This window comes from Porcincola sp. LCP21S3_C12 (assembly GCF_052118625.1).
Taxonomy (GTDB): Bacteria; Bacillota; Clostridia; order Lachnospirales; family Lachnospiraceae; genus Porcincola.
This window is the reverse complement of the sequence record NZ_JBQKGW010000006.1, coordinates 57,672-115,342: the sequence shown is the minus strand read 5'-3', so window position 1 is coordinate 115,342 and position 57,671 is coordinate 57,672. Positions and strand designations below refer to the sequence as shown.

The following is a 57,671-nucleotide window of genomic DNA, read 5'->3' as shown; positions in this document are numbered from 1 at the left end:
GGAATCTGCACCTCTGTCAGAACCACGAACAAAGCAGTTCCAATACCGCAGGCGACCACATTCTTGATGCTGATCTTATTTCTCTTTTTCTCTCTGTCTGCCATACTCAATCTCCTCCTCTCAGTATCTGTAACGAAACTGAAACAAAACTGACAGCTTGTACTATAACATTAACCTGATATATCTTCAAATATGAATATGGAATCGATCAGAAACAAACAGAGCTGTACAGCTTCCTGCCTGGAAAAAGAGAACATCAGCCGCCGGGCTGTGTCAGTATCTGGTATAATCCAGATTGCGGCAGCATTTCTGCCGTATGCTTGAGGATTGAAACAGGAGAAAGCAGGAATAATATCAATGCAAAATTCGCAATCTGATACCGGTTTACCCATCATTGAATTCTCGGATTTTTCATTCAAATACCGGGCGCAGCAGGAGCCGACCCTTCAGCACATCAATCTGAAGGTCAGAAAAGGGGAGAAGATACTCATAACAGGACCTTCCGGCTGCGGAAAATCCACCATTGTACACTGTATCAACGGCCTGATACCGGAAGCTTTGCCTGGTGAGATGTCCGGGAAGCTTTCCGTATGCGGATTGTCTCCGGAGGATGCAGGTATTTTCGGCATGTCGAAGCATGTCGGGACGGTGCTCCAGGATACGGACGGTCAGTTTATCGGACTGACAGTCGCGGAGGATCTTGCATTTTCTCTTGAGAATGACAACCAGCCGCAGGAGGAACTGTTCCGGAAGGTGGATGAGGTGGCGCACATCGTCGGGATGGAACGTTTTTTAAAGCACGCTCCGTCCGAGCTGTCAGGCGGTCAGAAGCAGCGCGTCTCGATGGGCGGTGTTCTGGTTGACGATGTGGAGATTCTTCTGTTTGATGAGCCGCTTGCGAATCTTGATCCGGCAACGGGGAAGACGACCGTCGATCTGATCGACCGCATCTGCAGAGAGCAGGATAAGACGGTGATCATCATTGAACATCGTCTGGAGGATGTGCTTTACCGGGATGTGGATCGGATTGTGGTTATGAGTGATGGAAAGATTATTGCAGACGAGACGTCGGACGAGCTTCTCTGCAGCGATATTCTCGCAGAGACAGGTGTTCGTGAACCACTCTATGTGACGGCGATCAAACATGCAGGATGCAGGATTCGTCCGGAGGATCATCCCCAGCACATTGAATCGATGAACATCGAACCGTACAGGCAGAAGGTCCGCCGCTGGTTCGAGGAGACGAAGATTCCCCAGAAAGAAAACAGTAATCCGTATGCACTGCAGATCGAACATATCTCTTATTCCTATCAGCAGGGCGAACCGGTTCTTTCAGACATCAGCTTTTCTGTCCGGAAGGGAGAGATGATGGCTGTTGTCGGCAAAAACGGAGCGGGGAAGTCGACGCTCTCCTCACTTGTCTGCGGTTTTCTCACTCCTGAAAAGGGCAGGATCCTTCTGAATGGAGAGGACATTGCGCCGCTTTCCATCAAAGAGAGGGGAGAGAAGATCGGAATGGTGATGCAGTCACCGAATCAGATGATCTCAAAGCCGATGATTTCAGAGGAGGTCGGACTGGGACTGGCAGTGCGCGGCGTTTCGCAGGAGGAGATCACAGAGCGGGTAAACCGTGTTCTGACGATCTGCGGCCTGTACCCGATGCGGAACTGGCCGGTTTCTGCGCTCAGCTTCGGGCAGAAGAAGCGCGTCTCGATTGCATCGATCCTGGTTATGGATCCGGAGATCCTGATCCTCGATGAACCGACCGCCGGTCAGGACTTCCGTCATTATACAGAGATCATGGAGTTCCTGAAAAAACTCAATACGGATATGGGACTGACGATTCTTATGATCACACATGATATGCACCTGATGCTGGAATATACGGACCGTGCTGTCGTACTTGCCGAAGGCAGACTTCTTGCTGACGATACACCGGCAAGGATTCTCACGGACGAAGTGACGGCGGACAAAGCCTGCCTCAAGAAAACGTCCCTCTATGATCTGGCAGGCAAGTGCGGAATTCTTGAACCGGATGAGTTTGTCAACCGGTTCATTGGATATGAGAGAATGCAGAGGGAGGAAGAAAGATGACAAAGCTGCTCAGCTATACAGACAAAGGAACATGGATCCACCGGCTGTCGGGCAGCACCAAGCTGATCTTTTTTCTGCTCTGGTGCGTGACAAGCGCTATGACGTATGATACAAGGATTCTTCTGATCATGATCGCTGTCACGGTCACACTCTTTGCCTTGTCCAAGACGGAATGGCGGCAGATCAGTGCTGTCTTCAAAATCGTCATGTTCTTCATGATCCTGAACGTCGTGGCCATTTTTATCATTTCTCCGTACCAGGGATGCTCGATCTACGGATCAAAGACGATTCTGGCATCCTTTCTGCCGGGACATGCAGTCACGCGCGAGGAGCTGTTCTACCTGTTCAATGTTGTGATCAAGTATTTTACGGTTACGCCGGCGATCTTCATCTTTCTGGTCACGACTGATCCAAGTGAGTTCGCCGCATCGATGAATACGATCGGCATTCCCTATACTGTTGCGTACTCCGTCGCAATTGCGCTGCGGTACATTCCGGATGTCCAGGGCGACTACCGCCGCATCCGCAACGCGCAGCAGGCGCGCGGTATCGAAATGAGCAAGAAGGCAAAGCTTTCCGAGCGGATCAAGCGAACATCGAGCATCATCTTTCCGCTGCTGTTTTCCGCAATGGAGAAGATTAACATTGTCTCCAATGCTATGGAACTGCGCGGATTTGGCAAGAAGAAAAAGAGATCCTGGTATGCATACCGGAAGTTTCAGACGGCGGATTATATCGTGCTGATCATCAGCGGCGCGTTCTGCGCATGGGCGCTGTGGTTCACCTTCAGGGACGGCAGCAGGTTCTGGAACCCGTGGGGGTGAAGAAATTACATGTAAGGGTTTTACGATGGGCGGAGCAGATAAAGGCTGAAGACCAACATACACTCTGTTTACAGTAAAGAACAAAAAGGAGGAGTGTTATGCATTTTATCAAGGAACGCATCGGGAAGATGCTGGAGTACCTCCAGGACAGAATCTATCCGGAAAGTGTACCAGTATCGGACTTCCGGATGATCAGGAGTTCTGAACGCTTCACAGATATTGAGCACATTGATACGTCTGCCTGGAAGCCGTTTCACAGAGGAGAGATCTGGGGCGGTGACCGGGAGTATTACTGGTTTGAAACGATCCTGACAATTCCAGAGGAATTTGACGGGAAGTGCGTCGTTTATGAGGTGAAGACTGGTGCGGAAGGAGGCTGGGATGCGACAAATCCCCAGTTTTCCATCTTCGTGGACGGAAAACGGATTCAGGGCCTGGATGTCAATCACAGGGAAATTGTCCTGACAGAGAAGGCGGAAGCGGGAAGAGCTTACCGGGTGATTCTGTCCGCATATACCGGGGACGGAAATTTCCATCTGTTACTGGATACCGCGATGAAGGTGCTCGACCGGGCGACCGAGAAGTACTACTACGATCTGGCAGTGCCCTATGATACAGCAAGGCTTCTGGATCCGGAGGACACAGACTACATCCGGATCATCCAGGCACTGAATGATTCCCTGAACCTCCTGGATATGCGTGAGGAAGGGTCGGAAGCCTACTATGCAAGTCTGGAGAGGGCGCAGGCGTATATAACGGAAGAATTCTATGACAAATACTGCGGGAAGGAAGACGCTCCGCTTGTCTGCTGTGTCGGTCACACGCACATCGACTGCGCCTGGCTTTGGACACTGAGTGTGACAAAGGACAAGGCAGTCCGGAGTTTTTCAACCGTACTGGAACTGATGCGCAGGTATCCGGAATACATCTTTATGTCCAGCCAGCCGCAGTTGTACGAGTATGTGAAAGAAAATGCGCCGGATGTCTATGAAGGGATCAGGCAGCGCGTGAAGGAAGGCCGCTGGGAAGTGGAAGGCGGCATGTGGGTTGAGGCTGACTGCAATCTGGCTTCCGGGGAGGCGCTATCCAGACAGTTTTTGTATGGAAAACGGTTCTTCAGGAAGGAATTTGGAAAGGACAACCAGATTCTGTGGCTCCCGGATGTCTTTGGTTATTCCGCGGCACTGCCGCAGATTATGAAGCTGAGCGGAATCCGTTACTTCATGACGACAAAGATCAGCTGGAACGAGACCAACAAGATACCTTATGACACCTTCCTGTGGGAAGGAATCGATGGGACAAAGACGCTGACGCACTTTATACCGACAAGAGACTACCATAAGGCTGTCGTGGAGAATGGAACAGAGACCGAGCACTTTACTACATATAACGGTTATCTGAACCCGAGTCAGATGAAGGGAGCCTGGGCACGGTATTCGAACAAGGATCTGAACAGGGAGGTTCTCTGCAGCTATGGCTTCGGAGACGGAGGAGGAGGCCCGACAAGCGAGCAGCTGGAGAATCAAAGACGCATGAGCCGGGGGATTCCGGGACTTCCTGTGACCAGGCCTTCGACGGCGCTTGACTTCTTCAAAAAGCTGGAGGCGGATACGAAGGACAGCAAGTATCTCCCGTCCTGGGTGGGCGAACTGTATCTGGAGTATCATCGCGGAACCTACACGACGATGGCACGAAACAAGCGCTTCAACCGGAAGGCAGAGCTTGCCTTTCAGGATGAGGAGACGTACGCTATCCTTGACAATCTGCTGACAGGAGCGGATTCTCCGGACAAGGAGCTCCATGAAGCCTGGATCGTGATTTTAAGAAATCAGTTCCATGACATTCTCCCAGGCTCAGCGATCAAAGAGGTTTATGAGGATTCAAAGGCAGAGTATGAGAAGATATTCGCGCTGAATCAAACACTTCAGAACAGGTCGCTGGGAGATATCGCCTCTCAGGTAAAGACTGTCGCCGGAAGTGTTGTGATCTTTAACCCGAATTCGGTGTCAAAGGATGGACTTGTAACATTCCGGATGCCGCGCATAGGCATGGCTGGTGACGCAGAAGGGTCTGTTTTTAATCTTGAGGGGCAGGATGGACGCCTTTTGGCAGTTCAGAAGACGGAAGATGGCTGGTTGTCATATGTGAACCATGTTCCACAGAAGGGATATGAGACCTTCCGGGTGATCCAGACAGGGCAAAAAGAGGGCAGGAAGGCCGAAGAGAAGACTTCTCTGCACGTAGATACAACCTGCATGGAGAACGATTTCTTCCGGATCGAGTTCAATGAGAAGGGACAGTTTGCACATCTCTACGACAAGCGGGCGAAACGAGAGATTCTGAAGGATGGAAAGCCGGGGAATGTCATCGTCAGCTATGAAGACAGGCCACATAATTTTGACGCCTGGGATATCAACAACTATTATACGGAAAAATCATGGGAAGTCGATCAGCTCGAGAGTCTTCGGGTTGTGGAGACAGGACCGGTCAGGGCGACGGTGCGGATTGAACGGAAGTATCTGGAATCCACAATCGTTCAGTATATCAGTATCTACCACGATCTGGACCGGGTAGATATCCGCAATGAGATTGACTGGAAGCAGCACCTGATCATGCTGAAAGATCACTTCCCTGTCGATGTCCACACATCGAGTGCAACCTTCGATATCCAGTATGGAAATGTGACGCGCAGTACGACGGACAATACCTCCTGGGACTGGTCAAAGTTTGAGGTCTGTCACCACAAGTGGCTGGATGTCGGGGAAGATGGGTACGGCGTCAGTTTCCTGAATGATTGTAAATTTGGCGTTTCTGTCCGCGGGACGGATGTCGGACTGACGATGCTGAAGTCACCGCTGTATCCGAATCCGGATGCAGATAAGGAACATCATACCTTTACCTACTCGATCTTCCCTCATCAGGGTGACTGGAGAGAAGCAGGGACAGTGGCACAGGCATATGAGCTGAATAACCCGATGAAAGCGGTGGCCAGGGAAGCCGGGGGAGGAAGCCTTCCAGATTCATTCTCACTGTTCTCTGTCGATCAGGAGAATGTCGTCATAGAAGCGGTCAAGAAGGCGGAGGATTCGGATGCGGTCATCGTGAGGATGTATGAGTGCTGGAACCGGAGAAGTGATGTTACCCTGACAGCAGGCGCGCAGATCCAGTCGGCTTCCTTCTGCAACATTATGGAGGAAGAGGACCAGACAGTTCAGACAGATGGAAGACAGATTCATTTCCAGATTCGTCCTTACCAGATCGTCACACTCAAGATCAGACTGGGCTGAGCAAAAGCGAGTATTGCACAGAACGGTTCGAAAAAGGGAAGGCTGAAAAAAGGCCTTCCTTTTTCACACGATTTTGGGCAGCACTTTCAAATACGATTGCAGAAAGCATTTGAAAAATGCGTGATAAGGAATCTACTTTCATAAATTAATGTATAACTTGCGTAAAAAATAGTAAAAATATAAAATTAACCCATCCGAAGATGCTGATAGCTGATAATACGAGACTGAATTTGATAGCATCTCAAGAGGATGGTGTTCCCGCTGGAATGATTCCAGCGGGACTCGTGGGGAAATCAGAGCCGGATTGGAGGTAGTCATGAAAGGGAAAAAAGCATTCAGTGCAGGACTCACAGCAGTATTGATGTGCAGCATGATGGCAGGATCCACAAACATGACATATGCCGCATCGACGGAAAAAGAACAGACAGGGGACAGGGAGACTGTGAATTTCTGGTACCTCTGGGGCGGAGATGAGGCATCTTATATCGAACAGATTATCGACGCTTACAATGCCAGTCAGGATAAGTATCAGGTAGTCGGCCTGAGCACCCCGGATCAGCAGAAAGTCATTACAGGTATATCCGGAGGAAATGGTCCGGATATTACGGATGACTTTGGTACAAGCATTCCCAATTATGCGGAGCAGAATATAGCGATGCCGCTCGATGATTATATCGAGAAGGATGGAATCAATCCTGAGGACGTTTTTGTTGATGGAACGATGGATGAGCAGGTCTATCAGGATAAGACGTATGCTTTTCCGATTAGTGCGAATGTTGACGCACTTTACTATAACAAGGATCTTTTAAAAGCCGGAGGCTATGACGCGCCTCCAAAGACGATGGAAGAGCTTCAGGAGATGTCATCCAAACTCACGACAGTGGAGGACGGTGAAGTGACCCAGCTTGGTGCTCCGCTTGTTCCAAATTCATACTGGTGGGAATGCATGACTTTCGCGGATGGAAGTACATTCGGTACGCCGGGAGATCTTGAGATTGACAATGAGGGCTTTCGAAAGGCGCTGAGCTGGCTGGAAAGCTATGTAAAAGAGTTCGGTTCCGATGCGGTCAACAGTTTTGTCACTTCCGGACAGGCAAAAGTCAATTCCGCGCAGGATCCGTTCCTGTCCGGAAAGGAAGCTCTGCGGATCGATGGACCATGGTTTTACAAGATGGCAGAGGATTCCGGTGTAAACTTTGGACTTGCAATGCTTCCTTCCTATGAGTCGGAGGGGGACAAGACATATAATTACATCGCGACATCTAATTTCTATATTCCGACAACAGCTTCTAATCCTGATGGAGCGTGGGATTTTCTGAAATATATCACCATGGGAGATGGAGCAAAGATGTTTGTCACCTTAAAAGGAGATTTACCGGCACTGAAATCTCTGTTAAAGGATCAGGATGTGATAAAGGCATCCGCGTCCTATGACGTTTATCTGAAAGCGCTTTCGGAGTCCAGCCTTGTGGCGATGCCGAATATTCTTGATGGTAGTGATCTGGATGTCACGCTCACGAATGCCGTTGATTCTGTGGTTCTCGGCGGAAGCGCAGACGATGCGATTCAGGAGGCTGCTGATACTGCTTCTGGGTTGGAGTGATTCAACTCAGGGAGGGGCAGAAATAATCTGATAACAGGACACAGGGGGCAAATCTGATTTGCCCCCTGTGTTGTATAAGGGGGATGCGTGGATGAGAAAGTTGAAGAAACATGATGGGAAAAGAACCTGGAGTCCCCGGGAAAAACAGGCAAATCGGGATGGATTGTTATTTGCGCTTCCATGGATTCTGGGATTTCTCATATTCAGCCTGTATCCGATCATCATGTCTGCGTATTACAGCTTTACGAATTTCAGCGCAATCAAGGATCCGGTATGGGTCGGACTGAAGAATTACCGAATGCTGATGAAGGACCGACTATTCTGGAAGAGTCTGAATAATACGCTGGTCTATGTGGCCATTTCAGTTCCTGCTACCATTATTCTTTCGCTGCTTCTTGCAGCATTGCTCAAGGCTGTTAAGAGAGGAAAAGCGTTTTACAGATCTGTCTTTTTCCTCCCATCTATTTTTCCGGTTGTAGCATCAACAATGATCTGGTTATTGGTTCTCGATCCGATCAGTGGGTATCTGAACCGTTTTCTGAGTTTGTTTGGGATCCCGGCGATCAACTGGCTGGGCAATCCGACATGGACAAAGCCGGCACTGGTTATTATGACATGCTGGGGAGTTGGGACAACCGTTGTGATATTGCTTGCATCTATGGGAGATGTCCCGCCGGAATTATACGAATCGGCTTCAATGGACGGTGCCGGTGCATGGACGAAATTCTGGCATATCACCATTCCGGGGATTGCGCATGTCCTTGTGTATCAAATCGTTCTGGCCATTATCAATGGGTTCCAGTATTTTACCCAGGTCTATATTTTGTGCAGCGCACAGTCAGGAAACCTGAGTGCCGGAGTAGGAGCCGGAAAAAAGAACAGCCTGCTCATGTATCCGTTATATCTGTTCCAGAATGCTTTTGCCCGCCTGAAGATGGGAACAGCCTCTGCTATGGCATGGATTCTTTTTATCATTGTATTTGTCCTGACGCTGGTATTGATCAGAATCTCGGATAAATACGTGGATGTAAAGTAAAAGGAGGCGGTTCAGATGGGGGAAAGAAACGTTAAAGGAAGGTTCAGCAGGGTATTTCCGGTTGTCGTGATCACATTACTGGCACTCATCTATATATTTCCGATTCTGATCATGATTTCAGCATCGTTCCGCTCCAATGATCAGATCTTTGACACATCGCTCGGACTTTTCTCACGCCATCCGACTCTTGATAATTTTAAAAATGTGTTTTCCGTGATGCCGTATGGAAGGTATTTCGGCAATACAATGTGGATTACGGGGATGAATGTGCTGGGAACCGTCTTCTGCACGCCAATGATCTCCTATTCGCTTGCAAAAATCAGATGGAAGGGGAGAAATATCATATTCAGCATCATTATGGCCAGCCTGATGATTCCCTATACGGTCACGATGATCCCTCTTTACAAATTCTGGACGAAGCTGAATCTGGTAGGTACCTTCTGGCCATTGATCATCCCGGCCTTTTTTGGATATCCGTTTTATATCGTTATCCTGAGACAATTCATGCTGACGATACCAGACGAGCTTCTGGAGGCAGCTGAAATTGACGGTGCAGGAAGGTGGAAAATCTACCGGACGATTATCCTCCCACTGTCCCGTCCGGGCATTGCGACCATTACGATCTTTACATTTATGAGTACATTCTCTGATTTCCTGGGGCCTTTGCTGTATGCAAACAACAGCGACCATTATACGCTGTCACTCGGGCTTTACTCGTTTATGAATGAGCATTCTGTAGACTGGGCAGGAATGATGGCTGCGGCGACGCTGCTGATGATTCCGATTCTTGTTGTGTTTTTGTTCTGCCAGAAATATCTGATGGAAGGGATTTCAACTTCAGGGCTGAAAGGATAATGGCATGATGGGTGATATAGCAAAAACGAAAGTCCTTTACGTTCCGCTTGATGACAGAGACTGCAACTATGAGTTCCCATACCAGCTGAGTATGATGACGGACGATATGGAGCTGCTGAGACCGGACAGGGCATGGATGGGAGCGCTGAAAAAGCCGGCGGACATCGAAAAGCTATGGGACTGGCTTTTTGAGCATGCGAGGGAATGCGAGTACGCGATCCTTTCTGTTGACACACTGGTATACGGTAATATTGTCGGATCACGAATCCATCAGTTTTCACAGGAAACATGCATGGAGAGAATGGAAGCCTTCCGCAGGCTCAAGCGGATGAATCCGGCACTCCATATCCATGCTTATAATCTGGTGGCGCGGGTTGCTGCCTATGACAGCGCCCAGGAGGATCCGGATTATTGGGAGCAATACGGGTACGCGATCTGGAGATATACGTATCTTCTTGACAAAAAGAATCAGGGGAAGACAAAGCCTGAGGAAGATCAGGAAGCAGAGATGCTGAAGGAGAAAATCCCGGAAGACATCATGCTTGATTTCCTGAGACGTCGTAGAACAGACCGTGCGGTGAACATGGAGAGCGTAAAGCTTACCAGGGAAGGGATCTTTGATATTCTTACAATACCGAAGGATGATACGTCCGAATTCGGGTACGCGGCCCTTGATCAGGCAGAAATCCTCAGGATGGTCAGGGAATACTCGTTATTTAACAGGGTCTTTGTATATCCAGGAGCGGACGAAGCAGGAAGCACAATTTTCGCAAGAGTGTTTAACCTGAAGCATCACTACCAGCCGGCTGTATATGTCCGGTATTCATCCGTCCGCGGACCATATGTCATCCCGCGGTATGAAGACAGACCTCTTGGTGAGAGCGTGAAGTGGCAGATTCTCTCTGCCGGCGGGATCGTATCGGAAGATCCTTTAGAGTCAGACTGTATGCTGGCTGTGAATGCTGCCGGGACAGAGCAGGTTGAAAGCTCGGATCAGCTGCTCCGCAATGTGAACTCCAGGAATAACACGAATGCCGAGGAGCTATTACGCTATATCGCGTATTTTCATGCACATTATGGGAAGGCAATCGGAGTTTCAGATGTGGCGACATCGAACGGATGCGACAATGATTTCTGCGACAATGCCCGCCTGCATGGTACGTTTCAGCTGATTCAGGCATTTGGAGGCTGGAATACTGCTGAGAATACGAATGGCGTGGTGATTGCCCAGACAATGATAGCAGCCTATTACCACTGCTTTCAGAATATGGAGGAGCAGGAGGAACGTTCAGACACATTTTTGGCGCGTGCGCTGATCTGTGACTGGCTCTGCCAGGCGAATGTAGCCCCTGCATTTATGAAAGAATATGCCCCATCTCATGGAATCAATCCGTTCAGACTGGCCGAATGCATTGATGAAGTGACAGAATACTACACAAAGAGCCTGGAAGAGCAATTGTCTGAAAAACTTTCTCACCAGCTGAAGGGAAAAAGAATTCTGCTGAAAAGGGTACGCTTTAACTGGAACGGGGCTTTTTATTTTGCTGCAGACTGCGCGATGGAGAAAAAGAAATGAAGAACTTGAACGTTATGGTCGTCGGCGCACATCCGGATGACTGTGAAGGGGGATGCGGGGGAACCGCGCTTAAATATGTGAAGGCAGGGTGCAGAGTGACATTTGTATCGGTAACAGACGGAAGTGCAGGTCATCAGACACTTGGCCGCCAGGAACTGGCAAAAATCCGTGAAGAGGAAGCGCAGGCTTCCGCCAAAATCTCAGGCGTTACATCCATCGTCCTGAAGCATCGGGACGGGGAACTGGAGCCGAACCTTGAAGTCAGAGAAGAGATGGTGCGTCTGATCCGTAAGGTTCAGCCGGATATCATCATCACGCACAGGCTGAACGATTACCATCCGGATCACAGGAGCACTTCCCAGATTGTCGAGGATAGTTCTTATCTGGTCATGGTGCCTGCGATTTGCCCGGATACCCCGGCTCTGAATCATCAGCCGGCGATCTTCTTTGTATATGACCCATTCCGGAGACCATATCCGTTTTCTGCGGACGTTGTTGTAAGAATCGATGATGTAATGGAAGAAAAGCTCAAGATGACCGGCTGTCACAAGTCTCAGTATGAAGCATTTCTTCCCTGGATGGCCGTCAAACAGGGTGAGATCCGATCAGACTACGATGTCAGAAATTATCCGTCAGACGCAATTACGAAATGGGATCGAAAGGTCGCGGAACAATACCAGGACGTTTTGAAACAGCGGTATGGGCATGAGAGCACGACTCAATATGCGGAAGCCTATGAGATGAGTGAATATGGGATGGAAATTCCAAGGGCTGATCTGGATGAATATTTTCCGCGATAGGAAAGAATGGAGGGGCGCAGATGTGCTGCAGCGAAAGAAGGTGCGATGGCAGAAACCTGTTTCTTGGGAACGGGACAAAACAGGTAATCAAAGAGGCTTTTCCTTCCATGACACACGTGGAGAAGAGTGTAGCGCGCTTCTTTCTGAATAACACGGCAGTTGAGGATTTTTCATCCAAGAATATCGCAGCCTTGCTGTATATCTCGGAATCGACGCTGTCGAGGTTTGCCAAAAAGTGCGGGTTCCGGGGATACCGGGAATTTGTCTTTTCGTATGAGAAGGACTTCTATGAGGAAATGGAATATGTAAAATCTCATAGTGCGGTCGATTTCATTCCGTCAAAGGTGCATGCGATGTATACGGATGCTACAGCGCAGGAATTCCAGGAGAGTCAGATCGAACAGTGGCATGATCTGGCCAGAACCATCCGAAGGAGCAGGGCTGTTTATATGACCGGCTCCGGGTGTGCCGGCGCGTTGACAGAGCTTCTGGAATATCGGCTGATCCAGCGTAGTCTTCCCATAGAGATTGTGCACCACACGCAGCTTCTCCAGATTCGCGCCGGGCTGGCGACAGAGGGAGAGTTATTCATCGGAATTGACATGGATGGAAAAGATATTCTGATGCGGAACGCGCTGACTGCCGCTGTTGAGAACGGAGCCAGAAGTGTGCTTATTTCATCGGAACCGGTGAATGAACTGAAGAATTCAGATATCAGGAACCTTTGTATATCATCTGGTAAGACAATATCAGGAGAACATATATCATGCGTGGTTCCTTATCTGGTCATGCTGGATCTGCTTCTGATGTATTGCGAATATGAGAGGGACAGAGGATAAGATGATAAAGATCGTGCTGCTTCCAATGGATGAAAGACCTTGCAATCGCCGTTATGCCGAGGAACTTTTCAGTCATGATGATATCCGGATCGTTTGTCCCGGAAAGCTTGGAAATAAAAAAGAGCCGGCTGATATCCAGGAGATCGTTTCTTTTTTAGAGCAGGAGTGCAGAGATGCAGATGGCCTGGTATTGTCAATGGACATGCTGCTGTACGGCGGTCTGGTCCCATCCCGGATCCATCATCTTTCCGGCCATGAATTAACGCGGCGTATGGAGGTTGTAAAAGAAATCCGGGACCGGTATCCAGGCCTGAAGATATACGCATGGCATTGCATCATGAGATGTCCGGATTATTCCTCTGATGAAGAAGAGCCCGATTATTATGAGCAGTATGGAGCGATGATTCATAAAATCGGAGAGGCCGTTCACAAGAGCCGGGTTGATATGTGTGATCCCGGAGAGGTAGACAGACTGCTGCGCAAAATGGATCAGGGCGCTCTGGATGATTATGTATCCAGGAGGGCAATGAACAAAGCCATGAATCTTAGAGCACTGGACTTTGTTGAGGCCGGCGTGATCAATGCTCTCGTTATTCCGCAGGACGATTCTGCCCCATTCGGATATGCGGCAATGGACCAGAAGGAAATCAGGGCAGCCGTTGTTGAACGGAACCTGATGGACAAGGTTCTGATCTATCCAGGAGCCGACGAGGTTTCCCTGACTCTGACGGCGAGAATGGTGAACCATCTTCGAGGAAAGAAGCCGTCTGTATATATCAGATATGCAAGCGAACAGGCGAAGATGGTCATTCCGATATATGAGGGGAACAGCCTGGAGAATTCGGTAAAATCCCATGTGATTTCTGCAGGGTGCAGAATCTGCGACACAATGAGCGAGGCAGATTTCGTATTGATGATTACTGCGCCAGCATACAGGATCAGGGAGGCGAATGAGCAGCCGTCCCTGGAACCTGGATATCTGACAGAAAGAAATCTGCCGGAGCTGCTGGATGAGACAGTGGAATGTATCAGGAGAGGAAAACCAGTTGTGATCTGCGACAATGCATATGGCAATGGAGGAGAGCTGGCGCTGATCCGAATGTTGAATAAACTGAACGTTCTTGACAAGATTGCCGGGTATGCCGGATGGAATACATCTGCAAATACGCTTGGCACCGCGCTGGCGGAGGGGGTCGACTTTGACGCGCATGGCCGCAGCCAGGCCCATATGAATTTCCTGATGGAACGGTATATTGAGGATTGCGGATATATGTCGAATGTCAGATGGAAAATTGCCGGTCTGCTTGGGAAGGAGGACGTGCAGGATGGAATCGACCTCAGCCCATTTTCCTATACGGAAGTGGGGGAGGAAAGAGGAGTCGTGAGTCAGTTGATTCAGAAAGAGCTTGAACATTATATTCATACAGACATGTCCTCTGTCTCCGAAAGAGTTCAGATTGAGGATGTCTGGATGCCGTGGCGGCGGATGTTCGAAGCAGGGCTTCGGGTGCGGTACCAGAATATCAGGCAATGAAGAATAGAAAAGATGAGTTCATGGAATATAGGGTAGGCGTCGACATTGGCGGGACCAATCTTGATATTGGCCTGGTCGATTCGGAATATCATATTATTGATAAACAGAGTGTCAGGACAGCAGAAGCAAAAGAGCCGGGCTCCATGGCCGGATATATCGGGTCAGCTGTCTGTCACATGCTGAAAAGGTGCAGCATACCGGCCGGCCGGATCCGCACCATTGGTGTCGGGGTACCCGGGACTGCCAATATAGAAAAAGGTTCTGTTGAGTATGCCAATAATCTTGGATTCCAGGACGTTCCATTTGTCAAAATGATTCAGAAGGATCTTCCCGGTGAGCTGCGTGGAAAAGTCCTGATTGAGAATGACGCCAACGCGGCAGCGATCGGGGAATATCTGGCGGGCGGTTATCATGTGAATCATTTTGTCATGATGACGATCGGGACGGGGATAGGAGGCGGCATCATCATGAATGGAAAGCTCATCCGGGGCATTAATGGAGCAGCGGGTGAATTTGGCCATATGTCAATAGAACTTTCCGGTGTGACCTGTAACTGCGGCAGAAGGGGATGCTTTGAGAAATATGCCTCCGCGCCGGCATTGGCGGAACAGATGAGAGCTGCCCTCCGGGAGGAATCGGTGGATGGACGCCTGGTGATGAAGCTGTGTGGCGGAAAGCGAGACCGGATTGATGCCAGAATTGTCCTTGAAGCAGTGAGAAGAGGAGACCCCGCGGCAGTAAAGGTATTTCATCAGTATTTATTTTACTTGTCAGAGGGGATTGCGAACATTATCAATATCCTGCAGCCGGATGTTCTGGTGCTGTCCGGCGGAATTATGAGATCGGGAGATCTGTTTCTGGAAGAGCTGAAAGAGATGACCCATGAGAAAATATATTCACGGGATAGCGCTGTTAATACATGGATCGGTTTGGCCGATGCATGTGAGGATCCAGGGGATACCGGCATCATCGGGGCAGCCTGCATTGGTCTTCTATAAGAAGAGGGTGTGTCGTTCGGTATGTCCGTATCTGCCGTGATCCGGACCGAATCTCATTCTTTACAAGGACAGGGCGATTATGAGAAGATGCAGCTATCGGAGTATATAAAATATGGGAGGATTCGGCGATGGAGGAATTCAGGCAGAAACGAAATGAGACGTTGGCACAGGCTGTCATCAAGGGACTTTCGTCACGCAACATGACAGGCTACCATGTGCACACGAAGGAAGAAGCACTGCAGCTGGCACTTGAACTGATTCCGGAGAGGAGCAGAGTGACGGGCGGCGGTTCGCTTACGGTTCAGCAGATCGGGCTGGAGGAGGCGCTGGAGAAAGGCGACTACGAGTTTGTAAACCGCAGAAAGACGGCGGGGGCAGAGAAGCGTGCAGCAGAGGAGTTTGCCTACAGCGCGGATGTGTTTATCGGAAGCGTGAATGCGGTCACAGCAGACGGCATTCTGGTCAATATCGACGGCAATGCAAACCGTGTATCGGCTTATGCTTACGGACCGAAAAAACTCGTCCTGATTGCGGGCATGAATAAAGTCGCGCCTGATTTCGATGCGGCGCTCAAGCGTGCTCGGAATGAGGCGGCTGTCATCAATGTACAGCGCTTTGGTCTGAAGGCACCCTGCACAAAGACCGGTACCTGCATGGACTGTAAATCACCGGATACGATCTGCTGCCAGTTCCTGATCACAAGGTATTCCCTTCATAAAGACAGGATTCACCTGATTCTGGTGGATGAGGAACTGGGGTATTGAAGCAGCGGATAATAAAAGTCCGGAAAATTTGGTGGAGGGACTGTGAAAGTTGTAATCGCAATTGATTCATTGAAGGGTAGTCTGACATCCCTGGAGGCGGGTAATGCAGCAGCGGAAGGTGTCCGAAGGGCGAATCCGGAAGCGGAGATAATTGTCCGGCCTCTGGCGGATGGAGGAGAAGGAACAGTAGATGCTCTTGTTCAAGGGATGAGTGGAGAATATCGGAAAGTATATGTGTCAGGTCCGCTTAGCGTACCGGTGGAGTGCACATATGGCGTGATTCCAGGATCGGAAACAGCAGTCATCGAGATGGCCGGAGCATCCGGCATCACGCTGGTGAAGCCGGAAGATCGAAATCCCCTCCTGACGACGACCTATGGACTGGGTGAAGTGATTCGAGATGCAGTCCATGCCGGATGCAGGAAGTTCATCATCGGAATTGGCGGGAGCGCAACCAATGATGGCGGCGCCGGAATGCTGCAGGCATTGGGGTTTGAGCTCCTGGATTCGGAAGGGAAACAGATTCGGCGCGGGGCGATAGGTTTGAGGGATCTTGCGGAAGTCAGGTCTGAGCACGCGCTCCCCGAGCTTTCAGACTGCAGATTTCTGATTGCCTGCGATGTGACAAATCCGCTCTGCGGACCCGATGGCTGCAGTGCAATCTATGGACCGCAGAAGGGCGCAGATGAGATCATGATCAGGGATATGGATAAGTGGCTTGGCTCTTATGCTGAAATCACAAAAAAACATGATCCGGATGCAGATCCGACATTCCCGGGCGCAGGTGCTGCGGGCGGGCTTGGATTCGCCTTTCTTGCCTATCTGGGGGGAGAGTTGAAATCAGGTATTCAGCTTGTCCTGGAAGAAACACATCTGAAGGACTATGTGAAAGATGCGGATGTAGTTGTGACAGGAGAAGGCCGCCTCGATCATCAGACCGCCATGGGAAAAGCGCCGATCGGTGTAGCGAAACTGGCGAAAAGGTATGGGGCAAGAGTCGTAGCATTCGCAGGAAGTGTGACGCAGGATGCAGCAGCCTGTAATCAGGCTGGAATTGATGCGTTTTTTCCAATCGTCAGGGGTGTCTGTTCGCTGGACGAAGCCATGAATTCTGAAAATGCGAAGAGAAACATGGCAGATACAGCGGAGCAAGTCTTCTGCTTGATCCGGGCATGCAGCAGGCTGTAAGATCGGTGTGGCGTGCAGAATTCATTTGCAGGCAAGATGACTGAGGAGACCTCCCATTTCCCACAGAAGGCTGCTGTTGTGCTATACTGGGGACGCATCGCGCGGAAAGAGCGGACGCATGCCGAAAACCAGCGGTTTTTCAGGCGGCCATGCTGATGTATACAGGAAGATGACGCGGAGTGTGCACAGAGATAGAAACTGCCGGATATCCGGCAGGGGATCCTGCCGTCAGGCGGGTAAGGAGGAGATTATGCTGAACTGGAACAACCTGGATACGACCAGGGCATTCGAGGATCTGAAGAAGGCAGAGAAAGTGGATCTGACAAAGGCCATGGTTGGAGAAAGCGGCGCTGAGCGTGTGAGAAAGTACCACGTTCCGATGACGGCAGGGCTGGACTATAACTTTGCGGCTAAGAATGTGGATGACAACATTCTGGAGAAGCTGGCGGCGCTGGCTGAAGAGCAGCAGCTTGTCGACAAGTATGAATCGCTTCTGAACGGCGATATCATCAATACTGGAGAGAAGCGGCATGTGCTTCACCAGCTGACCAGAGGGCAGCTGAAGGGTGATGTCATTGCCGATGGTGTGAACAAGCGTGCATTCTACAAGGAACAGCAGGATCGCATTGCGGCATTTGCAGAGAAGGTTTACTCCGGCGAGATCAGCAATGAGAAGGGTGAAAAGTTCACAGAGGTTGTCCAGATTGGAATCGGCGGTTCGGATCTGGGACCGAGAGCGCTTTACATTGCGCTGGAGAACTGGGCAAGGGCTCATCAGACGTTGAAGATGAGAGCCCGCTTCATCAGCAATGTGGACCCGGATGATGCGGCAGCCGTTCTGAATGCAACCGATCTGGCGCATGCGCTGTTTATCGTGGTGTCCAAGTCCGGCACGACTCTTGAGACGCTGACGAACGAGACCTTTGTCAAGAACGCGCTGACCCGCGAGGGACTGAACCCGGCAAAGCATATGCTGGCGGTCACGTCTGAGACTTCGCCGCTTGCGAAGAATGAGGGATATCTCGCAGCCTTCTTCATGGATGACTATATCGGCGGACGTTATTCCTCGTCCTCCGCTGTCGGCGGTGCGGTTCTTTCCCTGGCGTTCGGTCCGGAGGTCTTTGCAGAGATTCTGGAAGGGATGCATGAGGAAGATAAGCTTGCTCTCAACAGGAACCTGCTGGAGAACCCGGAGATGCTAGATGCTCTGATCGGGGTGTATGAGAGAAATGTTCTGGGATACCAGACTACAGCAGTCCTTCCGTATTCACAGGCGCTTTCACGCTTCCCGGCGCATCTGCAGCAGCTGGACATGGAATCTGGCGGAAAGTCCGTCAACCGCTTTGGAGAGCCGGTTGATTACCCGACAGGCCCGATCATCTTCGGAGAACCCGGCACGAACGGACAGCATTCCTTCTACCAGCTTCTTCATCAGGGGAAGAACATTATCCCGATGCAGTTTGTCGGTTTCCGCAGCAACCAGATCGGTATGGACGATGTGATCGAGGGAAGCACAAGCCAGGAGAAGCTCTGCGCGAATGTCGCGGCACAGATTGTCGCATTTGCCTGCGGGCGTGACAATGAGAACCCGAACAAGCGGTTCAGCGGTAATCGTCCGTCCAGCATCATCACCGGCGACCAGCTGACCCCGAAGAGCCTCGGGGCACTTCTGTCACATTTCGAGAATAAGGTCATGTTCCAGGGCTTTACATGGAACATCAACAGCTTTGACCAGGAAGGCGTCCAGCTTGGCAAGGTTCTTGCGAAAAAGGTCCTCGCTCACGAAACGGACGGTGCGCTGGCGGAGTACAGCAAGCTGCTGAATGTCTGATTGTATGATATAAGGGGGACTGTCGCAGGTGCGTCAGCCCCCTTTTGAAATGGTTACGGGCTATATCAATGATACAGGTCGTCGATACACAGCAGGGTACATGCTTCATCGGCAGCTCTTTTTATAACGGGCTTTGTAAATCCACTTTTGCTGATAAACATCAGGTGTTTTTTCTGAATGTTTGGAAATGCCATCGTTGCATGGATGAGGTCGTCATACTCTTCCATGGGCATCGGCCTGTTTGTGAACTTGCATTCGCAGAAAAGAGCTTCATCCTCTTTTTTATTGATGGCAAGAATATCGATATCATCCTGCGCATGGATAGCCGGATTGTTCCCCCACCATTTTCCAAGATGATATGGGATAAATGGAAGCCTCCTGAGCTTTGCCTGCCTTCTCAGATACTGCATGCAAATCAATTCAAAGGAAGGCCCCATAAAGTCGTTCAGGTTCTTTTCGATCTCAATGGAAGCTTCCTCAGTCCCCAGAAGCTCATAGTAGCTTTTATTAGCAGAAATATATCGAAACCAGAAACGGAAATAGGAGTCAGTCAGCGTATAGATGCTTTTTTTACTATTTTCCGGCTCCCCACAGGGCGATTGTTTCTGGATCAGCCGGAGGGTGGTCAGCGTCGTGATGTATTTACTAACCTTCGCACGTTCTTCATGTATCGCGTCTGAGATTTCGATGATCCTGTTATGACCACTGGCAATGGCTTCCAGGATGCTGGCGTACACGCCAGGTTCACGCAGCTCCATTCGCAATAAGGCAGAGGGTTCATCATAAAGAAAAGAACCTGGCATCAGGATATGGTCTCTGATATTCTCACGGATACCGGATTGATCTGAGAATTCGGACAGGTACTGGGGAATCCCGCCTAAAATCCCATATGCCACTGCTTTCTGAACATTGGAATACCCAGGGAAGAAAGCGGCGCTCTCCAGATAATCGAAGGGGAGAACTTCCATAGAGGAAGTAGCTCTTCCGTACAGAGGACTTTTGTACCCCATGACCTCATTCAGCATGAAACTGACGCTGGAGCCACATAGAATCAGCAGAATATTCCGGGTCTTCCATGAACGATCAATGGTGTGCTGCAGGATGCTTTTGACAGAGGGGTTCTGTCTGGCAATAAAAGGAAATTCATCGATCATGATGATCGTTTTACCTGAAGACTGTTCTCTCTGAACGCTTTTTGTAGTGATGTAATCAAATGCGTCTTCCCATCCTGCAAAGCTGGCAATAAAGTGTTTATCAAAACGAAGCTGAATCATCTTTGAGAAATCAAGCAGATTCAGGGTATCATTTTTCTCCTGGGCAGAGAGAAAAACAGCTTCATGACGCTTGGCAAATTCCTGCAGGATTGTTGTTTTTCCAACGCGTCTGCGACCGTACATCACTAGAAATTCGAAGCGCGAGCTGTTGTACAAATCTTCGAGACGCTGAAGCTCATTCTGACGTCCAAGCATTGAATCACCTCCAGTGTGAAACAAATCGCACAAAGAACGGCTATCAGATCCGTAGAGAAGCGTTTCTGTGCAAGAAAAAGGCGAAGAAAAGGAAACTTAGAATTTAATAACTCGTAAGTTAATAACTTACGAGTTATTATAACATGTGTCGTGAATATTTCAACGATTCGGATTACAGAAAATCTTTTCCGAGATGGAAATATGCCTGAAGATTGCTGGTCAGGCAGACTATTTCTAAAGAAAAAAGGGGGTGAGCATATGGCATTCGGGACATATGGCAAGCGGGCGCCTTCGGTCGGGGAGTCTACGCCTGCGGAGCGCCGGAAGTATATCGAAGAACACTTTCGCTGCATCAGTGACTGTGACATGTGCGGGATCTGTGCGGTCTACCATAACCAGGATCCGCTTCTGGTTTATCGGGATTACATCGACGGAATAAGGACATTCGAAGAAATTACAGATGAATACAGAAGATGAGGCCGCAGGGAGGCCTCATCTTTATAGAATGATCTTGATGATGTTCAGGATTCGAGCGCTGCTTTCAATGCCTTCGCCAGCTGGTCCGGGCAGGATGTCTTCTTGAAACCGCATCTTGTCCCGTCGAGGGTATCAATGACTTTCTGCGCAGGCATGCCTTCGACAAGCTTGCTGATGCCGGCCAGGTTGCCGTTGCAGCCGCCCTCGAAAGAAAGGTTGTGAACACACTTGTTTTCGTCCAGGTTAAAGTGAATCATGGTGGAGCAGGTTCCGTGTGTCTTATAGTCCATGTTGAGATTCCTCCGGATCATATTTGCTGCCGGCAACTGCCGGCAGCTTTTTTTATTGTACGAATCTGCCGGGAAATGTCAATCGGGAGGAATCGCGCTGCCTTGTATTTGCCTCTTTCCGCCGTTATAATGAAGGCCATAGCGAATCTTGATGGGCAGTTGCATGGAAAGGCAGGTATCGTATGGGAAAGGTTTCTCCTTCTGCGTGTATCGATGTAAAGGATGGCACGCATGTAGCAAAGGTTGTGCTGATGCCGGGTGATCCGCTCCGCGCGAAATATGTCGCTGAGCATTATCTGGAGAACCCGGTACTGTTCAATGATGTCCGGGGAATGCTGGGATACACCGGCTTGTTTGAGGGCAAAGAGGTTTCCGTGATGGGCTCCGGCATGGGCATTCCGTCTCTGACGCTGTATGCGCATGAACTCTTCTCCTTCTATGGGGTTGAGGCGATCATCCGGATTGGATCCGCAGGCGGAATTGCGGATTCTGTGAAGTGCCGTGACGTACTGCTGGCGATGAGTGCGACGACAAACTCGGCTTACTCCGATGCCATCGATCTGCCGGGGCATGTGGCACCGACCGCTGACTGGGGCATGCTGAAGACAGCCTGGGATATGGCGGAAGAGATGGGCGTCCGCACATCTGTCGGCTCGGTTTACACGAGTGATTTCTTCTACTATCCGAACGCGGCCATGAAGGTCAACGAGAAGGCGAAGGCAGTCGGACTGATGGCGGTTGAAATGGAGACGGCAGGGCTTTATCTGACCGCGATGGCAGATCATAAGAAAGCTCTGAGTGTCCTGTCCATATCCGATCATGTTTTCTCCGGCGAGCATCTCAGCCCGGAGGAGATCCGCGATTCCTTCCATGAGATGATGGAGATCGCGCTGAAGACAGCTGTCCGTACAGAGGTATCCGAGTAAGCAGGCGGGGGAGAGAGCAAGTGAAGAAGATTGGCATCATCGGCGCGATGGAAGTCGAGGTCGAGACACTGAAGAAGGATATGGAGGTCGGCCGGGTTGTAAAGAAGGCCGGGATGGAGTTTCACGAGGGCGTTCTGAACGGGATGCCGGTTGTGGTGGTCCGTTCCGGGATCTGCAAGGTCAACGCGGCTGTCTGCACTCAGATTCTGATTGATGATTTTGGTGTGGACGGGATCATCAACACAGGGGTCGGGGGGTCCCTGAATGCAGAGATTAACATTGGCGACATCGTCATCTCGACTGACGTCGTCCACCACGACGTCAATGCTGTGGAGTTCGGGTATGCACTCGGGCAGATTCCGCAGATGAGGGTCTTTTCATTTCCGGCAGATGAGACATTCGCGGAGAAGGCGAAGGCAGCCTGCAATCGTGTGAATCCGGATATCACGGTCTGGCGCGGCAGAATCTGCAGCGGCGACCAGTTCGTCTCAAGCCAGGAGCAGAAGAATCAGATCATCAAGGCCTTCCACGGCTGGTGCACGGAGATGGAGGGAGCCGGTATCGCACAGACGGCGTACCTGAATGGTGTTCCATTCATCATCGTCCGGGCGATCTCGGACAAAGCGGATAACTCCGCCTATGTCGATTATGCGACCTTTGAGAAGAAGGCTGCGGAGCACAGTGTCAGGCTTGTAGAAGCGCTGATGAGCGATCTCGCACAGTAAGTGAGGGAGCAGGACAAGACACCGGTTCTCCATGAACAATACGGATATTTGCAGCGATTAATGATTGGCAGGAGAAGTACTTGCAGTCAGAGAAAAGTACCACATGCAGATGGGCATGAAGGGAGCATGTAAACAGAAAAAGCGCCACCGCGAAGTTTGCGGCGGCGCTTTTTCTGAAGGCGGCAAAATCAGTCTGCTGACTGGATAGAGAACGGCTCAGTGCATCGTCTTAGTGATCCTCCTCCAGCACCTGGATCTCCAGGTAGTCGAAGGGAACGTCTTCTGTGAAGGCATCCTTCCCGAACCGGCATCTTGCATGCCGCTGGAAATCGCGGATCGTGGAGTCAAGCCAGATCGGGTGCTGGAGGTCGAATTTCTCGCAGATCTCGTCGATGGCGTAAAGCACCTTGTGGGTGCGTGTTTCGTCGCTTGTGTCTTCAATGGTCAGATCTCTCAGCAGATGGCTGTTCTGCCATTCCTTCGCCCAGATTCTCATAAAGATGCTCCTTTCTGGAACTGATCCTGATTCTGTGTTTGGCTTTCGCAGGATGCGGGGAGGTCTGCTTTGCCAGAAATTCATCCGGGCGGCGTGCCTGAATGGTTGCTCAGTTCAGGTAATTGTAGACCATGCCTGCCAGATCCTGAATCTCCTCCTGGGCCGTGTTTTTGCTGTCCCAGTCCTCCGAGAGGACGACAAGAATAAAATCCGTCCGTCCGCCGAAGACAAGGGCGGCATCATTCTCGACGGTATCCATCTCACCTGTTTTGTTGGCGACCTCGACATCGTCCGGAAGTCCCCGCGGAATTTTGTAGCGGGTTGCCTGGTTCAGCATCATGTCCTCGATTTCGTTGCAAACATTCCGGGATATGAATGACCGGCTGTACACATGTTCAAGGAGAAGTCCGATGTCCTTGGCATTGATCTGGTTGAAATGGCTGCCATCCACGATAGCTGCGTCATCCTCAAAGCCATTGTACTCGCGGGTATCCTTGCTGTAACCGTGCGAGGAAATGTATCTATTTACCGCGCGAACTCCTTTTGCGTAATCGCCTTTTCCGAGGAGCAGGAGAAGCCGGTTGGCAGCTTCGTTGGAGGAATTCGAAATCATATCGTGAAGAAGCGATACGACCTCGTCGGTGCGTTCTATTTTACCGTTGTCGATCTGCTCATAGACCGCTGCCATGACGAAGAGCTTCATGACGGAAGCGGACTTCATCGGCTGATCACCGACGATCAGTGCCTGCCTGGTTGAAAGATCCTCCACATAGACGGACCAGGTGCCGGAATAACCGGCGACGGTATTCCGGATCTGATCATAAAGGGTGTGCAGATCCCGGGGAAGAGAAGGCAGCGGATAATCCCGCAGCATGCGATAGTCGTAGAGCGAGATGCGGGCGTCGTTATAGCCTTCGATGTCGGGAGACTGGAAGAAGCCATTTGTCGCATGAGCGTCATCGGATTCTGTCTCAGCATCCTCGCCGATTACGCCACTGTCCTGCGGGACAGGCGTGGAAGGCACTTCAGTCTCTGTGGAGGCTTCCGCAGCAGGCGTATCATCCGCCTCAGCGGAGCCCTTCCCGGAAGCGGACTGCCCGCCCTTTGCAGGCACTGCAGGACCGGCCTCAGTTTCTTCCGTGCGATTGAGACCTGGCAATGCCGGGACATCTGTACCGGCATATCCCTCAGAGCCTTTGAAACCACCCGAAAGGGGATTCACCAGCCTTTCTATGTCTGACGCAGACGAAACAGAAGTGGATGCAGGCCAGGCAGATGTGCCAGTCTGAGACGCGGCACTGGTCCGGCCGGATGCATCAGCCTGAGCCGGAGTGTGAACCTGATCGGGTGCATCAGTCTGTGCCGGCGCAGCAGAGTCACTGCGCTGTGCCGATGTTCTGCTGCGTGCTGCGTTGACATCACCGGATGCATCATGACCTGAGTCAGAGTATCTCAGGATGCCGGATGTTACCGTGTTCAGGTGATCGGCTCTGGTTGCTGCAGCCGGCGTCTGCGCGGCTGCAAGAGCCAGCAGCAGGCTGAGGCTTATGTACGACTTCCGTTTCATTCAGGACCCCTCTTTGCGGCGTAAAATATCTGCACCATCATAGCACGGGAGAAAACCGGATGCAATTCAGCACATATTCAGGCATGCAGTGGAAATGAAGGATTCAGCATTCAGACGTGCGGCGCAGTGTGGATGAAGGATTCAGTATTCAGACATGCAGCGGAAGGAAATCGAGTATTCAGCAGGAGATGGACGGAGCCGGCAAAGACAAAAAAGAACCGGCTCACGCCGGCTTCTGTTTTGAAGAGGAGTGCCCCGGAGGAATTTCAGCTGTTCAGCCTTCCATCCCTCCGGAGCTATTATGAAAAAATATCATTCGCTTGGAATGTGTATTTAGGGTCGAATCAATCACTTGTTATCTCAATTACTTGTATAAATAAGTTACCACATAAATATTACAACAATGTTTCTAATATATTATATTTATGTTAAATTGGATGGATTTTCAGGCAATCTGGGCACAGGAACCCCAGAAAAGTCTGGTTTTGGTGTAGAGTAGAGAAAGAAACAGTGGATCACAAAGCCGAACGGGCAGGGGGATGACGCAATGCCGCAGGAGTCAGGGGATATCAGAGAAGAACTGGAGCAAATTACAAGAGCGCCTCAGAGGCAGAAGAAACGGACCGTGTGTGTCATCGGGCACAAGAATCCGGATACGGATTCGATCTGTGCGGCGATTTCCTATACATATCTGAAGAAACAGCTTGAAAAACCGGACGGAAGATACCAGTATGTGGCGTGCAGGGCGGGCTCCGTGTCGGCTGAGACACAGTTCGTTCTGGATTATTTTCATGTCCCGCAGCCGCTGTTCATCGAAAACATCGGGACGCGGGTGAAGGATCTGGAGATCCGCCGGACACCGGGCGTCGATGCGAAGATTTCGGTCAAGGATGCATGGAACCTGATGAATACGCAGAACGTCTTCACCCTGCCGATCACAGATGCGGAGAGCCATTTGCAGGGACTCATCACGATCAACGATATCGCGAAGTCTTACATGGACGAAAATGATTCCGCGATTGTCTCTGTCGCACGGACGCCATACCGAAACATCATGGAGACACTGGATGCGGAGATGGTGGTCGGGGATCCGGAGGCGAGCTTCACGGAGGGGAAGGTTGTCATTGCAGCCGCGAATCCGGATGTCATGGAGAACTACATCAACCCGCATGACATGGTCATCCTGGGAAACCGGTATGAGTCGCAGCTGATGTCGATTCTGGCGGGAGCGGGCTGCATTGTTGTCTGTCTCGGCGCGCCGGTCTCAAAGACCATCCAGCATATGGCGAAGGAGAAGGGGACGACGATTCTGGTCACCCCGCTTGACACGTATACGGTTGCCAGACTGATCAACCAATCGATGCCAATCGATTTCTTTATGAAGTCGGACAATCTGATTACGTTTCATCTGGGCGACTTTACCGACCAGATCAAGGAGATCATGTCGAAGAAGCGGTACCGTGACTTTCCGGTTCTTGACAAAAGAGGAGCGTACATTGGCACCATTTCCAGACGGAACCTGCTGAATGCGCGCAAGCGGGCGCTGATTCTGGTCGATCACAATGAGGTCTCCCAGGCGGTTGACAACGTGGAGAACGCTGAGATATTGGAGATTCTTGATCACCACAAGATCGGAACGCTTCAGACCATCAACCCGGTCTTCTTCCGGAACCAGCCGGTGGGCTCTACATCGACGATTGTCTATGAGATGTATCGTGAGAACAATGTGGAGATCCCGAAAACGATCGCAGGGCTCCTTGCCTCCGCGATTCTGTCTGATACGCTGATCTTCCGGTCACCGACCTGCACGATGATGGATAAGATGGCGGCGGAGCATCTGGCGAAGATCGCCGGGATTGAACCGGAGGAATACGCACGGAAGATGTTCAGGGCGGGATCTGACCTGAAGAACCGCACGCCGGAGGAGATTTTCTACACAGATTTCAAGACATTTGAGGTCAATGAGGAGACGATCGGGATCGGGCAGATCACATCGATGGACGAGGAGGAGCTGTCTGACATCCGGGATCGGATCAAGCCGTTCATTGAGAAGGCTTATGAGCAGCATGGGCTGTCGCTGGCGTTCTTTATGCTGACGAACATCATTGATGAATCGACGACGATGATCTGCTACGGAAAGCATGCTCAGGGGCTTTTGGAATCAGCCTTCGGGGTGGCGGTCAAGGATCATATAGCAAAAATGCCGGGAATTGTATCCCGCAAGAAGCAGGTTGTCCCGGTGATCATGGCGGAGCTGAACAAAGACAACGACGTATAAGGATGACGCAGGAGGAACCTTCGAGGAGAGGGTTATGAAGCAGAGGAAGGATAACAGAACCGAATATTCGGGAAGGCAGCGGGCAGTGAGGAAGCCTGGCAGAGAAGCAGGCGGGGAATCCGGACGGAGCCTGGCAAGGTCAGGAAAAAAGTCCGGCAAAAAAACGGAGCTGAAAAGGAAGCAGGCGGAGCTGACAGAGCTGGCAAGGTCAGGAGAAAAGTCCGGCATAAAACCGGGGCAGCCGGGCAGGCATGTATCTGGCAGCAGGCAGGTCTGGAGAGGCGGCAACATGCTGTATCCGGTTCCCGCGGTGATGGTGAGCTGTGCCCGGAAGGGGGAGAGACCGGACATTATTACGGTCGCATGGGCCGGAACGGTCTGCTCGAACCCGCCGATGGTCTCGATCTCTATCCGGCCGCAGCGGTATTCACATGACATCATCGAGGAAACCGGGGAGTTTGTGATCAATCTGGTGACAGAGAAGCTTGCAAAAGCCTGTGACTGGTGCGGTGTGAAGTCCGGACGGGATACGGCGAAGTTTGCGGCAGAAGCGGGGGCGGCTCCGGAAAAGCTGACCGCCGGCAGAGCCAGCCGTCTGGAGGCTGCGCCGATCATCCTGGAAAGCCCGGTCAGTCTGGAGTGCAGGGTAAAACAGAAAATAGCACTCGGGTCTCATGACATGTTCCTGGCAGAGGTGGTCTGTGTGGATGTGGATGAAGCATATATCGACTCAAAGGGGCGGCTTGACCTGGACAGTGCGGGGCTGATTGCCTATTCGCACGGAACGTACTTCGGCCTTGGCAAAAAGCTGGGTACCTTCGGGTACAGTGTGAGACGCCGGGATAGCTGATGGAGAGTGCCGGCGTCTGGCGTGGTGTGCTGACGCATGCAGGACAAAAAACGGCAGTACGGATGCCATGCAGGCGCAGGGCCGGGTGTGCTGATGCGGGGTGCAGCTGCGCTGTCAGCTGTGGAGCATGCCGCGGTGGTTCAATTTCACGCCGTACTTTTCGCGGAAGGCATCGATCGTCTCAAGGCCTGCGATGGAGACAGGGCGGATCCATTTGCGGGAATACATGTGCAGCTGCATGATGATGTAGCGGATGGGCTCGTCGCAGTAGCACAGGGCGAAGACGACGAGAAACGGCGCATGAACCAGGCTGTTGGCGATGTGGATGGCCGGCTGAACCATTGCGAACATAAAGATGATTTCAAGCATCGAGCCGAAGCTGGGATCTCCGGCTGCGCGGTAGGTGTCGTTCATCGACCAGTTCCCCATGCGGATGACGGCTGCGATGCTGTAGATGTAGAGCATGACCGTGCAGGTACGGTAGGAGTCCCCGCTCAGCCCCATCGCGTGCAGCAGCGGATTGTGAATGGCAATCAGGAGGAGTGCTGCAAGGCCGGTCAGTCCCTGGCAGAGGTAAATGAGCCGGTATGCCCTCGAGAAGGCCTCTTCATGGCGGCCGGCGCCGATCTCAGTGCCGACCAGAACGGTTGCGGCGCTCGAGAAACCACTGAAGAAGGCGATGATGATGCCTTCCAGCGTCCGGAAAACAGCGGTTGCGGCGATGGCGGACTCGATCTGGTGGCCAAGTACGATGTTGATCAGCATGTTGCCGATTCCGATCATCACTTCGTTCGCGATAATCGGAGCGGACTTGCGCAGATATGCGGATAGCAGCTTCCGGTTCCAGCGGAAATGGCGGGTAACATCCATCAGGTACGGAAGATGCATGATGCGGGCAGCTGCCACGATGACCAGAATGTTGACGGCTGCCGCTGCGACGGTGCCGACCGCGGCGCCGCGGATGCCCATCTTCGGGAAGCCGAACTTCCCGAAGATGAGGATGAAGTTGATCACAAAGTTTGTAACGACGGAGGCAATCGCGCCGAACAGCGGAATCTTAACCTGGCCGATGGAGCGCAGAAGGGCGCTCTGAGCCATGGCGAGAACCTGCAGCGGGTACGCAAAGCCGACAATCTGCAGGTATCTGGCTCCGATCTTCTGGATGGCCGCACTCCCTGTGTACAGGCGCATGACGGACATCGGCGCAAAGACGGCGAGGGCACCGAAGGTGATTCCGGAGATCATCATGAAAACGATGGTCATCCCGTAGGATTTCCGGATGTTTTCATGTTCCCCGGAGCCGTAGAACTGTGAGAAGAACAGCATGCCGCCGCCCACAAAGCCCCAGTATCCCGAGAACATCAAACTGGAATACTGGGCGCAGAGGCCGGCTGCGCCGACGGTGCGTTCACCGAGAGAGGCGAGCATGATTGTATCGACCATGGAGCCTGTCGTAGTCAGCAGATTCTGAAGGGCGACAGGAATTGCGATGACGGAGATCATCTGAATCAGCCTCAGAAGCGGAAGCTGCTGGTAGTCTGAGTGAGGTCTGTTGTTTCTGATGGTGTCTTTTCTGGATTTCAGATTGCCGTTCATAAGGGTCTCCTGGGATTCTGATGATATAAATCTGAGAGAGGCGGGTGCAGTCAGCAGCGCTTTGTGATTGAATCCGTCTCCAGGTCAATCGGCTGCCGTCCGGCAGGCGCGTACAGTAGAGTATACAGGAAACCGAGGCTGTTTACACAAATATTCCATCTCTGTTTTGTACAGAAAAATTTGCGGAAACTGGTGATATTCACGAATGATTCGGAAAACGAACCTGTGCGGCTGCACAGGGATGTAGACTGTTTCGATTTTGGGCGAATGGGCGAAAAGCGCTCCTCATTCGCGAAAAGCTTTTTTGCGTTCCGCAGGGTGGATGGGCAGATGGGTCTCTTCCTATTAAATAATCCTTAACAGATTGACTAAAAATAAATCGATCAAAATGGAAGAAACAGGATAAATTTCATCGAACATATGGTCGAAAATTGCGGAATTATTAATTTTAGTTTACATAGATGAAAATTCTATGTATAATCGAGCCAAAGTGCCAGGTTTCAAGGGGCACAAAATCGGCGGACAGATGACGCCGCAGACGTTCATTTCCGGAATTAAGGGGCTGGAGGAACGGCTGATGCAATGGGAGTAAGTAATTAATAGTCAGCTGAGGTACGTATATGGAACAGTATATCATCAAGGGCGGCACGCCTCTGAAGGGTGAGGTGGAGATCGGCGGGGCCAAGAATGCGGCTCTCGGAATTCTCGCAGCCGCAATCATGACAGACGATACTGTAATTATAGAGAATCTTCCGGATGTTGCGGATGTGAATATCATGATCGAGGCGATGAGCCAGATCGGTGTTCACATCGAGAAAATTGACAGGCATACCATTAAAATCTGCGGTGCGGACATCGGCGATGTCAACATCGAATACGAATACATCAAGAAAATCCGGGCAAGCTATTATTTTCTGGGAGCGCTGCTCGGAAAGTACAAGAAGGCTGAGGTGCCGCTTCCGGGCGGCTGCAATATCGGTTCAAGACCGATCGACCTGCATCTGAAGGGATTCAAGTCCCTCGGGGCGAAGGTTGTCATAAAGAGCGGGGTTGTCTGCGCGTCGGCATCAAGGCTGGTCGGACAGCACATCTTTCTGGATACGGTTTCCGTCGGGGCGACGATCAATATCATGATGGCGGCGTCGATGGCGGAAGGCCGGACGGTGATTGAAAACTGCGCGAAGGAGCCGCATGTTGTCGATGTGGCGAATTTCCTGAACAGCATGGGCGCGAATATCAAGGGCGCCGGGACGGATGTCATCCGGATCATCGGGGTACCGAAGCTTCACGGGACCGAGTATTCCATCATTCCGGATCAGATCGAGGCGGGCACCTACATGTTTGCGGCAGCCTGCACACACGGAGATGTGACGGTCCGGAATGTCATTCCGAAGCATCTGGAGGCGACGGTCTCAAAGCTTCTTGAGATTGGCTGCCGGGTCGAGCAGTTTGACACGGCAGTTCGTGTGATCGGGCCGGAGGGAAGCCTTTCTGCGGCGAATGTCAAGACGCTTCCGTATCCCGGATATCCGACCGATATGCAGCCTCAGATCGGTGTGGCGCTTTCCATGGCGGAGGGAACCAGCATCGTCACGGAGAGCATCTTTGAGAACCGGTTCAAATACCTGGATGAGCTGGCCCGCATGGGCGGCAGCGCGAAGGTCGAGGGGAATGCAGCAATCATCACAGGTGTGAAGCATCTGACGGGTGCGCGGATGAGCGCGCCGGATCTTCGGGCAGGTGCAGCGCTTGTGATCGCAGGTCTTGCTGCGGACGGCATCACGATCATTGATGATATCGTCTATATCAAGCGTGGATATGAGGATTTTGATGGGAAGCTTCGGAGCCTCGGAGCGAAGATCGAGTGCGTCTGCACAGAGAGAGAAGCGAGAAAATTCATGCTCAAGGTTGGATGAACCGGAGAGGGATCAGCCAGTCTCAAGATAGAACTGTCGGGAGCGCCTGCAGGCCGAATGGCTGCGGACGCTCCTTTTATGTGACGCGTATTGCCGTGTCATGGGAGTGGAAAGTTGCAGTTTAATCTGATATGATGTATGTACTTGTGAGCAGTGCCAGTATACGGATGCCTGCCTGAGAGACCGGTCAGAGAGCCGGAGCTCAGGCTCCTGGCCTGCCATGAATCATGATTCTACGAAAGAGAAGGCCGGAGGGGCCGGACACTGAAAAACGGCAGGTGATCGGATGAGTAAGGTTGCGATTCTGACAGACAGTAACAGCGGTATCTCGCAGGAGCAGGCAAAGGCGTACGGGGTCTATGTTCTGCCGATGCCGTTTTATATCAATGACAACCTCTATTACGAGGGAATCACGCTGACACAGGAGCAGTTCTATGCACATCTGGAGGGAGATTCGGAGATCCATACGTCCATGCCGGTCGTCGGGGATGTCCTTGACAGATGGGACAGCCTTTTGAAGGAGTATGACGAGGTTGTCTATATTCCGATGTCAAGCGGACTGTCTTCCAGCTGTGAGACTGCAAAGACGCTTGCGGAGGACTACAACGGAAGGGTCGAGGTGGTCGATAACCATCGAATCTCCGTCACAATGATGCGTTCGGTCCTGAATGCAAAGGGGCTGGCGGATCTGGGATGGAGTGCGAAGGCGATTCGGGAATATCTGGAGAAGACAGCTGCGGATTCCAGCATCTATATCCTTGTGCCGACCCTGAAATATCTCAGAAAGGGCGGAAGGGTGACGCCGGCAGCGGCGGCGCTCGGCTCTCTGCTGAAGATCAAGCCTGTGCTGCAGATTCAGGGTGAGAAGCTGGACTCCTACGCAAAGTGCCGGACGCTGAAGGGCGCGAAGACTGCGATGCTCGGGGCGATCGAGAACGATATTGAGAATCGCTACAAACCGGTGCATGGTCTGAGTGATCTCTGGATTGATGCCGCCTACTCCGGGCTGATGCGCGACGAGGTGACAGAGTGGGTGAAGGATATCCACGCGCAGTACCCGGTCGGTATCTGTCTGCAGCAGCTGTCCCTCTCGATCAGCTGTCACGTCGGGCCAGGCTGTCTGGCCGTAACCTGCGAGAAAAAGCTGCCGGAGGTGCCGGAGCATCCGGTGAGGATGATCTGACCCGGACGAACAGATGCTGATGGTCGGGCCGGAGGCAGCGGAGCATCCGGCGGAGATGATCATTTACGGACCAGAAAAGGGGATGTGATTGAGATGAAAAAACTGGAGAATGGCCTTTCGGTTGGTTCAATCATTATGGCTGTGCTGGGATTGATCCTTTTGATTTTTCCTTCCATCACCAACAAGGTGATTGTGTTTGCAATCGGGATTGCGCTGATTATCTACGGTGCGTACCGTGTGATCCGCTATCTGAGAAGGGAGATCACGGTGGCAGTGACGGAGCATGACATATCCGTCGGACTGATCTGCATTGTGACAGGCCTTTTCATGCTGGCTTATTCCAAGGTTGTGATCGGTATCCTGCCATTTCTGTTCGGTCTGTCGCTGATCTTCGGCGGCGCGATATCGATCCAGTCTTCATTTGATATGAAGCGGTTTGGCAGTATGAGATGGATGTACAATCTGCTGACCGGCATCGCCTTCGCCGTTGTCGGAGTTGTTGCGCTGAAGAATCCGTTTGCGTCAGCGGCTCTTCTGACACGGTTTGTTGGAGCGATGATGCTTGTGGAAGGCATCTATATGTGCGCGGCAGGTGTGGCAATCGAGAAGCTGCGGAAGGCATTCCGCGGGGACGACATTGTGGATGAGCAGTAAAGGCGGTCTGAAAGCGCCGGTGTGCCGGACCGGATGAAGGGACCGGATGAAGGCGCGGCTGCTTTGACTGAAGGATATGAGGAGACAGAAGATGGCAGAGAAGAAACCGTACTATATCACAACAGCAATCGCGTATGCGTCCGGAAAGCCGCATATCGGCAACACATATGAGGCAGTGCTGGCGGATTCGATCGCAAGAAGGAAGAGACAGGAGGGCTATGACGTTGTGTTCCAGACCGGAACCGATGAGCATGGTCAGAAGAATGAGAACAAGGCGAAGGAGGAGGGCATCACCCCGCAGGAGCTGGTGGACCGCAACTCCGCCGAGATCAAGAGAATCTGGGATCTGATGAATACCAGCTATGACCGTTTCGTCCGTACGACAGACCCGGTTCATGAGAAGAAGGTCCAGAAGATCTTCCGGAAGCTGTATGACCAGGGCGATATCTACAAGGGCTTCTATGAGGGCTGGTACTGCGAACCGGACGAGTCCTTCTTCACGGAATCACAGGTCAAGGACGGGAGGTGCCCGGACTGCGGACGGCCGCTGACGCGCGCGAAGGAGGAGGCATATTTCTTCCGGATGAGCAAGTACGCGCAGCGTCTGATCGACTACATCAACACGCACCCGGATTTCATTCAGCCGGTTTCGCGCAAGAACGAGATGATGAACAACTTCCTGCTTCCGGGACTCCAGGATCTGTGTGTGTCCAGAACCTCATTTTCCTGGGGAATTCCGGTAGACTTCGATCCGAAGCATGTCGTCTATGTCTGGCTTGATGCGCTGACGAACTACATTACCTTCGCGGGATACGACGTGGACGGATCGACGGAGGAATACAAACGGTTCTGGCCGGCTGACCTGCACCTGATCGGAAAGGACATCATTCGTTTCCATACGATTTACTGGCCGATCTTTCTGATGGCACTCGGCGAGCCGCTCCCGAAGCAGGTCTTCGGACATCCGTGGCTCCTGATGGGCGACGGGAAGATGAGCAAGTCGAAGGGCAATGTGCTGTATGCCGATGAGCTGGTGGAGTTCTTCGGGGTGGATGCGGTGCGCTATTTTGTGCTGCATGAGATGCCGTTCGAGAATGATGGTGTCATCACCTGGGAGCTGATGGTGGAGCGTCTCAATTCGGACCTTGCGAATACCCTCGGGAACCTGGTCAAGCGGACGATCTCGATGACGAACAAATATTTCGGCGGTGTGGTGACGCATACCGGGGTGACGACGGGCGGAGACGGCGCAGGCGTCACGAGTGAGGGCGTTTCCATGGACGGCGCGTCGATCGATGCGGACCTGAAGAAGACGGTTCTTCACACGGCGGAGATTGTTCAGACGAAGATGGACGGGCTGCGCGTCGCAGATTCCATCACGGAGATCTTCAATCTGTTCAAGAGATGCAACAAATACATCGATGAGACGGCGCCGTGGGTGCTTGCGAAGTCGGAGGAGACAAAGCCGAGGCTGGCGGAGGTGCTCTATAATCTGACGGAGTCCATCGCGATCGGCGCGGAGCTGCTTGAACCGTTCATGCCGGATACCAGCGGAAAGATTCTCAGCCAGCTGCACGCGGAAAAGCGCGGGCTTGAGAAGATGGACAGGTTCGGACTCTATCCATCCGGCAGGAGGGTGACGGAGAATCCGGAAACGCTGTTTATGAGAAGAGATCTGAAGGAAGTCATGGCCGAGGTGGAGAAGCGCCATCCGGGTATGGTGGAAGCAGAGGAAAAGGCGGAGGAAGCAGCCGGAAAGCAGAAGGCTGAGGCAGCCGGAGCAGGCAGCCAAAACGCAGCCGGGAAGGCGAAGACGGAGGATGCCGGGGCGGAACAGCATGCCGAAGGATCCATAATGGCGGATTCTGCAGCAGAGACCGGGGCAGCCCCAGGCGCGATGGATGTAGAGCCGAAGGCAGAGATTACGATCGAGGAGTTCGATAAGCTTCAGATCCAGGTGGGCGAGATTGTCGCCTGTGAGGCGGTGAAGAAGAGCCGCAAGCTCCTCTGCTCACAGGTGAAAATCGGGACAAAGACACGCCAGATCCTGTCCGGCATCAAGCAGTGGTACAAGACGGAGGAGATGGTCGGAAAGAAGGTTCTGGTGATCACGAACCTGAAGCCGGCAAAGCTTGCAGGTATGGTCTCCGAGGGCATGATCCTCTGTGCGGAGGACGATGCAGGAAATCTGTCCCTGGTGAACCCGGAGAAGGCCGTCAAGGTTGGCGCGGAAATCCGCTGACGGCTGCCATTTCCGGCCGGTCATTACGGACAAACAATGGACAGATCAGAGAAGATCAGACAGACTTTCACAAAAAGCGGGAGGTATCTGCTTACAGCAGATACCTCCCGCTTATGACGTTTGCCTTGCATGCGCTCATCCTGGCCCAGGAGCAGGATCCGCAGATCTCGTCCATCTTCTCAGATGTCATGGCACGGTCGATTCGCTGAATCAGATCCTGGTACCGGTATACACCCTCATGGATGCCGGCAAATGCCGCTGTCCTTTCATCGAATGCTCTTACTTTTGCATCCGTGTCGCACCGGAGCGTCCCATCCGCATCCTCTGAGGCATGCGGACAGACACCGCAGAGCGTATCATTGCCGAAGACAATCCGAACCAGAACGTCAGGATCGGACCGGAGCCGTCTGGTCACTTCGTTCATGTGCGCCACATAAGCTTTGCTGTAGCCATGTCCGCTGTAGCCCTGCGTACAGAGCAGGTGGTGCGGACGGAGCGGGATCGGCGCGCTCACAGCAGATGCGCTTTCGTCAGGGTCTTCTTCAGCAGAATCCCAAGGTATGCAGCCAGAATGATCTTGATGACCGCGGTCGGAATGAATGGAACAACGCAGGCAGCCAGTGTTGCCTTCAGATTCATTCCGGTCAGCGCCATGAACATGATGGAACCGACGACGTAGTTCAGCACAGAGCCGATCGCGATGCCGAGAATGGTTTTCAGGTACTTGTTGTTTCTGCTGAACATGCCGCCAAACCAGGCGATCAGCGGGAAGGAAATAAGAAATCCGCCGGTCATGCCGACCAGCTTGTCGAGGCCGCCTGAAAAGCCTGCGAACACCGGAAGACCGACTGCGCCGAGAAGCAGGTATACGATGGTTGCGATGGTGCCGCCTCTTGCACCGAGGACGACGCCGGCAATCGGGATGATGAGCGTCTGAAGCGTCATCGGGACACCGCCCGGAAGCGGGATCGAGAACTGAGAACAGACAGCAATCAGGGCGGTGAACAAGGCAATCCGGCAAAGCTCCTGGACGCCTGAACGGCGCACGGTTTTCGAGCTGTCTTCCGGGTGACAGACGCGTGTTGAAGTTGTGTTTTCCATAGGAAATCTCCTCATCTGAATCCAATAACCGGCAGCAGGATACTGGTGGCATGCCAGACCTGCTGCCGCTGAGTTATACAGCACAGTGTGTATTGTAGGATGAGAGGTTCCTAATGTCAACCTATAATAAAGAATGGTTAACAATGTGCCGGCCATCAAAATTCTTCAGGTTTTTCAGGCTGACGGTTCTTTCAACAGCCTGTGTTCCATCTCGTACCAGGTCACACCGCCCAGCGTGGACTTTGAGATGCCGCACAGCTGAAAGCCGAATTTTTCATACATCGCGATCTTATCATCACGGCAGGTCAGGACCAGCTTCCGGCGGCCTTCCTTCTGTGCCTGACGGATGGTACGGTTCAGAAGTTCGGCAGCAAGCCCCTGATGGCGGAAGGACGGGAGTACCTCGAGGCCAAGCAGCATGACGTTGGCACCATTCGGCTGGTGAAGAGAAGGATCTTCAAAGAAAGCATCCCGGAAATGCTCTTCATCTGTCATCATCATGGTGATATAGCCTGCAATCTGGTCATGCGGGCCATCCGGTGAAGCAGCTTTCACGCCTGAGACAGACGCGGATTTGCTGCCCGTACATGCATCCCGGCGGCCATCCGTCTGCTGCACCGGGCAGTTGTCCCGGCGCGTCGACGGCTGGCTGTCCGGACAGGCCGGCATGCCGGCTGGCGCGTCAGGATGTGCGATTGCCGCAAGAAACATATCCGGTAATTCCGCCGCCCTCGTTTTCATGGTTTCGGGGCTGAGCGCTGTCGCGGGGCTGAAGCAGACCTGCTCGATGAAAGCGATCTGGTCTCCCTCCTCCGGCCGGACAGGGCGGAACGAATATGTGTAAGTCAATTGATACACCTCCCTTATTGCGTTTCTGTTTGCTGGTTCAGTTGAATGTTCAGTTTGTTCAGCCTGCTTATGCCTTCAGCATGGTGTAGCCGAATCCGTTGCAGATCGCATCGACAGGCTTCCGCGATTCACAGAGGCCGCATTTGTCTGCGCTGAAAGCCTTGTAGTCCGGAAGATCCTGCTGGCTGAAGATCGAATAGATGGTCATCCCTGCGATACTGGTCGCAAGGGAGAAGAGCGCCGATATTCCGGTGATCGAGGCGCCGTAGTAGCGAAGGGACTCGATAGCCTGCGCAGCGTTGGACCCGGTGGTGATGGCGGAGAACAGGAGCAGGACATTCTTCTCCTTGATCCAGGGCAGCAGGCTGTCCCGGAAGATCAGCTGTCCCTCGGAGGAATATTCCGGCGGGATGACATAAATGGATTTGTGCGCATTCTTACACAGGACGCCTGCCTGTGTCAGTTCGTCCGCCAGATGGCCAGCGATGATCTCCGTACCCTCCAGCGCGATGATCGTGTCGACGGGTGTTGAGAAATAGTGGACGCTGCTGAGCGCCTTCGCTGCTGCGTGCGCTTCGCTGGAGCGGAACTTCAGCGGTGTGAAGTCAAGGTAATAATTCACGTGTGCGTGCGGCGTGATGAAATGTCCCGGCACCGCTCTGAGAATGACATCCGGGTATCTGGCCGACTGAATCTTGACGTAGTTTTTCATATGCGCACCTCCCTCTTTTTGTTCTGCATGTTATCTGTCCATCAGCAGCCGCAGGATCATCCCTGGCTCGTGGCATGCTGCGGATATGATTGAACAAGAATAGTATAACACATTTAAACAAGAAAGGGGACCGAATCTGGCGTGGCGCTCAGGATACGGTGATGCTCCATTCGGTGTGCCACCTGCCGCCGTTCTCCAGCCGGATCAGATCCGGTTTAAAGCGGAGGTCTTCCACAATATCCTGCCTGGACGGGAGGCTGCCCCATGGCTCGATGGCTACATACGGCGCATCGGTCTTTGGCATGTGCCAGATTCCGAGATAGGGAAGCCCCGGATACCGGACGGTTATGCTTTTTCTGCCCTGATCGGAGCGGATCGATACAGAATCGGCCATATTCTGGAGGACAATCGCATCCTCGTCAAACAGGCTGTGCCGGAGCCGCAGGATCCGTCCGTCTTCCAGGGCAAAGGGGGCCTGCCGGCCGGCAAGAAAGCAGGCGGGAGTAAACTGAATCCGCTCCGGATCGCAGCGGTCACCAAATTCCAGGTAATAATCTTCGAACGAGAGACCCTCCTCAAGCGGCACATTCAGCCCTGGGTGCCCGCCGATTCCGAAGTACAGCATACCGTCCGGCGCACCGGAGGACTGAGGAGCGGCTGAGCTGTCCGGTGCGTCTCCTGCAGAAGCCTGTCCCGGATTCTCAACTTCATACCGGATCTTCAGGGTATGGCCCTCGGCCGTATAGATCACCCTGAACAGGAACCGGAACGGATAGATCTTCATCGTCTCCGGGCTGTCTTTCAGCGTGAAGATGATACAGCTTTCAGACTGCTTCTCCGCTTCAAATGTTGAGAGGGAGGCGAAGCCGTGAATCTTCATCTGATATTCATGGCCCCCGATTCTGTACGTTCCATCTGTCAGTCTCCCAACATAGGGAAACAGAACCGGCGCATGTTCATTCCAGTATGCGGGATCGGCCTGCCAGAGATATTCGGTCTCTCCAAGACGTATTCCGGTCATCTCGGCTCCGAGATCAGACACAGTCACCTTCAATCCTTCTCTGCTCTCAATTGTGTAGTCCATGTTTTCCTCCTGATGTGTTTTTATTTCCCTCAAAGCTGTGATTCATGATAATATTGATAACCGTTCCAAACCAGCGACAGCCTTGCGCATCGTTGTGATACGATTGATTATAAACCAGGAACAAGGAGGCAGGAAATCATTATGCAGCAGATGCTGAACAAAATGATAGAAGTCTGCACAACGGCCGGCACGCGGATTCTTCTTGCAATCGTTGTCTGGGCTGCAGGACGGTTTCTGATCCGGAAACTTGTTGCGTTTCTGCAGAAAAGAGATCTCCTCAGGAAAATGGAACCGACCGTCGCTTCATTTGTCGGGAATTTTATTAACATTCTGCTGAACATTCTTTTGATTCTGACGGTCATCAACATCCTCGGTATTCCGATGGCGTCCGTTGTCACGGTTCTTGCGACTGCCGGTGTCGCAGTCGGCATGTCGCTGCAGGGGGCGCTGGGCAATCTGGCCGGCGGGATCATGCTGATGTTTTTCCGGCCATTCAGTGTCGGTGATTATGTCTCAGCCGGCGGTGAGGAAGGGACCGTGAAGGGAATCGCGCTTTTTTATACAACACTGCTCACCAGCGATAACAAGCGGGTGATGATTCCGAACGGTACGCTGATGAACGCGAATATCACCAATTACTCCAGTGAGGGCGTGCGCCGTGTCGATCTGGCGTTCTCCTGCGGGAAGGGCGAGTCTGTACAGAAGGTCGAGACGCTGATGCGCAATTGTCTTTCCGCACAGGAAAAGGTCCTGAAGGATCCGGCCCCGTTCGCAAGACTGACCGGTGGAACCGATCAGGCACTGCAGTTTTCCGTGCGTGTCTGGTGCAGAACGGCTGATTACTGGGATGTGTACTATGATCTCCTTGAGCGGATCGTCACCGCGATGAACGAAGCGGGCGTCAGTGCACCGGCCATTCGGGTAACGCAGGCATGAATGTGTCACAGAACGCGTCAGATTTTGAAAGATGAGGAACAGGGAATGGAATTTGAACAGTTTTTTCCCTTCTGGGGACAACTGACAGCGGGCCAGCAGGAACGATTCCGGCAGTCGATGAAAAAAAGGACAGTGAAAAAGGGAACCGTCATCTCACATGGAAGCAGGGACTGCACGGGACTGATCCTTGTGGATGAAGGAAGACTCCGCGCGTACATTTCCTCGGAAGAAGGGAAGGAAATTACGGTTTTCCGTCTGCTGGATATGGACATCTGCCTTTTCTCGGCGTCGTGCATCATCCGGTCCCTTCAGTTCGACATCATCATCGAGGCGGAAACCGATACAAGTCTCTGGATCATACCGCCGATGACCTACAAAAGCCTGATGGAGGAGTCCGCTCCGGTCGCGAACTTTACGAATGAGCTGATGGCAAGCCGTCTGTCCGATGTCATGTGGCTTGTCGAGCAGATCATGTGGAAGAGTCTGGACAAGCGGGTTGCAGCCTTTCTGCTGGAAGAGGCCGCGCTCGAAGACTCCGATACGATTCAGATGACCCACGAAATGATCGCCAATCACCTTGGAACGCACCGGGAGGTCATCACGCGGATGCTGCGATACTTCCAGAGTGAGGAGATTGTGCGGCTGTCGCGCGGAGCGGTCAGGCTGCTGGATCGGCAGCGTCTGAAGGAAATCGCCGGGTGAAATTCTATTTTCTGCCCGCCAGGCCTCTTTGACAATCGGCTGGCGGACTGCTATAGTAACAATATAAGAGGGCGCTACCGATAGACGGTTGTCACCCGGCAGTATTACGGAAAATAACCGCTACTTTGCAGGGTGGGCGGTTATTTTTTTCTGCTATTCTCGATCATTACGATTATCGTAATGATCGCTATGATCATCATGACAAACCAATTTTGTACCGCAAGTATTACTCCCCGGTGCCGGAATGATCCGCACCGGGCTTTTTTTCGTCTTTCGGGAGCGGTGTATATCCGAGCGCGGAGACATCCGCTTCCTCATCTACGGTGAACTGGTTGTCGGCGGCTGGCTTGTCGTCCTCATCATCCGGCATCAGTTCCTTGATAACGGGGTACTGGAGCTGGGTGTTAATCAGAACCTGGACGGAGAAGCCGAACATCAGCAGATACAGAATTGCGTATGACTGCACCAGTCCGGAGGAGCGTGCGACAAAAATCAGCTCCAGAGCGAGGATCCCGAGCATGCCGATGGAGCGGGGAGCCTTTGCAAATGTAAGAAGCACAGCGTTTTTAATGGTCTGGCCGACTTTGTTGACAAACCTGGACTGCAGGGCGAACATCCAGCAGAGCGCCATGTACCAGAGGGACCCGGCAACATAGATCATGATCCGGATCGGTTTTACGGAAGCGTCCGTGATCTGGGCAGCCATGCGGTTTTCCATGAAGAGAAGAAGGCCGAGCGCCAGCATGATCAGCCACATGCCGGTGCCCTGCTTGAAGTTCATCTTGAAGGAGCGGAAGAAGTTGCGGAATACGTAGCCCTCGTTCTCGTCCTTCATCTTCAGGCAGGAGTAGTGAAGCGCTGACAGCGAGGCCCCGATCGTGAAGATCGGCAGGCTACAGACAATGAACAGAATGTTCAGCATCATCATGTCAAATGCTCTTCCGAGGAAGCGCATCACCGGGTTGTCCAGGTTAAATATCCGATCCATCATGAGTTCAGTTTCTCCTTCATTTTCATTCTGAATAATTCACGTGATGTGGCTGTGGTTGTCAGATGCTGCAGATCAGCAGGGGATGAGCGGCCGGGCTGGACAGTCGGCGCATCACCCATCGGACAGGAACCTGTTCGCTATGATCATTCATGGACGAGATCTGCAAGAGCATCTGCCAACAGTGCAAACTGCTGAAGCGACAGCGTTTCGCCCCGCGCGGAGGCCGGAAGACCAAGAGCGGTCAGCGCTGCGGCGGTCTGATCCCGCGTGACCGGAATCTGCGGTGCGTTGCCCAGTGCATTCGACAAGGTCTTGCGCCGCTGGCCGAAGGCTGCCCGGATGAATGCCTTCAGGAGCTGCTCGTCCTTTGTCTGTACCGGCTTGTCCTTGTAAAGCTGCATCGTCACGACGGCACTGTCCACCTTCGGGCTCGGCATGAAGCTCGATGCCGGCACAAGCGTCACGATCTCCGGATGCGCATAATACTGCACGGCCAGCGACAGAGCGCCGTAATCCCGGCTTCCGCAGTGGGCTGTCATCCGGTCCGCGACCTCTTTCTGCACCATGACGGTGATCCGCTCTGCCGGAACATGCTGTTCAAAGAGTCCCATCAGAATCGGCGTCGTTATGTAATAAGGAAGGTTCGCGACCACCTTCAGGCGACTGCAGCGGACGGTCTGCCCGGATTCTGGGAAGACTGCTGCACGTTCGGGAGAGAGACTTCCGGTTTTAAAAACAGGATCCTGATCCGCAGATATAGGCGTACTGTCCACTCCGTATCCGGCCGCAAGCGCGCGCAAATCGGTCTTGAGGACGTCACCCTCGACAATCTGGAGATTCCTGCAGTCGGCAAGAGTTTCATGCAGGATCTTTACCAGATCGCGGTCAATTTCAATCGCGGCGACCTGACCTGCAGCTTCGCAGAGGTACCGTGTCAGCGTGCCGATGCCGGGACCGATCTCGATCACCAGGTCTTCTTCTGTGATGTGGGAGGAGGAGACGATCTGCTGAAGCACACTCTCATCAGTCAGAAAGTTCTGGCCGAAGCGTTTTCTGAAATTGAAATCGTACCGGCGCACGATTTCTGAAGTTTTTCTGTAAGCTGATTGTTTTTCCATGCTGTCATGATACCACAGGAAGGGCCTTATTTGACAGTGTTTTCACAGTATGTATATAATCACTCTGTATGTCCGCAGCGCAGTGGATATGCACGATGCCGGGACCGGATCCGCCGGATCAGTTCAGGCATACAGGGGAATCTGCGCACAGAGGGGCTGCCGACGAGAAAGGCGCTCCGGGAGGAAAAATTCTATGCGATATGACAAGGTAAACACGGACCTGAACTTTGTGGACCGCGAACATGAGGTGAACGAGTTCTGGAAGAAGAATGACATCTTCGGAAAGAGCCTGAAGACCCGTGAGGGCGCTCCATACTACACATTCTATGACGGACCGCCGACGGCGAACGGCAAGCCGCACATCGGTCATGTCCTGACGCGCGTCATCAAGGATATGATCCCGCGCTATCACGTGATGAAGGGCGAGTATGTGCCGAGAAAGGCTGGCTGGGATACCCACGGGCTTCCGGTTGAGCTGGGCGTCGAGAAGGAGCTTGGCCTCAACGGCAAGGAGCAGATCGAGCAGTACGGCATGGAGCCGTTCATCAAGAAGTGCAAGGAAAGTGTCTGGAAATACAAGGGGATGTGGGAGGACTTCTCCGATACCGTCGGGTTCTGGGCAGACATGAAGAATCCGTACGTTACCTACTATGACGACTACATCGAGTCCGAGTGGTGGGCGCTGAAGGAGATCTCGAAGAAGGGACTTCTGTACAAGGGGTTCAAGGTTGTCCCTTACTGCCCGCGCTGTGGCACCCCGCTGTCTGCGCAGGAAGTTGCTCAGGGCTACAAGCTTGTCAAGGAGCGCTCCGCCATCGTCCGTTTCAAGGCAAAGGACGAGGATGACCTGTACTATCTCGCATGGACAACCACTCCCTGGACACTTCCGTCCAATGTGGCCCTCTGCGTGAATCCGGACGAGACCTATGTCAAGGTCAAGGCCGCGGATGGATACAACTACATCATCGCTCAGGCGCTGGCCGACAAGGTGCTTGGCAAGCTGGCCGATCAGGCGACGGCTGCCCAGGTTTCCCGCGCGTACCATGAGGCGAGAGCGCTTGCGGAGGCAAAGAAGGAGGAGCTCAGGAAGGCCGGTGCGTCCGACGAGGAGATCGGTGCTGTGACAGTCGACTTCGATGAGTCCGCCTATGACAGAAATGGTGTTCCGATGGGCACTGCCTACGAGGTTCTGGAAACCTACAGAGGAACCGACCTGGAGCGCCGTGAGTATGAGCCGCTCTACGCCTGCGCAGGCGAGGCGGCGGCAAAGCAGTTCAAGAAGGGCTTCTATGTCACCTGTGACAACTATGTCACGATGACAGACGGTACAGGTATCGTTCATATCGCACCTGCATTTGGTGAGGACGACGGCAGAATCGGCAAGACTTACGATCTTCCGTTCGTGCAGTTCGTCGACGGAAAGGGTGAACTGACGGAGGAGACGCCGTATGCAGGCATCTTCGTCAAGAAGGCGGATCCACTGGTCCTGCGCGACCTTGACAGGGAGGGCAAGCTGTACGACGCGCCGAAGTTCGAGCACCAGTACCCGCATTGCTGGAGATGTGATACGCCGCTGATTTACTACGCACGCCAGTCCTGGTTCATCCGGATGACGGCCGTGAAGCAGCAGCTGATCGACAACAACAACACTGTCAACTGGATCCCGCCGACAATCGGAAAGGGCCGTTTCGGTGACTGGCTGGAGAATGTCCAGGACTGGGGCATCTCCAGAAACCGCTACTGGGGGACTCCGCTTCCTGTATGGGAGTGCCCGGACTGCGGCGAGAAGGTTACAATCGGCTCCCGGGAGGAGCTCAGAGAGCTGTCCGGCCGCGAGGATGCGCTGACGGTTGAGCTGCACAGACCGTATATTGACGATTTCGTCTGCACCTGCCCGAAGTGCGGTAAAAAGCACATGAAGCGGGTTCCGGAGGTCATCGACTGCTGGTTTGACTCCGGCGCGATGCCATTTGCGCAGCATCACTATCCGTTCGAGAACCAGGATACCTTCCACAAGCAGTTCCCGGCAGCATTCATATCCGAAGCGGTCGACCAGACAAGAGGCTGGTTCTATTCCCTGATGGCGGAGTCCACGATTCTGTTCGGACAGTCGCCGTACCGGAACGTCATCGTCCTCGGTCTGGTTCTGGACAAGGACGGCCAGAAGATGTCCAAATCCAAGGGGAATGCCGTGGATCCGTTTGAGGCGCTGAAAAAGCACGGCGCCGACGCCATCCGCTGGTATTTCTACAGCAACTCCGCGCCGTGGCTGCCGAACCGCTTCCACGACAAGGCTGTTCAGGAGGGACAACGGAAGTTCCTGGGAACGCTGTGGAATACCTATGCGTTCTATGTGCTGTATGCGAATATCGATGACTTCAATCCGTCGGACTATAAGGAAGCGTACGAAAAGATGGAGAGGGAAGGCCTGCCGGTCATGGACCGCTGGCTCATATCCCGGATGAACACGATGATCCGCGATGTGGACTCGGATCTTGGCAGCTACAAGATCCCGGAAGCCGCGCGGGCGCTGGAGGGCTTCGTGGACGACATGTCCAACTGGTATGTCCGCCGCTGCAGAGACCGCTTCTGGGCACATGGCATGGAGCCGGACAAGATCGCGGCCTACATGACGCTGTACAATGCACTGAAGAACCTCTGCCTGTGCGCCGCGCCGATGATCCCGTTCATGACGGAGGAGATATACCAGAATATCGTGCGCCGTGTAGAAAAGGATGCGCCGGAATCGATCCATCTGTGCTACTTCCCGAAGGCGGACGAGAGCCGGATCGATGAGGATCTTGAGACGAAGATGGGTGAGGCGCTGAACATTGTCGTGATGGGGCGTGCTGCCAGAAATGACGCGAACATCAAGAACCGTCAGCCGCTGGCACGGATGTTTGTCCGCGCACCGCAGGCGCTTCCAAAGTACTATGCGGACATCATCACAGACGAGCTGAATGTGAAGGAAATTACATTCACGGAGGATGTGAGAGCCTTTACGAGCTACAGTTTCAAGCCGCAGCTGCGCACGGTCGGGCCAAAGTACGGAAAGCTTCTGGGCGGTATCCGGAAGTATCTCTCCGAGGTGGACGGCAGCGCCGCGATGGACGAGCTGAAGAAGAACGGCTCGCTCAGCTTCGAGGTGAATGGAAGCCCGGTCTCCCTTGCGGAGGAGGATCTGCTGATCGAGACCGCGCAGGTCGAGGGCTATGTCAGCCAGCAGCAGGGAGATCTGACCGTTGTGCTGGACACCAATCTTACACCGGAGCTGGTGGAAGAGGGCTTTGTCCGGGAACTGGTCTCCAAGATCCAGACCATGAGAAAGGAAGCCGGCTTCGAGGTACAGGATCACATCGACGTCTTTGAGGCGGGCAATGAAAAGCTGGAGGGCATCATGAAGAAGTACGAGTCCGGCCTGAAGAAGGAGGTCCTCGCGGAGAGCATTACCTACGGAAGTCTGGACGGATACACAAAGGAGTGGAGCGTCAACGGAGAGGCGGTAACACTGGGCGTCAGGAAAATCTGAGGGAGGCAGCATGGATAAACATTTTGATAAAGAACGGTTCAAGGAAACGGTCAGGGACAATGTCCGGAACCTGTTCCGCAAAACCCTGAAGGAAGCGACGCAGCAGCAGCTTTTCCAGGCTGTGGCTTACGCTGTCAAGGATGTCATTATAGACAACTGGATGGCGACCCAGCAGGTTATGGATAAGGAGGATCCGAAGATTCTCTACTACATGTCGATGGAATTCCTGATGGGCAGGGCGCTCGGCAACAATCTGATCAACCTCACCGCCTACAAGGAGGTGAAGGAGGCGCTTTTGGAGATGGGCTTCGATCTGAACGTGATCGAGGACCAGGAACCGGACGCGGCACTCGGCAACGGCGGCCTCGGCCGTCTCGCTGCCTGCTTCCTTGATTCGCTCGCAACGCTCGGCTATCCGGCGTACGGCTGCGGCATCCGCTACCGCTATGGTATGTTCCGGCAGAAGATCGAGAACGGCTACCAGGTCGAAGTCCCGGATGACTGGCTGAAAAATGGAAATCCATTCGAGCTCAAGCGTCCGGAGTATGCGAAGATCGTGCGGTTCGGCGGCTATGTCCGGGTCGAGTACGACGAGCAGACCCACAGCAACCGGTTTATCCAGGAAAACTACCAGTCCGTCCGGGCGGTCCCCTATGACATCCCGGTTGTCGGCTACAACAACAATATGGTCAACACGCTCCGCGTCTGGGACGCAGAGGCCATCAATGATTTCCAGCTGGATTCATTTGACAAGGGCGACTACCAGAAGGCGGTTGAGCAGGAGAACCTGGCGCGCAACATCGTCGAGGTTCTCTATCCGAACGACAACCACTATGCCGGCAAGGAGCTGCGGCTCAAGCAGCAGTACTTCTTCATCTCCGCGTCTGTCCAGGAAGCGGTTGCCAAGTACAAGAGAAAGCACAGCGATATCCACAAGTTCTATGAGAAGGCAACCTTCCAGATGAACGATACACATCCGACGGTCGCTGTCGCCGAGCTGATGCGCATCCTGCTTGATGAGGAAGGCCTGGGCTGGGATGAGGCGTGGGATATTACAACGAAGACCGTCGCCTACACGAATCACACCATCATGGCAGAAGCGCTTGAGAAGTGGCCGATCGAGCTGTTCTCAAGACTCCTTCCGCGTATCTATCAGATCGTTGAGGAGATCAACCGCCGCTTCATCGTGCAGGTCCAGCAGCGCTACCCGGGCAACCAGGACAAGATCGCGAAGATGGCGGTCATCTACGACGGACAGGTGCGGATGGCGAACCTGGCAATTGTCGCGGGTTACTCTGTCAACGGCGTCGCAAAGCTGCACACGGAGATCCTGAAGAAGCAGACGCTGAAGGATTTCTATGAAATGATGCCGGAGAAGTTTAACAACAAGACGAACGGAATCACGCAGCGCCGGTTCCTTTTACACGGCAACCAGCTTCTCGCGGACTGGGTGACGGAACATATCGGAGATGAGTGGATCACGGATCTTCCGCAGATCGCGAAGATGAAGCTCTACGCTGACGATCAGAAGGCGCAGCAGGAATTCATGAACATCAAGTACCAGAACAAGGTTCGTCTGGCGAAGTACATTAAGGAACACAATGGCATCGATGTCGATCCGAGATCCATTTTCGATGTGCAGGTCAAGCGGCTCCATGAGTACAAGAGACAGCTGATGAATATCCTGGATGTCATGTACCTGTACCGCGAACTGAAGGAACACCCGGAGAGACCGTTCTATCCGGTCACCTTCATTTTCGGCGCAAAGGCGGCTGCCGGTTACAGACGGGCGAAGCTGACAATCAAGCTGATCAATTCTGTTGCGGATGTGATCAACAATGATCAGTCAATCGGCGGCAAGATCAAGGTGGTCTTCATCGAGGACTACCGCGTCTCGAATGCGGAGCTGATCTTCGCGGCGGCGGATATATCCGAGCAGATTTCGACCGCTTCCAAGGAAGCGTCCGGAACCTCGAACATGAAGCTGATGCTGAACGGCGCGCTGACGCTCGGCACGATGGACGGCGCGAACGTTGAGATTGTACAGGAGGTCGGGGAGGAGAATGCATTTATCTTCGGACTGTCCTCCCAGGAGGTCATTGATCACGAGAACAACCATGACTATGATCCGACCTACTACTTCAACAATGACCCGGATATCCGCACAACGCTCATGGAGCTGATCAACGGAAAGTATTCGGGCGGGGATATGGAGCTGTTCCGCGAGCTGTACGACTCTCTTCTGACTACAAAGGAGGGACCGGCGGACCAGTACTTCATCCTGGCGGACTTCAAGTCCTACGATGCGGCGAGGAAGAAGGCCATCGAGTATTACCAGAGCCAGGGAGACTGGGCAGAGAGTGCGATTCTGAATATGGCGTCGAGCGGAAAGTTCTCCTCAGACAGAACCATTCAGGAGTATGTCAGGGACATCTGGAAGCTGAAACCAATCAAGATCACAGTCGATCCGGAATCGTTTGAGCAAGAGTTGTAAGAGACGGAAGGGGCCAGACTCCGGTGTGAAGGATCCTGGCCTTTTCTGAGGGCGGCCTGCGTTGTATGTTCCCAGGGGATGTTTTCGTGCGGGCCGGCATGCAAGACGCGCCGGAAGGAGTTGGCAGGCAGCCAGACAGAATGGTGAGACATGAATGCACGAAAAGGGCGCACGAAAAAAGGAAGTGCTGACAGATGCCAGCACTTCCTTTTATGTCTGATGTTATGCCGTAAGAATGCTGCCGATCATGGAGCGGTCGGAGCACCAACCGGGCAAACCTCTGCGCAGGTTCCGCACTCAACACATGCGTCCGGATCGATTACATACTTGCCATCTCCCTCGGAAATTGCGTTGACCGGGCACTCCGGTGCACAGGTTCCGCAAGATACGCAATCATCGCTGATTGTATAAGCCATCGTGACACCTCCTTGTATTCTTAGTCATGACTCATTATCTGAGTCTTTTCTGTATTCTAATACCATGCAAAAGGTTTAGACAAGCATAACTTCGGGTAGGCAGACGAACACACCGACAGAAGCAGATGGCCCAGGCGGGTAGGGAGCCTGCAGGGGCATGCGGGGGATTGGGAAGGTCAACGCTTCCGCTCCGGATAAGGGGATAGAGCCTGCAGGGACGCGCGGGGGACGGGAATGACAGATTTAAGGGCGCTATGCGTGATTAGATTGTGCAAAATATATCTTGTACATTCGCAGTCCGCATACTATAATCGTGGATACGGGATTCAGATTCAGTTCGCTGAAAGAACGGATATGTGCTACGATCCGTGTATACAAAAAAGGAGGTCACAACATGGCTGAGGAAGTGAAGAATACAGCAGCGGAGAATACGACAGATTCTGCGGCTGAGAAGAAGGCAGTGCGCAGGGTTTCCAAGGATATGACCATCGGCGAGATCATCAATGTCGATGTCAACCTGGCAGGTGTCCTGATGGGCGGCGGCATGTATTGTATCGGCTGTCCGGCATCCATGGGCGAGTCTCTGGAAGAGGCAGCAATGGTACATGGGATTGACCCAGATCTTCTGCTCGAGCGCCTGAATGCATATCTGGAGGCGCAGGCACAGTAATATCTGCAGGAGACCGGATGACAGCAGAGGGGAATGAACTGAGGGGAATTGAATGAAGATAGAGAAGATCAATGACAATCAGATACGCTGTACGCTGACACCCGAGGATCTGAAGGCAAGGGATATCCGGATCTCCGAGCTGACATACGGAAGCGGAAAGGCACGTACCCTGTTCCGCGATATGATGAAGGAGGCCTTGAATCACTGCGGCTTCCGTCTGGATAATGCCCCGTTGATGATTGAGGCGACGCCGGACTCCGGCGGAAACCTCACACTGATCATCACGAAGGTCAAAAACCCGGAGGAGATAGACTCACGCTTCGCTCATTTTACGGGGGATCCGTCCGGAGACGACTACTCCTTCAGCAGTCTGGCGAAGGATATGCCGGCAGCGGATGATATTCTGAAGCGCCTGAAAGAGCTGTTCGATGGAGACGAGACGCTGGATGAGGAGAAAGAAGGAAAGCAGTCCTCCCAGCCGGTTATCAGCGGGACAGCGATTGTCCGCAGGAAGGACGCGCCTGCTGTCCCGGCATCGGGTGATGGAAAGAGCGCTGGAAGCAAGGCGCAGAGCGGCCCGAATGGGACAATGACAGAGGAGGAACTGTACGGGTTCACACGCTTCTATATGTTCCATTCGCTTGAGAACATCATCCGTGCATCGAAGAATATCGGACCGGATTACAAGGGGCGCAACACCCTCTACCGCAATCCGGATGATGGTGAGTACTATCTGCTGATCCGCAAGGAGGATACGCAGCCGGAGCGGTTTAATCAGATCTGCAATATCCTGTCGGAATATGGTCTCCCGATGGATTTCACGAACGGAACGGATGAATTTTTCCGCGAACACATGAAAACCATCGTGAACAGGCAGGCTGTGCAGCAGCTTCGGACTATTTGAGAAGCTGGCGGGACGAGGCCGTGTGGCGGCTGGACGGAAGTGCACGCGGCAGAGCAGGGGCGCCGCTTCGCAGGAGCGGATTACCCGGAACATGCGTGTCTGGCGATGCAACATGAAGTAACAAAAAATATGTAACATCTCTTTTTATATGCAATTCTGATGAAATCAGGGAATGCTGCCTTGCAGGATTCCCTGATTTTTTAGGGAAAATGGAGATAAAACCTCAGCTGCAGGCCTTGAAAAAATGAACTGCACTGCCAATTTCTCAATGTTACATCAATTAGATTGCGCTGTATAAGGCACAGATGTATCATGAGACTGTGCAAAAGGATGTGGCTTATGTCGAGGAGCTCCGCACCACCATTCGGGCAGCCATCCGGCAGCCCAACCGTCTTATCTGACACAGATCTGTTATATCTCACGTCCCCCGCGCATAACTGAAAGACCGGCCGCTGTTTTGCAGAATCGAGAACCGTTTTCAGCGTGCAGCAGGCTGCAAATGCCGGCAGAAGCGGAATGATACATCACACCCTTTTCATGATCTGTACCTCCGCCGGCAAGGAGGAAGCGTGTATGAAAGTACAGCAACAGAAACCCAGAAGCAGGCAGAACCGGCAGGATGACGTACTGGGCAGTATGCTCCGTGACTACTATCTGGAAGGCTGCAGAATCAGCCTTGAGGGAAAGAGCATGGAGCCATGGGAAGCTGCTTCCTGCTGCCTGCGGGAAAGAGTCAGTTACATGATGGATTTTATCCCTGATCCGGCAGGACACCGGATCAGCCGCATTGATCTCAACCGCGTCGGAGCGGACAGACACCGCTGCAGGAGGAGAAGCTATGCGGGCTGGTGCAGATAACAGGGGACTGCACCGAAGACAGACGAATAACAATATGAGGAGACAGAAAGACAAAATCAGCCACAGGACTGGTCAGAAGAAATATGGCAGGAAACCGCAGGCAGACACAGGCCAGGATACCCTGGAACGATTCGGAAGAAGGGAACTCCGGATTCAGGAATTCATGCCTGGACCGGGGAGGATTCTCATAAGATACGGAAACAGGAGGACGGCCATTTCCCCGTTGTGTGACAAAGTCTGCCGGGGATCTTAAGAATGTTTGATGTCGACTCGAATCTGAAAGGTTGCTATACTTACGGTTGAATCTACAAGCCTGAACATCTCATCTGTGCGTACAGATCATGGTAAGCCACCTGTATCAGGAACGGAAGCGATGCAGAACTGTCAGCTGCAGCGGTGAAAGAGAACAGGATGGCGAAACCAACCCTGCAGGAATCGGAAAATCAGCCGTAAGGATAACAGCCATGGAAAAATCAGAATTGAATGAGAAACAGTCTGGTGTGAAAAAAACGGATCATACAGAAATCACAGATGACCGCAAGGCGGACAGCCAGATGCCTTCATCGGGGAGCAGCAGCACAGTCTTGCGAAGAAAGGGCGGCAGGGGAAGCCGGAAGGCACTGGCCGCATTTTTCCTTGCTCTGCTGCTTTTTGGGACTGGCGTTCTGATCATCCGGAATACACCAACCAACAGGCGGATGTCCGATGAAGCCTACTTCGGGCAGCTGCAGCAGGACGAAGCTGCGCTCATTCTGGGAGACCAGCTGGTGAATGAGCGTGCGATTGTGAAGGATGACGCACTCTATCTTCCTTATAACATTGTGCGCGATACATTGAACGGACGATTTTACTGGGATGAAGGGACAACCAGGATGTTGTTTACAACGGCGACCCAGGAATTTGAGATCCCGGTGAACGCCTCTTCGTACAGCGTCATTGACGGCGTCCGGACGACGGACCCTGTCAGTGAGGGAACCTATGACCGGGTGATTATTCTGCGCCCGGATGACGACCGGATTACCGGGAGCGAGCGCGTCACGCAGGACGCGCAGGAGAGCAGCGGTGGAAACACGACAGGCCTCTATGTAAGCGCTGATTTCCTCCAGAAGTATACTCAAGTGGAGTACACATGGAAGAAGGGAAACAATGATGGCGGTCATGTCCTGATCCGGTACAAATGGGGAGAACAGCTGACGGCGAAGTCGGTCAAGGAGGCGGCTGTCCGCTACAGGGGCGGCATCAAAAGCCCGATCCTGACGACGCTTGCCAAGGGCGACAAGGTATTTGTTCTGGATCAGCTTTCTCGCTGGATGAAGGTTCTGACGAAGGATGGCTACATCGGATATGTGAAGTCCGGGCGGATGGCGGAACCGACGACGGAGAATGTCACAACGGATATTCCGGCGCAGGAATACCCGTCTATCACGATGGACGGAAAGGTGACACTGGTCTGGCACCAGGTGTCCTCGAAGGATGGAAACGATACCTTGTCCGATATGACCGCGCAGATGTCAGGGGTCAACGTGATCTCACCGACCTGGTTTTCCCTGACGGATAACGACGGCAACATTTCCTCAATCGGGTCGAAAAAGTATGTGAAGGCTGCCCACAAAAAAGGACTGCAGGTCTGGGGGCTGGTGTCGGATTTCTCGAGTGAGATGGATACCTCCGCTGTGCTGGCTTCGACAGCCTCGAGAAGGAATGCAATCGGTGAACTTGTCGATGATGCCCTGAAGCTGGGACTTGACGGCATCAACCTCGACTTTGAATACATGGAGGAGGCGGATGCGCTCGCCTATGTGCAGTTTGTCCGGGAGCTCTCCATCGAATGCCGGCTGAACAAGCTTGTCTTGTCGGTCGACATCAAGCCGCCCTATGATTTCAACCAGTGGATGAATCGGAAAGAGATCGCAACGGTGGCGGACTACCTCATTAACATGGGGTATGACGAGCATTACTCCGGCTCGGATGCAGGATCGGTTGCTTCTCTAACCTATGAGCAGCGTGCGATTGAGGAGAGTATCAGCCAGGGAGTCCCGGCTGAAAAGCTGATTTCCGCGATCCCGTTCTACACCAGAATCTGGTATACATCCAGCGGAGAGGACGGCGCCCGGACCACCACCAGTGAGGTGCTGTCCATGGCCGGTGTCCAGAAGACGCTCCAGAGCTGGAATGTTACACCTGTCTTTGATGCCTCGGCTTTCCAGCGCTACGCAGACTGGACGACGAATGATGGGGTCCGCTGCCAGATCTGGATTGAGGATGCCGACTCGATTGCGGCAAAGGTCCGGCTGATCCCGCAGTATGATCTTGCCGGAACAGCCGCCTGGGCGCTTGGGTTTGAGAGCTCCGATATCTGGAATGTGATCACGGAGAATATCGGCCTGAGCAAGGAAGCTGCGGTGGAGGCACAGCAGCAGGCAGAACAGAGTCTTTCGGCGGAGAGCCAGACTGAAGGTGCGACAGAAGCGGGTTGAATCAATTGAACCAGATGGAAGCAGATTGAGTCAGTTTGACAGCAGATGTCAGTGGCAGATCACAAGCAGGAAAGGGCGTTCTCATTCGGAATCTTAAAAGATTTCGGAGGGGGCACCCTTTTTCGATGAGAAAGAACAAATCACCTTTGAATAAGACGGGGCTGACCTGAATGGCACATTCTAAAAAATATAAGAATAATAATAAATATTAAAATGTATATAATAAGTAGTGTATATGCTCTGTTGAGAAGTGCATTTATGCAATATTGATGGAAGTATAATCATAATACTTATCAAAGATTGGCAGGATTATGCATTTTTTTTCAGACGATTAAGCGTTATGATACATAGCAATAAATAGAGTAACAAGAGAATCAGAAACACAGACCAGGGGTGTTGAGGGATATTCATGAATAATGTCACAATAGTCAAGAAGTTCATCGCGCTGATCTGTGCACTTTGTCTCACTACAGGAACGATTACCCCGCAGCTTGTCTATGCGGAAGGTCTGTCTCAGACGGAGGGAGAGGTGCCGTCCATTCAGACAGAAGCGACTGTTCAGACGGAGACAGCAGCACAGTTGGAGGTTTCCTCTTCAGAGGATATCGCAAGGCATGGAGAAGACAGCGGTACGACAGAAGCGCAGGCGAATACAGCGGCGATTTCCGGCCAGAAAATCTCTTCAGAGCAGAAGGAGACAGCTTCTTCTCAGGACACAGCGGATGCAGCAACTGCCCCAACGGATGATGTGGATTCTATCGTGATTTCACCGGGTGGGGAGAATGGATCGGGCACCGCTCTGGAGGATGGCATCGAGGCTTCGGATGAAGGACAGGAGTTAACAGCAGAGCTGGATGAGTCGACTCTTGCAGCTGACAATGATCACACAGATGTAGTGGATGCTGAAGGAATCAACCTGGCTGGCGGAATCCATCTGGCTGACGGAACCTATCAGCCTTATCTGACCGGGTACAGGCTCTCCTATCTGGACGGAAACGACTATAAGACCATTACCTCTGACATAGTTGTGCCTGTTTACACGACCTTGAAGATGACAGTGAATTTCGGCGGAATCAGCGCGCAGGGACTCCTTGAAAAGGGCGGAAAGCTGTACATCGAGATTCCGTCGGTTCTCTCCAATCCGACTGTGTCCAGCGGAATAATCAAGGATGATTCCGGAAACCAGATCGCCACGCTGAGGGCGGAAGGGCAGAAGCTGATCCTTCAGATGGATCAGGAGATTCTCCAGAATACAATCAACCAGGAAGGGAAAGATTATACCTATGACAATGGCGAAATCTCCTTCACCGTGACGCCGGATCCGGCGCAGATCCGGACGGATACAACCCAGACGCTGAAGCTTGGCAATTTGGATATCACAATCCATTTTGATCCGGACTTCGATGCGAAGGCAGGATCCCTGACTCTCGAGAAGTCCGGCCCCGTCTACTCGCATAACGATACGGATGGACATTCCTACCTGTCCTATACGCTGACGGTCAGCGCGGGGGATGTCCGGATGCCAGAGGTTACGGTTACGGACCATTTTTCAAGGGGCGCGGCGGCCGTTGATTCCTATGTCGGGATCACGGAGACAGATACGGTGTTGACTTCAGACAGCACGCAGAAATTCTATGAAGAGATTACGTCCGCGGCGACAGATACGTCTGCGAAGACGAACGGTTCCGTGAAACTATCTGCAGCCAGGACAGATACCGATCCGGGGACGATGGTCTGGACGATCGGCGATATGGCGGCGGACGAAACCAGGGTGCTCCACTATCAGGTGATGCTGAAGGACGATTACGTGGGAGCGGCCGGATCGGCCGACACGATTATCAATACGGCCACACCAAAGTCAAAAACCTATGAGCATAATACGGCGACATCAACCTTCACGCCGCAGACAAAGGCAAGCGTCACAAAAAAAGCAGGGGATGTCCGGTATAACAGCGACAATACCATCACGATCCCGTATACGTTCAAGGTGACGGCGGACGCGAAAAACACCTGGCCTGTGAAGCATCTGAAGATCTCAGATGACTTCGGGCTTTCCGGGACGGACATCACGTCCGCAAATGTCTGGAATGCCATCACGGCGACAGATGCTTTTCCATCTCTTGGGTTCCGGAATTTCCAGATCCTGAATGAGAATCAGACATGGTCAGCTGTGTCAGCCGGAACGAAAGATTCTCCGGATCCGTACTATGCGATCAAGCAGAATGACGGAAGGGAGAACCCTGGCTTCAATTTCTACTTTGGGGAGATCAAGCCGGGGCAGACAGTCCAGATGAAGTGCGAGCTGACGATGCAGCCGGTCTTCTCCTCCTCGGCGGTCACTGTCAATAATCGCGGAACCGCCTATTCAAGTGATCGGTCCTCATTTGGCAATAAGTCGCTTGGCACCAGTGCAGTCAGCACACAGCTGGAAAAGTATACCTGGGACAGAAAGGTCCAGGGCGCTGCAATTGACAGTGTGATCGATCAGAGCGGGCTGACTTCTGTTTATACATACAGCAACAGTACATGGAGCCTCGCTTCATCCGCGGCGGACAGGGAAGTTCCGGCAGGCAGCATCAAGTACCGCGTCGTTGTCAATGAAAAGGGAAGCTGGGATGTATCCTCCGCGGCATTCAGCGATGTGCTTGGACAGTACCTGCAGTATGCAGGTTATCTGAGACTGGATTACTATCAAAGCGGGATCAGCTCCGATGCTTCAGGCAAAACAGATGCGGAGGTTGCGGATGCTTTGTCCGGCCAGACGCCGGACAAGACGGTCTGGCTGGATATCAACGGGATGACGAGATTTAACCTCTCGCCCAAGAGCCTGAGCAGTGAGCTGGGACAGGGGGCGTATCTGCTCACCTACTACGCGGCGCCGGTCGCTGGAAATTTCAGCCGCGCAACATCAGGGAACAGCTTTACGCTGAGC

At 52.7% G+C, this 57,671-nt stretch carries 46 protein-coding genes (2 of these 46 cut by a window edge); 32 read left to right on the top strand and 14 right to left on the bottom strand.

The window, feature by feature from the left end; genetic code table 11:
• A protein-coding gene (locus ACTQ1N_RS05015; protein WP_441955234.1) for an ECF-type riboflavin transporter substrate-binding protein crosses the window boundary here: on the bottom strand, window positions 1–104 show its beginning. It extends 466 nt beyond the left edge of the window; 104 of the gene's 570 nt are visible here — the first part of the coding sequence; the start codon lies at window positions 102–104; the stop codon falls past the left edge of the window.
• 253 nt (window positions 105–357) lie between these two features.
• Here ACTQ1N_RS05015 and ACTQ1N_RS05010 point away from each other — a divergent pair, with 253 nt between their 5' ends.
• From ACTQ1N_RS05010 to ACTQ1N_RS04945, 14 genes are all read left to right on the top strand, one after another.
• Complete coding sequence (locus ACTQ1N_RS05010) at window positions 358–2,094, top strand: ABC transporter ATP-binding protein (protein ID WP_441955232.1); 1,737 nt, start codon at window positions 358–360, stop codon at window positions 2,092–2,094.
• The gene (locus tag ACTQ1N_RS05005) at window positions 2,091–2,918 is read left to right on the top strand and encodes an energy-coupling factor transporter transmembrane component T family protein (RefSeq protein ID WP_441955230.1); all 828 of its coding nucleotides are present in this window, start codon (window positions 2,091–2,093) and stop codon (window positions 2,916–2,918) included. Before ACTQ1N_RS05010 ends, ACTQ1N_RS05005 begins: the two co-directional genes overlap by 4 nt.
• A gap of 98 nt (window positions 2,919–3,016) precedes the next feature.
• On the top strand, window positions 3,017–6,205 hold the full coding sequence (locus ACTQ1N_RS05000) for an alpha-mannosidase (RefSeq protein WP_441955228.1): 3,189 nt from the start codon (window positions 3,017–3,019) through the stop codon (window positions 6,203–6,205).
• A 316-nt stretch (window positions 6,206–6,521) separates the two neighbouring features.
• Window positions 6,522–7,808 (top strand): ABC transporter substrate-binding protein, encoded by a 1,287-nt coding sequence (locus ACTQ1N_RS04995; protein WP_441955226.1) that lies wholly within the window; start codon window positions 6,522–6,524, stop codon window positions 7,806–7,808.
• A 91-nt stretch (window positions 7,809–7,899) separates the two neighbouring features.
• Window positions 7,900–8,844: a carbohydrate ABC transporter permease gene (locus ACTQ1N_RS04990; RefSeq protein WP_441955224.1), complete on the top strand. Its 945-nt coding sequence runs from the start codon at window positions 7,900–7,902 to the stop codon at window positions 8,842–8,844.
• 15 nt (window positions 8,845–8,859) lie between these two features.
• Window positions 8,860–9,699, top strand: coding sequence for a carbohydrate ABC transporter permease (locus tag ACTQ1N_RS04985; protein ID WP_441955222.1), 840 nt, complete (start codon window positions 8,860–8,862; stop codon window positions 9,697–9,699).
• Between the two features lie 4 nt (window positions 9,700–9,703).
• A complete protein-coding gene (locus ACTQ1N_RS04980) occupies window positions 9,704–11,275 on the top strand; it encodes a DUF4127 family protein (protein WP_441955220.1) in 1,572 nt (523 codons plus the stop codon).
• Window positions 11,272–12,075, top strand: coding sequence for a PIG-L deacetylase family protein (locus ACTQ1N_RS04975; protein WP_441955218.1), 804 nt, complete (start codon window positions 11,272–11,274; stop codon window positions 12,073–12,075). Before ACTQ1N_RS04980 ends, ACTQ1N_RS04975 begins: the two co-directional genes overlap by 4 nt.
• Window positions 12,076–12,095: 20 nt before the next feature.
• Window positions 12,096–12,914, top strand: a complete 819-nt coding sequence (locus ACTQ1N_RS04970; protein WP_441955216.1) for a MurR/RpiR family transcriptional regulator — start codon at window positions 12,096–12,098, stop codon at window positions 12,912–12,914.
• 1 nt (window position 12,915) lies between these two features.
• On the top strand, window positions 12,916–14,448 hold the full coding sequence (locus tag ACTQ1N_RS04965) for a DUF4127 family protein (protein ID WP_441955214.1): 1,533 nt from the start codon (window positions 12,916–12,918) through the stop codon (window positions 14,446–14,448).
• Window positions 14,445–15,446: an ROK family protein gene (locus ACTQ1N_RS04960; protein ID WP_441955212.1), complete on the top strand. Its 1,002-nt coding sequence runs from the start codon at window positions 14,445–14,447 to the stop codon at window positions 15,444–15,446. The genes ACTQ1N_RS04965 and ACTQ1N_RS04960 overlap by 4 nt, the downstream gene beginning before the upstream one ends.
• Window positions 15,447–15,574: 128 nt before the next feature.
• Window positions 15,575–16,210: a lactate utilization protein gene (locus tag ACTQ1N_RS04955; protein ID WP_441955210.1), complete on the top strand. Its 636-nt coding sequence runs from the start codon at window positions 15,575–15,577 to the stop codon at window positions 16,208–16,210.
• Window positions 16,211–16,252: 42 nt separating this feature from the next.
• A complete protein-coding gene (locus tag ACTQ1N_RS04950; protein WP_441955208.1) occupies window positions 16,253–17,398 on the top strand; it encodes a glycerate kinase family protein in 1,146 nt (381 codons plus the stop codon).
• Between the two features lie 250 nt (window positions 17,399–17,648).
• Window positions 17,649–19,229: a glucose-6-phosphate isomerase gene (locus ACTQ1N_RS04945; protein ID WP_441955206.1), complete on the top strand. Its 1,581-nt coding sequence runs from the start codon at window positions 17,649–17,651 to the stop codon at window positions 19,227–19,229.
• Between the two features lie 65 nt (window positions 19,230–19,294).
• Here ACTQ1N_RS04945 and ACTQ1N_RS04940 read toward each other — a convergent pair whose 3' ends face one another.
• Window positions 19,295–20,698: an ATP-binding protein gene (locus tag ACTQ1N_RS04940; RefSeq protein ID WP_441955204.1), complete on the bottom strand. Its 1,404-nt coding sequence runs from the start codon at window positions 20,696–20,698 to the stop codon at window positions 19,295–19,297.
• A 258-nt stretch (window positions 20,699–20,956) separates the two neighbouring features.
• On the opposite strand from ACTQ1N_RS04940, the gene ACTQ1N_RS04935 reads away from it, so the two are divergent.
• Complete coding sequence (locus tag ACTQ1N_RS04935) at window positions 20,957–21,175, top strand: hypothetical protein (protein WP_441955202.1); 219 nt, start codon at window positions 20,957–20,959, stop codon at window positions 21,173–21,175.
• 44 nt (window positions 21,176–21,219) lie between these two features.
• Here ACTQ1N_RS04935 and ACTQ1N_RS04930 read toward each other — a convergent pair whose 3' ends face one another.
• Window positions 21,220–21,465 (bottom strand): TIGR03905 family TSCPD domain-containing protein, encoded by a 246-nt coding sequence (locus tag ACTQ1N_RS04930; RefSeq protein ID WP_441955200.1) that lies wholly within the window; start codon window positions 21,463–21,465, stop codon window positions 21,220–21,222.
• 182 nt (window positions 21,466–21,647) lie between these two features.
• On the opposite strand from ACTQ1N_RS04930, the gene deoD reads away from it, so the two are divergent.
• Together deoD and ACTQ1N_RS04920 are read left to right on the top strand one after the other, a co-directional pair.
• Entirely contained in the window at window positions 21,648–22,391 is a 744-nt protein-coding gene (gene deoD / locus ACTQ1N_RS04925) for a purine-nucleoside phosphorylase (protein ID WP_441955198.1), read from the top strand.
• A 20-nt stretch (window positions 22,392–22,411) separates the two neighbouring features.
• Window positions 22,412–23,116, top strand: coding sequence for a 5'-methylthioadenosine/adenosylhomocysteine nucleosidase (locus ACTQ1N_RS04920; protein WP_441955196.1), 705 nt, complete (start codon window positions 22,412–22,414; stop codon window positions 23,114–23,116).
• A 229-nt stretch (window positions 23,117–23,345) separates the two neighbouring features.
• On the opposite strand, the gene ACTQ1N_RS04915 is transcribed toward ACTQ1N_RS04920, so the two are convergent.
• Both ACTQ1N_RS04915 and ACTQ1N_RS04910 read right to left on the bottom strand, forming a co-directional pair.
• Entirely contained in the window at window positions 23,346–23,612 is a 267-nt protein-coding gene (locus tag ACTQ1N_RS04915; protein WP_441955194.1) for a hypothetical protein, read from the bottom strand.
• 109 nt (window positions 23,613–23,721) lie between these two features.
• Entirely contained in the window at window positions 23,722–25,179 is a 1,458-nt protein-coding gene (locus ACTQ1N_RS04910; protein ID WP_441955191.1) for a serine hydrolase, read from the bottom strand.
• 547 nt (window positions 25,180–25,726) lie between these two features.
• Between ACTQ1N_RS04910 and ACTQ1N_RS04905 the strand changes: the two genes are divergently transcribed.
• Both ACTQ1N_RS04905 and ACTQ1N_RS04900 read left to right on the top strand, forming a co-directional pair.
• On the top strand, window positions 25,727–27,457 hold the full coding sequence (locus ACTQ1N_RS04905) for a putative manganese-dependent inorganic diphosphatase (RefSeq protein WP_441955189.1): 1,731 nt from the start codon (window positions 25,727–25,729) through the stop codon (window positions 27,455–27,457).
• Window positions 27,458–27,746: 289 nt separating this feature from the next.
• A complete protein-coding gene (locus ACTQ1N_RS04900; protein ID WP_441955318.1) occupies window positions 27,747–28,307 on the top strand; it encodes a flavin reductase family protein in 561 nt (186 codons plus the stop codon).
• Window positions 28,308–28,421: 114 nt separating this feature from the next.
• Here ACTQ1N_RS04900 and ACTQ1N_RS04895 read toward each other — a convergent pair whose 3' ends face one another.
• Window positions 28,422–29,903 carry an MATE family efflux transporter gene (locus ACTQ1N_RS04895; protein WP_441955187.1) on the bottom strand — a complete coding sequence of 494 codons (1,482 nt, stop codon included), beginning with the start codon at window positions 29,901–29,903 and terminating at the stop codon, window positions 28,422–28,424.
• A gap of 620 nt (window positions 29,904–30,523) precedes the next feature.
• Here ACTQ1N_RS04895 and ACTQ1N_RS04890 point away from each other — a divergent pair.
• The 4 genes from ACTQ1N_RS04890 to metG all read left to right on the top strand — a co-directional run bounded on the left by ACTQ1N_RS04890 (window position 30,524) and on the right by metG (window position 35,898).
• The gene (locus tag ACTQ1N_RS04890) at window positions 30,524–31,819 is read left to right on the top strand and encodes a UDP-N-acetylglucosamine 1-carboxyvinyltransferase (protein ID WP_441955185.1); all 1,296 of its coding nucleotides are present in this window, start codon (window positions 30,524–30,526) and stop codon (window positions 31,817–31,819) included.
• A gap of 286 nt (window positions 31,820–32,105) precedes the next feature.
• Window positions 32,106–33,002 carry a DegV family protein gene (locus ACTQ1N_RS04885; RefSeq protein ID WP_441955183.1) on the top strand — a complete coding sequence of 299 codons (897 nt, stop codon included), beginning with the start codon at window positions 32,106–32,108 and terminating at the stop codon, window positions 33,000–33,002.
• Between the two features lie 93 nt (window positions 33,003–33,095).
• A complete protein-coding gene (locus ACTQ1N_RS04880; RefSeq protein ID WP_441955181.1) occupies window positions 33,096–33,656 on the top strand; it encodes an HdeD family acid-resistance protein in 561 nt (186 codons plus the stop codon).
• Window positions 33,657–33,747: 91 nt separating this feature from the next.
• Complete coding sequence (gene metG / locus ACTQ1N_RS04875) at window positions 33,748–35,898, top strand: methionine--tRNA ligase (protein WP_441955179.1); 2,151 nt, start codon at window positions 33,748–33,750, stop codon at window positions 35,896–35,898.
• A gap of 91 nt (window positions 35,899–35,989) precedes the next feature.
• Here metG and ACTQ1N_RS04870 read toward each other — a convergent pair whose 3' ends face one another.
• The 5 genes from ACTQ1N_RS04870 to ACTQ1N_RS04850 form a co-directional block, all read right to left on the bottom strand.
• A complete protein-coding gene (locus ACTQ1N_RS04870; RefSeq protein ID WP_441955177.1) occupies window positions 35,990–36,412 on the bottom strand; it encodes a DUF1284 domain-containing protein in 423 nt (140 codons plus the stop codon).
• Entirely contained in the window at window positions 36,409–36,999 is a 591-nt protein-coding gene (locus tag ACTQ1N_RS04865; protein WP_441955175.1) for a biotin transporter BioY, read from the bottom strand. The genes ACTQ1N_RS04870 and ACTQ1N_RS04865 overlap by 4 nt, the downstream gene beginning before the upstream one ends.
• A 174-nt stretch (window positions 37,000–37,173) precedes the next feature.
• Window positions 37,174–37,848, bottom strand: coding sequence for a GNAT family N-acetyltransferase (locus ACTQ1N_RS04860; protein WP_441955173.1), 675 nt, complete (start codon window positions 37,846–37,848; stop codon window positions 37,174–37,176).
• Window positions 37,849–37,915: 67 nt separating this feature from the next.
• Complete coding sequence (locus tag ACTQ1N_RS04855) at window positions 37,916–38,560, bottom strand: phosphoribosyltransferase (RefSeq protein WP_441955171.1); 645 nt, start codon at window positions 38,558–38,560, stop codon at window positions 37,916–37,918.
• Window positions 38,561–38,708: 148 nt separating this feature from the next.
• Entirely contained in the window at window positions 38,709–39,644 is a 936-nt protein-coding gene (locus ACTQ1N_RS04850) for an aldose 1-epimerase family protein (protein ID WP_441955169.1), read from the bottom strand.
• Between the two features lie 141 nt (window positions 39,645–39,785).
• Between ACTQ1N_RS04850 and ACTQ1N_RS04845 the strand changes: the two genes are divergently transcribed.
• Window positions 39,786–40,580 (top strand): mechanosensitive ion channel family protein, encoded by a 795-nt coding sequence (locus ACTQ1N_RS04845; protein ID WP_441955167.1) that lies wholly within the window; start codon window positions 39,786–39,788, stop codon window positions 40,578–40,580.
• Between the two features lie 45 nt (window positions 40,581–40,625).
• A complete protein-coding gene (locus ACTQ1N_RS04840) occupies window positions 40,626–41,282 on the top strand; it encodes a Crp/Fnr family transcriptional regulator (protein WP_441955165.1) in 657 nt (218 codons plus the stop codon).
• A 226-nt stretch (window positions 41,283–41,508) separates the two neighbouring features.
• Here the strand turns inward: ACTQ1N_RS04840 and ACTQ1N_RS04835 are convergent, their stop codons facing one another.
• Together ACTQ1N_RS04835 and ACTQ1N_RS04830 are read right to left on the bottom strand one after the other, a co-directional pair.
• Window positions 41,509–42,273: a YesL family protein gene (locus tag ACTQ1N_RS04835; RefSeq protein WP_441955163.1), complete on the bottom strand. Its 765-nt coding sequence runs from the start codon at window positions 42,271–42,273 to the stop codon at window positions 41,509–41,511.
• A 143-nt stretch (window positions 42,274–42,416) separates the two neighbouring features.
• Entirely contained in the window at window positions 42,417–43,391 is a 975-nt protein-coding gene (locus tag ACTQ1N_RS04830; protein ID WP_441955161.1) for a ribosomal RNA small subunit methyltransferase A, read from the bottom strand.
• 193 nt (window positions 43,392–43,584) lie between these two features.
• Between ACTQ1N_RS04830 and ACTQ1N_RS04825 the strand changes: the two genes are divergently transcribed.
• Window positions 43,585–46,920, top strand: coding sequence for a class I tRNA ligase family protein (locus ACTQ1N_RS04825; RefSeq protein ID WP_441955159.1), 3,336 nt, complete (start codon window positions 43,585–43,587; stop codon window positions 46,918–46,920).
• 10 nt (window positions 46,921–46,930) lie between these two features.
• Window positions 46,931–49,414, top strand: a complete 2,484-nt coding sequence (locus tag ACTQ1N_RS04820; RefSeq protein WP_441955157.1) for a glycogen/starch/alpha-glucan phosphorylase — start codon at window positions 46,931–46,933, stop codon at window positions 49,412–49,414.
• A gap of 245 nt (window positions 49,415–49,659) precedes the next feature.
• Here the strand turns inward: ACTQ1N_RS04820 and ACTQ1N_RS04815 are convergent, their stop codons facing one another.
• The gene (locus ACTQ1N_RS04815; protein WP_441955155.1) at window positions 49,660–49,830 is read right to left on the bottom strand and encodes a DUF362 domain-containing protein; all 171 of its coding nucleotides are present in this window, start codon (window positions 49,828–49,830) and stop codon (window positions 49,660–49,662) included.
• Between the two features lie 481 nt (window positions 49,831–50,311).
• Between ACTQ1N_RS04815 and ACTQ1N_RS04810 the strand changes: the two genes are divergently transcribed.
• From ACTQ1N_RS04810 to ACTQ1N_RS04790, 5 genes are all read left to right on the top strand, one after another.
• Window positions 50,312–50,500 (top strand): DUF1858 domain-containing protein, encoded by a 189-nt coding sequence (locus tag ACTQ1N_RS04810; protein ID WP_235906568.1) that lies wholly within the window; start codon window positions 50,312–50,314, stop codon window positions 50,498–50,500.
• A 52-nt stretch (window positions 50,501–50,552) separates the two neighbouring features.
• A complete protein-coding gene (locus tag ACTQ1N_RS04805) occupies window positions 50,553–51,404 on the top strand; it encodes an adaptor protein MecA (RefSeq protein ID WP_441955153.1) in 852 nt (283 codons plus the stop codon).
• Window positions 51,405–51,977: 573 nt separating this feature from the next.
• On the top strand, window positions 51,978–52,262 hold the full coding sequence (locus tag ACTQ1N_RS04800) for a hypothetical protein (protein ID WP_441955151.1): 285 nt from the start codon (window positions 51,978–51,980) through the stop codon (window positions 52,260–52,262).
• Between the two features lie 464 nt (window positions 52,263–52,726).
• The gene (locus ACTQ1N_RS04795; protein WP_441955149.1) at window positions 52,727–54,739 is read left to right on the top strand and encodes a glycosyl hydrolase family 18 protein; all 2,013 of its coding nucleotides are present in this window, start codon (window positions 52,727–52,729) and stop codon (window positions 54,737–54,739) included.
• 409 nt (window positions 54,740–55,148) lie between these two features.
• Window positions 55,149–57,671: the beginning of an MSCRAMM family protein gene (locus ACTQ1N_RS04790; protein WP_441955147.1), read on the top strand. 2,694 nt of this gene lie beyond the right edge of the window; the window shows 2,523 of its 5,217 coding nt (coding positions 1–2,523); the start codon lies at window positions 55,149–55,151; its stop codon lies beyond the right edge, outside the window.

Bases quoted from the DNA above. Each gene is read 5' to 3' on its own strand.
- ACTQ1N_RS04825 (WP_441955159.1), top strand. From the start codon at position 43,585: ATGCGATATGACAAGGTAAACACGGACCTGAACTTTGTGGACCGCGAA.
- ACTQ1N_RS04830 (WP_441955161.1), bottom strand. From the start codon at position 43,391: ATGGAAAAACAATCAGCTTACAGAAAAACTTCAGAAATCGTGCGCCGG.
- ACTQ1N_RS04985 (WP_441955222.1), top strand. From the start codon at position 8,860: ATGGGGGAAAGAAACGTTAAAGGAAGGTTCAGCAGGGTATTTCCGGTT.
- ACTQ1N_RS04965 (WP_441955214.1), top strand. From the start codon at position 12,916: ATGATAAAGATCGTGCTGCTTCCAATGGATGAAAGACCTTGCAATCGC.
- ACTQ1N_RS04840 (WP_441955165.1), top strand. From the start codon at position 40,626: ATGGAATTTGAACAGTTTTTTCCCTTCTGGGGACAACTGACAGCGGGC.
- ACTQ1N_RS04930 (WP_441955200.1), bottom strand. From the start codon at position 21,465: ATGGACTATAAGACACACGGAACCTGCTCCACCATGATTCACTTTAAC.
- ACTQ1N_RS04975 (WP_441955218.1), top strand. From the start codon at position 11,272: ATGAAGAACTTGAACGTTATGGTCGTCGGCGCACATCCGGATGACTGT.
- ACTQ1N_RS04980 (WP_441955220.1), top strand. From the start codon at position 9,704: ATGATGGGTGATATAGCAAAAACGAAAGTCCTTTACGTTCCGCTTGAT.
- ACTQ1N_RS04810 (WP_235906568.1), top strand. From the start codon at position 50,312: ATGACCATCGGCGAGATCATCAATGTCGATGTCAACCTGGCAGGTGTC.
- ACTQ1N_RS04945 (WP_441955206.1), top strand. From the start codon at position 17,649: ATGCTGAACTGGAACAACCTGGATACGACCAGGGCATTCGAGGATCTG.
- ACTQ1N_RS04905 (WP_441955189.1), top strand. From the start codon at position 25,727: ATGCCGCAGGAGTCAGGGGATATCAGAGAAGAACTGGAGCAAATTACA.
- ACTQ1N_RS05005 (WP_441955230.1), top strand. From the start codon at position 2,091: ATGACAAAGCTGCTCAGCTATACAGACAAAGGAACATGGATCCACCGG.
- ACTQ1N_RS04850 (WP_441955169.1), bottom strand. From the start codon at position 39,644: ATGGACTACACAATTGAGAGCAGAGAAGGATTGAAGGTGACTGTGTCT.
- ACTQ1N_RS04845 (WP_441955167.1), top strand. From the start codon at position 39,786: ATGCAGCAGATGCTGAACAAAATGATAGAAGTCTGCACAACGGCCGGC.
- metG (WP_441955179.1), top strand. From the start codon at position 33,748: ATGGCAGAGAAGAAACCGTACTATATCACAACAGCAATCGCGTATGCG.
- ACTQ1N_RS04990 (WP_441955224.1), top strand. From the start codon at position 7,900: ATGAGAAAGTTGAAGAAACATGATGGGAAAAGAACCTGGAGTCCCCGG.
- ACTQ1N_RS04815 (WP_441955155.1), bottom strand. From the start codon at position 49,830: ATGGCTTATACAATCAGCGATGATTGCGTATCTTGCGGAACCTGTGCA.
- ACTQ1N_RS04940 (WP_441955204.1), bottom strand. From the start codon at position 20,698: ATGCTTGGACGTCAGAATGAGCTTCAGCGTCTCGAAGATTTGTACAAC.
- ACTQ1N_RS04865 (WP_441955175.1), bottom strand. From the start codon at position 36,999: ATGGAAAACACAACTTCAACACGCGTCTGTCACCCGGAAGACAGCTCG.
- ACTQ1N_RS04880 (WP_441955181.1), top strand. From the start codon at position 33,096: ATGAAAAAACTGGAGAATGGCCTTTCGGTTGGTTCAATCATTATGGCT.
- ACTQ1N_RS04955 (WP_441955210.1), top strand. From the start codon at position 15,575: ATGGAGGAATTCAGGCAGAAACGAAATGAGACGTTGGCACAGGCTGTC.
- ACTQ1N_RS04890 (WP_441955185.1), top strand. From the start codon at position 30,524: ATGGAACAGTATATCATCAAGGGCGGCACGCCTCTGAAGGGTGAGGTG.
- ACTQ1N_RS04915 (WP_441955194.1), bottom strand. From the start codon at position 23,612: ATGAGAATCTGGGCGAAGGAATGGCAGAACAGCCATCTGCTGAGAGAT.
- ACTQ1N_RS04935 (WP_441955202.1), top strand. From the start codon at position 20,957: ATGGCATTCGGGACATATGGCAAGCGGGCGCCTTCGGTCGGGGAGTCT.
- ACTQ1N_RS05000 (WP_441955228.1), top strand. From the start codon at position 3,017: ATGCATTTTATCAAGGAACGCATCGGGAAGATGCTGGAGTACCTCCAG.
- ACTQ1N_RS04820 (WP_441955157.1), top strand. From the start codon at position 46,931: ATGGATAAACATTTTGATAAAGAACGGTTCAAGGAAACGGTCAGGGAC.
- ACTQ1N_RS04970 (WP_441955216.1), top strand. From the start codon at position 12,096: ATGTGCTGCAGCGAAAGAAGGTGCGATGGCAGAAACCTGTTTCTTGGG.
- ACTQ1N_RS04995 (WP_441955226.1), top strand. From the start codon at position 6,522: ATGAAAGGGAAAAAAGCATTCAGTGCAGGACTCACAGCAGTATTGATG.
- ACTQ1N_RS04855 (WP_441955171.1), bottom strand. From the start codon at position 38,560: ATGAAAAACTACGTCAAGATTCAGTCGGCCAGATACCCGGATGTCATT.
- ACTQ1N_RS04835 (WP_441955163.1), bottom strand. From the start codon at position 42,273: ATGATGGATCGGATATTTAACCTGGACAACCCGGTGATGCGCTTCCTC.
- ACTQ1N_RS04900 (WP_441955318.1), top strand. From the start codon at position 27,747: ATGCTGTATCCGGTTCCCGCGGTGATGGTGAGCTGTGCCCGGAAGGGG.
- ACTQ1N_RS04795 (WP_441955149.1), top strand. From the start codon at position 52,727: ATGGAAAAATCAGAATTGAATGAGAAACAGTCTGGTGTGAAAAAAACG.
- ACTQ1N_RS04805 (WP_441955153.1), top strand. From the start codon at position 50,553: ATGAAGATAGAGAAGATCAATGACAATCAGATACGCTGTACGCTGACA.
- ACTQ1N_RS04885 (WP_441955183.1), top strand. From the start codon at position 32,106: ATGAGTAAGGTTGCGATTCTGACAGACAGTAACAGCGGTATCTCGCAG.
- ACTQ1N_RS04960 (WP_441955212.1), top strand. From the start codon at position 14,445: ATGAAGAATAGAAAAGATGAGTTCATGGAATATAGGGTAGGCGTCGAC.
- ACTQ1N_RS04800 (WP_441955151.1), top strand. From the start codon at position 51,978: ATGAAAGTACAGCAACAGAAACCCAGAAGCAGGCAGAACCGGCAGGAT.
- ACTQ1N_RS04895 (WP_441955187.1), bottom strand. From the start codon at position 29,903: ATGAACGGCAATCTGAAATCCAGAAAAGACACCATCAGAAACAACAGA.
- ACTQ1N_RS05010 (WP_441955232.1), top strand. From the start codon at position 358: ATGCAAAATTCGCAATCTGATACCGGTTTACCCATCATTGAATTCTCG.
- deoD (WP_441955198.1), top strand. From the start codon at position 21,648: ATGGGAAAGGTTTCTCCTTCTGCGTGTATCGATGTAAAGGATGGCACG.
- ACTQ1N_RS04910 (WP_441955191.1), bottom strand. From the start codon at position 25,179: ATGAAACGGAAGTCGTACATAAGCCTCAGCCTGCTGCTGGCTCTTGCA.